Annotated in this window: 41 protein-coding genes and 2 pseudogenes (2 of these 43 running past the window's edge); 25 read left to right on the forward strand and 18 right to left on the reverse strand. The window is 71.9% G+C overall.

Annotated features, from left to right (window positions below; genetic code table 11):
- Both KBX00_RS05200 and KBX00_RS05205 read left to right on the forward strand, forming a co-directional pair.
- Positions 1–5,011 carry the 3' portion of a SpvB/TcaC N-terminal domain-containing protein gene (locus KBX00_RS05200; RefSeq protein ID WP_210823805.1) on the forward strand. 2,249 nt of this gene lie to the left of the window's left edge, so 5,011 of the gene's 7,260 nt are visible here — the last part of the coding sequence; its start codon lies off the left edge, out of view; it ends in the stop codon at positions 5,009–5,011.
- A gap of 28 nt (positions 5,012–5,039) precedes the next feature.
- The gene (locus KBX00_RS05205) at positions 5,040–14,276 is read left to right on the forward strand and encodes a neuraminidase-like domain-containing protein (protein ID WP_210823807.1); all 9,237 of its coding nucleotides are present in this window, start codon (positions 5,040–5,042) and stop codon (positions 14,274–14,276) included.
- Positions 14,277–14,467: 191 nt separating this feature from the next.
- Here the strand turns inward: KBX00_RS05205 and KBX00_RS05210 are convergent, their stop codons facing one another.
- The 6 genes from KBX00_RS05210 to KBX00_RS05235 all read right to left on the reverse strand — a co-directional run bounded on the left by KBX00_RS05210 (position 14,468) and on the right by KBX00_RS05235 (position 22,200).
- Entirely contained in the window at positions 14,468–15,760 is a 1,293-nt protein-coding gene (locus tag KBX00_RS05210; RefSeq protein WP_210823809.1) for a HAMP domain-containing sensor histidine kinase, read from the reverse strand.
- A gap of 14 nt (positions 15,761–15,774) precedes the next feature.
- On the reverse strand, positions 15,775–16,479 hold the full coding sequence (locus tag KBX00_RS05215; RefSeq protein ID WP_307868103.1) for a response regulator transcription factor: 705 nt from the start codon (positions 16,477–16,479) through the stop codon (positions 15,775–15,777).
- Positions 16,480–16,554: 75 nt separating this feature from the next.
- Positions 16,555–17,922, reverse strand: coding sequence for a cytochrome P450 (locus KBX00_RS05220; protein WP_210823812.1), 1,368 nt, complete (start codon positions 17,920–17,922; stop codon positions 16,555–16,557).
- Complete coding sequence (locus KBX00_RS05225; RefSeq protein WP_307868104.1) at positions 17,919–19,031, reverse strand: alpha-hydroxy acid oxidase; 1,113 nt, start codon at positions 19,029–19,031, stop codon at positions 17,919–17,921. The genes KBX00_RS05220 and KBX00_RS05225 overlap by 4 nt, the downstream gene beginning before the upstream one ends.
- 3 nt (positions 19,032–19,034) lie before the next feature.
- The gene (locus KBX00_RS05230; protein WP_307868106.1) at positions 19,035–20,615 is read right to left on the reverse strand and encodes an FAD-dependent oxidoreductase; all 1,581 of its coding nucleotides are present in this window, start codon (positions 20,613–20,615) and stop codon (positions 19,035–19,037) included.
- A gap of 34 nt (positions 20,616–20,649) precedes the next feature.
- The gene (locus tag KBX00_RS05235; protein WP_301547390.1) at positions 20,650–22,200 is read right to left on the reverse strand and encodes an aromatic amino acid ammonia-lyase; all 1,551 of its coding nucleotides are present in this window, start codon (positions 22,198–22,200) and stop codon (positions 20,650–20,652) included.
- Positions 22,201–22,273: 73 nt separating this feature from the next.
- On the opposite strand from KBX00_RS05235, the gene KBX00_RS05240 reads away from it, so the two are divergent.
- The 5 genes from KBX00_RS05240 (at position 22,274) to KBX00_RS05260 (ending at position 28,337) form a co-directional block, all read left to right on the forward strand.
- Entirely contained in the window at positions 22,274–23,845 is a 1,572-nt protein-coding gene (locus tag KBX00_RS05240; protein ID WP_210823814.1) for an NAD(P)-binding domain-containing protein, read from the forward strand.
- Positions 23,842–25,395: a class I adenylate-forming enzyme family protein gene (locus KBX00_RS05245; RefSeq protein ID WP_210823816.1), complete on the forward strand. Its 1,554-nt coding sequence runs from the start codon at positions 23,842–23,844 to the stop codon at positions 25,393–25,395. The genes KBX00_RS05240 and KBX00_RS05245 overlap by 4 nt, the downstream gene beginning before the upstream one ends.
- Before the next feature lie 108 nt (positions 25,396–25,503).
- Entirely contained in the window at positions 25,504–26,550 is a 1,047-nt protein-coding gene (locus KBX00_RS05250; protein ID WP_210823818.1) for a PHB depolymerase family esterase, read from the forward strand.
- 66 nt (positions 26,551–26,616) lie between these two features.
- Entirely contained in the window at positions 26,617–27,864 is a 1,248-nt protein-coding gene (locus KBX00_RS05255; RefSeq protein ID WP_210823820.1) for an NAD(P)/FAD-dependent oxidoreductase, read from the forward strand.
- A gap of 8 nt (positions 27,865–27,872) precedes the next feature.
- Positions 27,873–28,337, forward strand: coding sequence for a MarR family winged helix-turn-helix transcriptional regulator (locus KBX00_RS05260; protein WP_301547391.1), 465 nt, complete (start codon positions 27,873–27,875; stop codon positions 28,335–28,337).
- Between the two features lie 42 nt (positions 28,338–28,379).
- Here KBX00_RS05260 and KBX00_RS05265 read toward each other — a convergent pair whose 3' ends face one another.
- On the reverse strand, positions 28,380–28,904 hold the full coding sequence (locus tag KBX00_RS05265; RefSeq protein ID WP_301547392.1) for a MarR family winged helix-turn-helix transcriptional regulator: 525 nt from the start codon (positions 28,902–28,904) through the stop codon (positions 28,380–28,382).
- 124 nt (positions 28,905–29,028) lie between these two features.
- Between KBX00_RS05265 and KBX00_RS05270 the strand changes: the two genes are divergently transcribed.
- From KBX00_RS05270 to KBX00_RS05290, 5 genes and pseudogenes are all read left to right on the forward strand, one after another.
- The gene (locus tag KBX00_RS05270; protein ID WP_210823823.1) at positions 29,029–30,000 is read left to right on the forward strand and encodes an aldo/keto reductase; all 972 of its coding nucleotides are present in this window, start codon (positions 29,029–29,031) and stop codon (positions 29,998–30,000) included.
- Positions 30,001–30,014: 14 nt separating this feature from the next.
- Positions 30,015–30,239, forward strand: a pseudogene (locus tag KBX00_RS29085) (SDR family oxidoreductase); the annotation flags it as partial.
- 59 nt (positions 30,240–30,298) lie between these two features.
- Positions 30,299–30,790 (forward strand): hypothetical protein, encoded by a 492-nt coding sequence (locus KBX00_RS05280; RefSeq protein ID WP_210823825.1) that lies wholly within the window; start codon positions 30,299–30,301, stop codon positions 30,788–30,790.
- Positions 30,791–30,839: 49 nt separating this feature from the next.
- Entirely contained in the window at positions 30,840–31,679 is an 840-nt protein-coding gene (locus KBX00_RS05285) for an SDR family oxidoreductase (RefSeq protein ID WP_210823826.1), read from the forward strand.
- A gap of 183 nt (positions 31,680–31,862) precedes the next feature.
- Positions 31,863–33,953 carry a xanthine dehydrogenase family protein molybdopterin-binding subunit gene (locus tag KBX00_RS05290; protein WP_210823828.1) on the forward strand — a complete coding sequence of 697 codons (2,091 nt, stop codon included), beginning with the start codon at positions 31,863–31,865 and terminating at the stop codon, positions 33,951–33,953.
- 62 nt (positions 33,954–34,015) lie between these two features.
- Here the strand turns inward: KBX00_RS05290 and KBX00_RS05295 are convergent, their stop codons facing one another.
- From KBX00_RS05295 to KBX00_RS05305, 3 genes are read right to left on the reverse strand one after another with little or no spacing between them, the layout of a single operon-like run.
- Positions 34,016–36,118, reverse strand: a complete 2,103-nt coding sequence (locus tag KBX00_RS05295; protein ID WP_307868111.1) for a xanthine dehydrogenase family protein molybdopterin-binding subunit — start codon at positions 36,116–36,118, stop codon at positions 34,016–34,018.
- Positions 36,115–37,104, reverse strand: coding sequence for a xanthine dehydrogenase family protein subunit M (locus tag KBX00_RS05300; RefSeq protein WP_210823830.1), 990 nt, complete (start codon positions 37,102–37,104; stop codon positions 36,115–36,117). The genes KBX00_RS05295 and KBX00_RS05300 overlap by 4 nt, the downstream gene beginning before the upstream one ends.
- On the reverse strand, positions 37,101–37,640 hold the full coding sequence (locus tag KBX00_RS05305) for a (2Fe-2S)-binding protein (protein ID WP_210823832.1): 540 nt from the start codon (positions 37,638–37,640) through the stop codon (positions 37,101–37,103). The genes KBX00_RS05300 and KBX00_RS05305 overlap by 4 nt, the downstream gene beginning before the upstream one ends.
- A 125-nt stretch (positions 37,641–37,765) precedes the next feature.
- Between KBX00_RS05305 and KBX00_RS05310 the strand changes: the two genes are divergently transcribed.
- A complete protein-coding gene (locus KBX00_RS05310) occupies positions 37,766–38,758 on the forward strand; it encodes an XdhC family protein (protein ID WP_210823834.1) in 993 nt (330 codons plus the stop codon).
- Entirely contained in the window at positions 38,755–39,342 is a 588-nt protein-coding gene (locus tag KBX00_RS05315; RefSeq protein WP_210823836.1) for an NTP transferase domain-containing protein, read from the forward strand. Before KBX00_RS05310 ends, KBX00_RS05315 begins: the two co-directional genes overlap by 4 nt.
- A 115-nt stretch (positions 39,343–39,457) precedes the next feature.
- Here KBX00_RS05315 and KBX00_RS05320 read toward each other — a convergent pair whose 3' ends face one another.
- The 3 genes and pseudogenes from KBX00_RS05320 to KBX00_RS29100 form a co-directional block, all read right to left on the reverse strand.
- Positions 39,458–39,901, reverse strand: coding sequence for a hypothetical protein (locus KBX00_RS05320; RefSeq protein WP_210823838.1), 444 nt, complete (start codon positions 39,899–39,901; stop codon positions 39,458–39,460).
- Between the two features lie 19 nt (positions 39,902–39,920).
- The gene (locus KBX00_RS29620) at positions 39,921–40,412 is read right to left on the reverse strand and encodes a DUF1501 domain-containing protein (RefSeq protein ID WP_307868112.1); all 492 of its coding nucleotides are present in this window, start codon (positions 40,410–40,412) and stop codon (positions 39,921–39,923) included.
- Positions 40,413–40,494: 82 nt separating this feature from the next.
- Positions 40,495–40,818: pseudogene (locus KBX00_RS29100) on the reverse strand (DUF1800 family protein); the annotation flags it as partial.
- A 6-nt stretch (positions 40,819–40,824) separates the two neighbouring features.
- Between KBX00_RS29100 and KBX00_RS05335 the strand changes: the two are divergent.
- From KBX00_RS05335 to KBX00_RS05375, 9 genes are all read left to right on the forward strand, one after another.
- Entirely contained in the window at positions 40,825–41,415 is a 591-nt protein-coding gene (locus tag KBX00_RS05335) for a redoxin domain-containing protein (protein WP_210823847.1), read from the forward strand.
- 2 nt (positions 41,416–41,417) lie between these two features.
- Complete coding sequence (locus KBX00_RS05340; RefSeq protein ID WP_210823849.1) at positions 41,418–42,335, forward strand: cytochrome c biogenesis CcdA family protein; 918 nt, start codon at positions 41,418–41,420, stop codon at positions 42,333–42,335.
- A 383-nt stretch (positions 42,336–42,718) separates the two neighbouring features.
- Complete coding sequence (locus KBX00_RS05345) at positions 42,719–43,219, forward strand: hypothetical protein (RefSeq protein ID WP_210823850.1); 501 nt, start codon at positions 42,719–42,721, stop codon at positions 43,217–43,219.
- A gap of 132 nt (positions 43,220–43,351) precedes the next feature.
- Positions 43,352–45,784, forward strand: a complete 2,433-nt coding sequence (locus KBX00_RS05350; protein WP_210823851.1) for an NB-ARC domain-containing protein — start codon at positions 43,352–43,354, stop codon at positions 45,782–45,784.
- The gene (locus KBX00_RS29780) at positions 45,711–45,980 is read left to right on the forward strand and encodes a tetratricopeptide repeat protein (protein WP_374225253.1); all 270 of its coding nucleotides are present in this window, start codon (positions 45,711–45,713) and stop codon (positions 45,978–45,980) included. The genes KBX00_RS05350 and KBX00_RS29780 overlap by 74 nt, the downstream gene beginning before the upstream one ends.
- Positions 45,981–46,119: 139 nt before the next feature.
- Positions 46,120–46,446, forward strand: coding sequence for a hypothetical protein (locus KBX00_RS05360; RefSeq protein ID WP_210823852.1), 327 nt, complete (start codon positions 46,120–46,122; stop codon positions 46,444–46,446).
- A gap of 183 nt (positions 46,447–46,629) precedes the next feature.
- Positions 46,630–47,541: a hypothetical protein gene (locus KBX00_RS05365; protein ID WP_210823853.1), complete on the forward strand. Its 912-nt coding sequence runs from the start codon at positions 46,630–46,632 to the stop codon at positions 47,539–47,541.
- Positions 47,538–48,887: a methyltransferase gene (locus KBX00_RS05370; RefSeq protein WP_210823854.1), complete on the forward strand. Its 1,350-nt coding sequence runs from the start codon at positions 47,538–47,540 to the stop codon at positions 48,885–48,887. Before KBX00_RS05365 ends, KBX00_RS05370 begins: the two co-directional genes overlap by 4 nt.
- Positions 48,782–49,411 carry a TetR/AcrR family transcriptional regulator gene (locus tag KBX00_RS05375; RefSeq protein WP_210823855.1) on the forward strand — a complete coding sequence of 210 codons (630 nt, stop codon included), beginning with the start codon at positions 48,782–48,784 and terminating at the stop codon, positions 49,409–49,411. The genes KBX00_RS05370 and KBX00_RS05375 overlap by 106 nt, the downstream gene beginning before the upstream one ends.
- Positions 49,412–49,811: 400 nt before the next feature.
- On the opposite strand, the gene KBX00_RS05380 is transcribed toward KBX00_RS05375, so the two are convergent.
- From KBX00_RS05380 to KBX00_RS05390, 3 genes are all read right to left on the reverse strand, one after another.
- Positions 49,812–50,225 (reverse strand): hypothetical protein, encoded by a 414-nt coding sequence (locus KBX00_RS05380; protein WP_210823857.1) that lies wholly within the window; start codon positions 50,223–50,225, stop codon positions 49,812–49,814.
- Positions 50,226–50,438: 213 nt separating this feature from the next.
- On the reverse strand, positions 50,439–51,557 hold the full coding sequence (locus tag KBX00_RS05385; protein WP_210823859.1) for a Gfo/Idh/MocA family protein: 1,119 nt from the start codon (positions 51,555–51,557) through the stop codon (positions 50,439–50,441).
- On the reverse strand, positions 51,527–52,237 hold the full coding sequence (locus KBX00_RS05390; protein ID WP_210823861.1) for a ThuA domain-containing protein: 711 nt from the start codon (positions 52,235–52,237) through the stop codon (positions 51,527–51,529). The genes KBX00_RS05385 and KBX00_RS05390 overlap by 31 nt, the downstream gene beginning before the upstream one ends.
- A 203-nt stretch (positions 52,238–52,440) precedes the next feature.
- On the opposite strand from KBX00_RS05390, the gene KBX00_RS05395 reads away from it, so the two are divergent.
- Positions 52,441–53,448, forward strand: a complete 1,008-nt coding sequence (locus tag KBX00_RS05395) for a LysR family transcriptional regulator (protein ID WP_210823862.1) — start codon at positions 52,441–52,443, stop codon at positions 53,446–53,448.
- Here the strand turns inward: KBX00_RS05395 and KBX00_RS05400 are convergent, their stop codons facing one another.
- Positions 53,449–53,880 carry a hypothetical protein gene (locus KBX00_RS05400; protein ID WP_210823863.1) on the reverse strand — a complete coding sequence of 144 codons (432 nt, stop codon included), beginning with the start codon at positions 53,878–53,880 and terminating at the stop codon, positions 53,449–53,451.
- Positions 53,881–53,949: 69 nt separating this feature from the next.
- On the reverse strand, positions 53,950–55,044 hold the full coding sequence (locus KBX00_RS05405) for a saccharopine dehydrogenase family protein (protein ID WP_210823864.1): 1,095 nt from the start codon (positions 55,042–55,044) through the stop codon (positions 53,950–53,952).
- Positions 55,045–55,514: 470 nt separating this feature from the next.
- Between KBX00_RS05405 and KBX00_RS05415 the strand changes: the two genes are divergently transcribed.
- On the forward strand, positions 55,515–57,671 hold the 5' portion of the coding sequence (locus KBX00_RS05415) for a BTAD domain-containing putative transcriptional regulator (protein WP_210823866.1). 942 nt of this gene lie beyond the right edge of the window; the window shows 2,157 of its 3,099 coding nt (coding positions 1–2,157); the start codon lies at positions 55,515–55,517; the stop codon falls past the right edge of the window.

The following is a 57,671-nucleotide window of genomic DNA, read 5'->3' on the forward strand; positions in this document are numbered from 1 at the left end:
CTACCACGACGGTTGCTACGACCCCCGGGAGCGGGAGTTCCGTGGCTTCGGCCTGGTGGAGACGCAGGACACCGAGAGCTACGACAGCTTCGCCGGTGCGGCGAACGCATCCGACCCGAGCCTGCACCAGCCGCCGGTGCTGACCCGCAGCTGGTTCCACACCGGCTCGCTGGCCGGCGAGCGGCTGCTGCACAGCCGCCGGGAGCAGTACTTCGTCAACCCGGAGTGGGCCGAGCACGACCTGGCGGAGCCGGTGCTGCCGGCCGGGCTGACCGACGACGAGTACGCCGAGGCGGTGCGCGCCCTCAAGGGGCTGCCGCTGCGCACCGAGGTGTACGCCGTCGACGGGTCGTCCCGCGAGGATTTCCCGTACACGGCGACCGAATGGTCCTACCAGATCCGGCGGGTGCAGCCACGGGTGTTCCGGGTGGCGCCGGCCGAGGCGGTCCGGTACGGCTACGACCGGGTACCGGCCGATCCCCGCGTGGAGCACATGCTGGTGCTGGAGCTGGACGACCTGGGCATGGTGCGCCGGTCGGCGAGCGTGGTGTACCCGCGTCAGCGGGTCGACCCGGCGCTGCCGGAGCCGGTCCGGGTGGCACAGGCCCGCCGGCACGTCACGTACACCGAGCACGACCACACCGCCGACGTGTCCACCGCCGACGCGCACCGGTCGCGGGTGGTCCACGACAGCCGCGGCTACGAACTCGCCGGACTCGGCGCACCGACCGGCTTCCTGTCCCGCGCCGACCTGCTCGCCGCCGTGGCCGGTGCCCCACGGGTGCCGTACGAGCAGCTCGACGGCGACGGCGTACGGTTGCGGCTGCTCGCCCGATGGCGGGTCGACTTCCTCGCCGACGACCTCAGCGGCCCACTGCCGGCGGGCACCATGCAGTCGCTGGGCCTGGTCCACCGGGTGTACCGGCTCGCGCTCACCGACGGCCTCGTGGCGGCGGGCTACGACGGTGCCGTTTCCGCCGCCGACCTGACCGCCGCCGGCTACGTGCCGGGCGACGGCGGGTGGTGGCTCCCGTCGGACACCGACGTCCTCCCGGCCGACGCCCGCGACCACTTCTACCTGCCGGCCGGCCATCGCGACCCGTTCGGTCTGGTCACCACCGTGGAACGGGACCACGACCTGCTGCCCCGGCGGATCACCGACCCGCTCGGCCACCAGACCACGGCCCGCAACGACTTCCGGGTGCTGGCACCGGACCGGGTCACCGACGTCAACGGCAACCACCGCGCCGTGCGCTACGACCCGCTCGGGGTGGTCGTCGCCGCCGCTGCGGCCGGGCAGGACGGCGAGGGCGACACCCTCGCCGATCCGACCGCCACCGTCGAGTACGACCTGTTCCGGCAGCCGGCCCGGCTCGTGGTGCGACACCGGGAGCAGCACGGCGCCGCCAACCCGCGTTGGCAGGAGCGGCACGTCCACCTCGACGGCACCGGCGCCGCGCTGATGACCAAGACCCAGGCGCCGCCCGGTCCCGCCCTCACCGTCGACCCGGAGACCGGCGCGGCGGTCGAGGTCGACACCGGCACCGAGCTGCGCTGGATCGGTACCGGACGGACGATCGTCGACAATCGTGGCGCCCCGGTCAAGCAGTACCAGCCGTACTTCAGCACCACCGCAGACCACGAGTCGGAAGCCGCCCTCGTCGAGACCGGGGTCACCCCGGTGATCCGCTACGACCCGGTCGGCCGGGTGATCCGGGTGGACGCGGCCGACGGCACCTTCACCCGGTTCGAGCACGGCGCCTGGCTGACCCGCGAGCACGACGCCAACGACACGGTGCTGGACAGCCTCTGGTACGGCGAGCGTGGCTCACCGTCGACCGCCGAGCCGGAGCCGGCCGACCCGCACCGGCGGGCGGCGTGGCTGGCGGCGGCGCACGCCGGCACGGCGACCGAGCGTCACCTCGACGGGCTTGGCCGCGAGGTGCTGGCCAGCGCCGACAACGGTGCGGCCGGACCGGTCCGGTCCCGGTCGGAGGCCGACCTGGCCGGACACGTCGTGACCGCGTTCGACACCCGGGACCGTCCGGTCGCCACGGTGGTCACCGATCTGCTCGGCCGCCCGGTGCGGGCGCACGGCGCGGAGCGGGGCAGCCGCTGGATGCTCACCGACGTGGCCGGCACCCCCGTGCGGGTGTGGGACGACGCGGGGCGGGTCTTCGCGACCGGGTTCGACGCCTTCCGTCGGCCCACCACGACGACCTGCACCCACCCCGGCGGGCAGGCCGTGGTGGGCCGGGTGGTCTACGGCGACGCGCATCCGGAGGGGGCGCGGCGCAATCTGCTGGGGCTGGCGCACGTCGTGTACGACGCGGCCGGCTCGGTGACGTTGGAACGCGCCGACTTCCGGGGCCGACCGGTCGAGCTGACCCGCCGGTTCACCCGCGACATCCACTCGCCGGCGGACTGGAGCGGTGACCCCGACGCGCTGCTGGAGTCGGCCGGGCACACCGCGTCGGCGCGTTACGACGCCGTGGACCGGGTGACCGAGGCGACGCTCGCCGACGGCACCGTGCTGAGCCCCGGCTACGACGTGGCCAACCGGCTCGTCGCGCTCACCGCCACCGGGCACGGGTCCACGCACACCTTCCTGGTCGGCGAACGCTACGACGCCCAGGGACGACGGCTGAGCGTGGAACTCGGCAACGGCGCGGTCACCCGGTACGCGTACCACCCCCGCTCGCTGCGGCTGACCGGGGTCACGACCACGGCTCAGGGCGGCGGCCGGCTCCAGGATCTCGCGTTCTTCCACGATCCGGTCGGCAACGTCACCGAGATCGTCGACGGGGCGCAGCAGACCCACTTCTTCGCCAACGCGGTGGTCCGGCCGGACACCCGGTTCACCTACGACGCCCTCTACCGGCTCGTGCGGGCCAGCGGGCGGGAGCACGCGGGGCTGGATCAGGCCGACCACACCGACCCGGTGCCGGTGGCGCTGCCGCACCTCAACGACGCGACGGCGGTGCGCCGGTACCACCAGGTCTACCGCTACGACGACCTCGGCAACCTGACCGAGGTGCGGCACGTCGCGGACGGCGGCGGCTGGACGCGGCGCTACCGCTACGCGTACGACGCCGATCCGGCCGACCTCACCAACCGGCTGCTCGCCACCAGCCGGCCCGGTGACCCGCCGGGGACGTTCAGCGCGAGCTATGGACACGACGTGCACGGCAACATGGTCACGATGCCCCATCTGGCGTCGCTGAGCTGGGACGTCTTCGACCGGCTCGGCGGCGCGGACCTGGGCGGCGGCGGCACCGTCCAGATGGCGTACGGTGCGGGCGGCGACCGGGTCCGTAAGGTGGTGCAGCGGCAGGGCGGGCTGCGCACCGAGCGGCGGTACCTGGGCCCGGTCGAGTTGTACCGCGAGTGGATGAACGGCACGCTGCGGCGGCAACGGTGGACCCTGCACGTCTCCGACGGCCAGGGGCGGCTGGCGCAGGTCGACACGACCACGGTGGGCGACGGGCCGGTGGGCGCTCCGGTGGTGCGGTACCGCTACACCAACCACCTCGGCTCGTCGATGCTGGAGACCGACGCGGACGGGGTGCCGATCTCCTACGAGGAGTACCACCCCTTCGGCACCACCGCGTACCGCTCGTCGCGGCCGTCGGCGCACCACAGCCTGGCGCGCTACCGGTACACCGACGGGGAACGCGACGAGGAGACCGGGCTCTACCAGTTGGGGGCCCGGTACTACGCGGCCTGGCTGGGCCGGTGGACCAGCCCTGACCCGGCCGGCTTCGTCGACGGGCCGAACCTCTACGCCTACTGCCGCAACAACCCGGTCACGCTGGCCGACCCGACCGGCACCAACGGCGGGCGCCGCCGCCTGCCGTACGAGTATCCGGAGCTGAACAGCGCGATGGCGGCCGACCCGGGCAGCTTCCGGGACACCGGCGAGGTCGCCGCCACCCACACCAGCAGCGGCACCGAACTGCGTTGGCGAGTGCTCCAGCACGACACGTTCGGCCGGGTCTGGCAGTACGCCGGGGCGGTGACCGGCCCGTACCACACGGTTGTCTGGGGCGGTCCGCCACTCATCCGCGAGTCCGACGCGATGGCCCGCTGGCCCGGAGCCCGGGTCGGGCCGCCGGCACCGCAGCCGCAGGAGGACGGCGACCTCACCGGGCCACCGGGCCCCGCCGAGCCCCCGCACCCGGACACCGGCAGCGCGGGCGGTGGCACCGGTGACGAGCCGGCACCGGAGGCCGGGCCCGGCACCGAAGCGGGCACCGGGCAGGAGCCCGGCGAGGCGCCGGGCCGCACCGGCGGGCAGGGCGCGGTGACCATGTGGGACACCCACCAGCGCGGCCAGTACATGCAGGGCAACCGGGCGGCCTCCGACGCGGCGCAGCGGTCGATTGCGCAGAGCGTCGCCGAGGGCAACACCGACGACGCGATGCGTGCCGCGCAGGAGGTGTCGGAGGCCCGCAACGCGCGGCGGCTGGCCACCCAGGGCCGGCTGAGCCCGGGCGGTCGCGCGCTGTCCCAGGCGATCGAGGGTGAACGCAGCTTCGCCTCGATGCTCCGGACGTACGTGAACCGGCTCCCCGGTGTGGAGGGCGGCCGGCCGGTCCCCTCCTCTGGCCCGGGCGAGACCGCCCGGCGGATCGCCGTGGCGGCCGGCGAGAGCCGAGGCTCCCTGAAGACCCTCACCAGGATCGGGCGGGTGGCCGGCCCGGTGGGGATCGCGCTCGGCGCCGTCTTCGGCATCCATGCGGTCGCGACCGCCCCGGAGGGGCAACGTGGCCGGGTCGCCGCGCGGGAGGTCGGCAGCTTCGTCGGCGGCGCGATCGGCGCCTCGGTCGGGATGACCGCCGGAGTGGCGCTGGCCGGCGGCATCTCCGGATTCCTGATCGGTCTCGGCGTGATCAGTGGCCCGATCGGCTGGCTCGCGATCGGTCTCGGCCTGCTCGGCGCGGCGGCGGTCGGCTGGTGGTGGAGCAGGCGGGGTGGCCAGATCGGCGAAGCGATCTACGACTGGTGGTAGTGGTGACGACGGTGGAGATGAGGCCGACATGCCGGTGAACGACGGACGGGACGAGGAGACGGTCCGGCTCGCCCCGGTCGTGGCGCGGACGCAGCACGAGTTCACCACGGCCAGCAAGACCCGGGTGGCCCGGATCCACCGGCTGCTCGCGCAGGCCGGACAGCAGGTCGACCCCGCAGAGGTGGCCGCCCGCACGTTCGGCCCGACCACGACCACGGCCCTGCGGGCGGTGACCGGCGGCGCCGTCGTGACCGACGAGGTCACCGCGCGGCTCAAGGCACGCGCGCTCGCCGCGAAGCTGAGTTCCCGGACCCAGGTCGCCGGGGCGCACCGGGCGCTGCGACGGGCCCTGGAGATCGCCAAGGTGAGCGCGCCGATCGACGGCGGCGAACTGCGCTCGCGCGAGGTCGGGCCGACGACCCGGGCGGCGATCAGCGCCTTCCAACGCCGCTACGGGCTGCCGGCCACCGGCGAGTTCGACCCGGCCACGTGGGAGCGGATGGCCTCGGTGAACGCCTCCCGGCCCCAGCCGGTCCGGGCGTTGACCGTCAAGCCGGACGTGGTACTCGCACCGCTGCACAAGACGTTGCGACTCAACATGCGCGGTCCCGAGGTCGGGCGGGCCCAGCAGGCGCTGGCGAAGCTGGGGCTGACCATCGCCGTCGCCGAACACGGCCAACAGCGTTTCGGCGGCACGACGCGCGCGGCGGTGCTGGAGTACCAGCACCGCAAGCACCTGCGGGCCACCGGGCACCTGGACAAACCCACCCTGCGGGCGCTCAACCAGGAGATCACCGGCGGTGCGGTGACGCATCCGTACCGGCTGCGGGGCACGGTCCGCGACGAGCACTGGCGCGGGCTGGGCGGCGTGACCGTACAGGTGCGGGAGCGTCCGGTCCGCGGCGAAGGGACGCTGGTGGCGGAACGGCGAACCCTGGCCAACGGTTTCTTCGACATCCCGTACCCGGCGGCGGCGCGGCCGGCCCAGCTGGAGGTCACCTTCGTGCGGGCCGGGCAGTCGCTGGGCAGCCGGGTGGTGGCCAACCCGAAGATGATCTCCTGGGTCAACCTGACCCTGGGCGACCAGCCCTACCGGGGCACGAGCGACTTCGAGACGCGGATGCGCGCGGTGGCGGCGGTGCTCGACGGCATCGCGATCACGGACCTGGTGGAGACCGAGCAGGACCAGGAGGTCACCCGGGTCGCGGTGGCGGCGCGGCTGACCCAGGACGAGGTGATGCGGCTGCTGCTGGCGCACCGGGTCGCCGCCGAGCTGGGCGCGCCGTTGACGCCCGCGACCTGCTACGGCTTCCTCGCCCAGAACCTGCCGCCCACGCTGCCCGACGACCTGCTGGCCGCCACCGACGAGTGGAACGCCGTCGACCGGCTCGTCGACGACACCGCCACCGGGCTCGGTTTCCTCGACCCGGAGACGGCGACGGCGGCCTTCGACGCGGCGACCGCAGCGAACCTGTTCCCGATCGGCGTGACCCGGCAGCGCGACACGATCCTCGCCGCGCTCGCCGCCCGCCGCACCGCGTTCACCCTCGACAAGCCGATCCTCACCGGCTCCGGCACGCTACGCGGCCTGCTGGCGGTCTCCGCGGTCGACGAGTCGGCCTTCGGTACGGTCGCCGACGCCTTCGTGCGCCACCAGGGACCGGGCCCGGAGTTCTGGGCGGAGCTGACCGAGCGCGCCGCGCAGGTCGGTGGCGAGGCCGCCGTCGCGGATCTGCGTACCACGGTCGAGGTGGCGCAGGTGGCGGCGAACGACACCGCGCTGGTGCAGCACCTCAAGCAGGTCATCGCCGACCCCGACGACCCGACCCTGACCAGCGCCCGAGGGCTGGCCCGGCTCACCGTCACGCAGTGGCGGTCCGCGGTCGAGGCCGCCGGCGGCGGGGTGGCGACCGAGCTGGCCGAACGCGCCGAACAACTCTTCCCCGACGTCGCTCTCGTCGCGCACGTCGGCCGGGCCACCGGGCACGGTCTCACGCACGTGCCGCAGGTGGCCGAGTTCCTCGACGAGCGGCCCGACTTCGTGCTGCGCGAGGCGAACGTGGACAGTTACGTGGCCCGCAACGCCCCGGGCACCGACCCGGCAGTGGTCGCCGAGCTGCGGGTGGTGCAGCGGGTGCACCGCCTCGCCCCGGACGCCGACACCGGCAGCCGGCTGCTCGGCGCGGGGATCCACAGCTCGGCCCAGCTGCTCGCGCTCGGTGCGGACGGGCTGGCCCGGACCCTGCCCGAGGTCGGCGCCCCGGTTCTCAGTCACCTGCTCGCGACCGCGCAGCTGCAGTACGCGCAGGTACTCGACCGGATCGCCGAGTTCCGCCGGGACCTACACCCCGGTGACCCGTACGTGCTGGGCGAACAGAACCTGACCGCCGAGCAGGTGCAGGAGGTGCTCGGCGAGATCCCGAACCTGGAGCTGCTGTTCGGGCCACTCGACTACTGCGACTGCCCCGGCTGCCTGTCGGTGTACAGCCCCGCGGCGTACCTGGCCGACCTGCTGCGGTTCCTGGGCAACCGGCCGGCGGTCGCGCCCGACACGACCGTGCTGGACGTGCTGCTCGACCGCCGGCCCGACCTGGCGGACGTCAAGCTCAACTGCGCCAACACCGAGACCCCGATGCCCTACGTGGATCTGGTCTGCGAGGTCCTGGAGAGCCGGATCCCGGGCGCGCCGCCCGCGCCGCAGACGTGGCAGACCACCCGGGTCGCGGCCGAGGTCCGTGCCTTCCCGGAGCACCAGCGCGCGGCGGCGTACGACACGCTGCGGCAGGCCGACCACCTCACCGGCGACTTCGACCTGTGGCAGGAGGAGGCCCGGCTGCTCCTGGAACACCTGGGCGTACCCCGGCCGGAGCTGATGGCGGCGTTCGCCGGCACCAACCCGACCGAGGTGAGCGTCGCGGGCGAGTACTTCGGTCTCTCCTCGCACGCGACGACGCTTGTCACCACGGTGGCAGCGGACGCCGCCACGCAGACCGACGTCTGGGGGCTGGACGCGACCCGTACCCAGCTCACCGTGGCCGAGTTCCTCCAGCACAGCCGGCTCTCCTACGACGAGCTGCTGGAGCTGCTGCGGGTTCCGTGGTCCGGACCGGTCACGCTGGACCGTCCGGACGGGACGTGTGACCTCGACCGGCAACGGCTCACCGGGCTGACCCCGGCCGTCTTCGACCGGCTGCACCGGTTCCTGCGGCTGTGGCGGCACACCCCCTGGCGGCTGCACGAACTGGGGCAGCTGCTCGCCGCGCCGGGCGTGTGCGACGGCGAACTGGACGGCGAAGCATTGGTGGCGCTGCACCGGTTCGCCCAGGTGTGTCGCCGACTGGCACTGCCGGTCAGCTCGGCGCTGAGCCTGTACGACACGATCGGCACCACCGCCGAACCGGGCCAGGTGTCGCCGTACGACGCGCTGTTCCAGAACAAGCTGCTGACCAACCCGGTGGATCCGGCGTTCACCCGCCCGCTGCCCGGCACCGAGCCGCTCGCCGCGCACCGGGCGACGTTGGCCGCGGCGTACCAGGTCACCGAGGCGGAGCTGGTGCTGCTGCTGGCCCGCACCGGCCCGCTGCTGACGCTGGACACCCTCACCGTCGCCCTGCGCCACGTCACGCTGGCCCGAGGGCTGCGGATCCCGATCGCGGACCTGCTGCTGCTGGTGGACCTGTGCCACGGCACGCTGCCGGACCCGTTCGCTCACCCGCAGGCCACCCTGGACCTCATCGGCCGGTACGAGGAGATCGCCCGGTCCGGGTTCGCCGTGTCGGAGCTGGACCACCTGCTGCACCACCGCCCGGACTCCCCGTTCGAGCCGCGAGAGGACACCGTCACGCAGCAGGTCGAGGCGTTGCGGGAGAGCCTGCGCAGCACGCCGGCCGCGGACCTGCACGGCCAGACCGTGGCGCACGTGGCGGTCACCTTCGGCCTGGCCGACCAGCAGAGCGCGGTCCTGCTCGACGCGCTCGGGCTGCTCACCGACCTGTCCGACCCGGAGCTGACCGAGCAGGACTCCGACGGCGTCTTCGTCAACCCGGTCACCCCGGTCGCCTTCCCGGCCATCTACCGGGCCTGGCGCCTGCTGCACAAGACCGCGATCCTGGTGCGCCGGCTGCGCGTCGAACCGGCCGTGCTCGGCTGGCTGTTGGACCGCGCGGGCACCGCCGGCTGGCTGCACCCGGGCGACCTGCCGGTCACCGCCCCACCCGCCGGGCCGCTGTTCGACAGGTGGCGTCAGCTGGTGCGCTGGCTGCACCTGCGGGCCCGGTATCCGGAACCGGAGGAGGTCACCCTCGCCGGCATCTTCGACGCGGCGCTGGCGGCGGCCCCGATCGGCGAACTCCGCACCGCCCTGGGTACCCTCGCCCACGCCGACCCCGGTGATCTGAGTGCCCTGGACGGTGGGGATCCGGCCGCGTACGCGGACGTGGTGCGGCTGGAGCGGATCCTGCACGTGCTGGGGCTGGCCCGCCGGCTCGGCGTCGACGTGGTGACCGCGCGCAGCTGGGCCCGGCGGGACGGCTCGGCGACGGCACAGCGGGCCGTCACCCGCGAGATCGGGCAGATCGTGAAGGCCAAGTACGACCACGACGTGTGGCTGGCCCGGATCACCCCGATCCAGGACGCGCTGCGCGAACGCAAGCGTGCCGCCCTGGTGGCGTACCTGCTGGAGGAGTCCGCCCGCGACACGCCTCCGACAATCACCGTCGACGGTCGCGAGTACGCCAACCCCGGGTACTGGCGGGACACCAACGACATGCTGCGCTGGTTCCTGCTCGACGTGGAGATGTCGGCCTGCCAGCTCACCTCGCGGATCAAGCAGGCCATCGGCTCGGTGCAGATGTTCGTGCAGCGCTGCCAGCTCAACCTGGAACGCCCGCTGGTGGTGATCTCCGCCGACGAGGCCGCCGACACCACGTCGCTGGACAGCTGGCGGCAGTGGACGTGGATGAAGAACTACCGGGTCTGGGAGGCCAACCGCAAGGTCTTCCTGTACCCGGAAAACTGGATCGAACCCGAGCTGCGCGACGACAAGACCCCGTTCTTCACCGACCTGGAGGACGACATCCTCCAGGGCGAGATCACCGACGCCAGCTGCGAGACGGCGTTCCACCGTTATCTGCGCAAGGTGCACGAGGTGTCCCGGCTCACCGTGGTCGGCACGTACCACGAGATCGACGCCGGCACCAACGTGCTGCACGTGGTGGCGCGCACCCCGGCCGACCCGGCCCGGTACTTCTACCGCACCTTCGACCTGAGCTACGGGCGCTGGACGGCGTGGGAGAAGATCGAGCTGGACATCGTCGGCGACCACGTGGTGCCGGTCGTCTACAACCGGCGGCTGCACCTGTTCTGGCTGGTCTTCGCCGAGAAGACCCAGCAGGTCCGCAAGCAGCCGCCCGCGCGGGCCACCGAGACGCCGACCGACACCCCGGAACCGCCGAAGCTGCTGGAGATCCAGCTGGCCTGGAGCGTACGGACCCCCGACGGCTTCGCCGCCCGGCGGACCTCGCCGTTCCTGCTGGTGCACCCCTGGCAGCGGCCCACCTCGGCCTACCATCTCAAGCCGCGCTACAAGTCCCGGGAGAACCATCTCTGGCTGGACGTGTACCTCTCCACCACGCAGGAGTTCAACAACACCCGGTTCTACGACCCGTACGCCGACCAGTACGCGTACGTGACGAAGAACCGTTTCGACGAGCGGCTGCGGCCGTGGCACTCGTCGTCGTTCGTCTTCGACGGCGAGGTGGTCGCGCTGAAGCTCAAGCCGCTGCGCGGGCAGTACCGGGTGCTGCTGCCGGGCGGCACCATGTCGTCGAACCCGGTCACCACGAACTCCTACGTGTACGTGCACGACTCGCTGGACAGCCGCGCCCTGGCACCGCTGAGCGGTCCGTACGAGATCGCGCCCCGGCTGGTGCTGCCCGAGGGCATGCACTTCGAGTTCACCCGGCTGACCAACAACCGCCGGCACGCGGCCAACGGCAGCGCGGTGCGGGTGATCTCCGGCGGCACCAGCGTCACCCTGGCTCGGGGTGGGAAGGCACCGTTCGAGGTGGCCCAGTCCCCACACCAGATCCAGTACGACGTGCAGGCGAGTCTGTCCCCGCTGCTCTACCAGGACCGCAGTCGGTCGTTCTTCATCCTGCCCCGGTGGCGACCGATGCTGATCTCCTGGTGGGGCGCCAACGCCGGGATCCAGTGGTTCACGGTCCTCGGTTTCACCTGGTACCCCTTCCACCACCCGTACACTGCGCTGTTCCTGCGCGAACTGGGCCGCTCGGGGTTGGACGGCCTGCTGAACCGACGGATCCAGCGTTTCCCGCAGCACTACCCGCCGGGCAACGCGTTCACCTTCGCCGGCTACCAGCCGGCGGCCTGGAACGCGGCGGACAGCACCGCCGCCACGGACGTCGTCGACTTCACCGCGTACGGCGCGTACGCCCAGTACAACTGGGAGATCTTCTGCCACGCGCCGCTGCTGATCGCCGGCAAGCTGGTGGCGAACCAGCGGTTCGAGGAGGCGATGCGGTGGTACCACCGGATCTTCGACCCGACGAACACCGAGGCGCTCTCCGCGCCGCAGCGTTACTGGATCACCAAGCCGTTCTTCGACCAGAACAGCGAGGACTACCGCCGACAGCGCATCGAGACGCTGCTGAACAACCTCGCGGGCAACCTCGACCAGGTACGGGAGTGGAAGAACAACCCGTTCAACCCACATCTGATCGCCCGGCGACGGCCGGTGGCGTTCCAACGCGCCGTCGTGATGAAGTACCTCGACCTGCTCATCGCCTGGGGCGACCAACTGTTCCGCCGGGACACCCTGGAGTCCATCAACGAGGCGACCTTGCTCTACGTGCTCGCCGCCGAGCTGCTCGGTCCCCGCCCGGTGAAGGTTCCACCGGTCGAGCACGCCGAGCTCTCCTACCGTGAGCTGGTCGGCGAGGGCCCGCTCGACCCGTTGGGCAACACCACGGTCGACGTGGTCGTCGAGAACTTCGTACCGGCCCCGGGCCCGGGCCCGGTCGACGACCTCGCCGCGCCGGGCGTACCGGCGGCGCCGCTGCCCCACCTGGAGGTGCGGTACTTCGGCATTCCCGCGAACACCCGCCTGTTGTCGTACTGGGACACGGTCGCCGACCGGCTGTACAAGGTGCGCAACTGCATGAACATCGAGGGCGTCGTCCGGCAGCTGCCGCTGTTCGAGCCGCCGATCGACCCGGCGCTGCTGGTCAAGGCCGCCGCTGCCGGCATCGACCTGTCCAGCGTGCTCGGTGTCGGTGCGCTGCCCGCCGGCCAGTACCGTTTCCGCACGCTCGCGGAGCGGGCCGCGACGCTCTGCGCCGAGGTCCGCGCCCTGGGCGAGCGGTTGCTGTCCGCCCTGGAACGCCGCGACGCCGAAGGGCTGGCTCTGCTGCACGCCGGCAACGAGGTCTCGCTGCGGCAGGCTGTCCGGGCCGTCCGCGAGGAGCAGGTCGACGAGGCGCTCAAGACCCAGGCCGCGTTGGAGAAGGGGCTGCCCGTCCTGGACAAGCGCATCCAGTACCACGGCGACATCCCGCGGATGAACGCGTGGGAGATAGCCGGGACGGTCAGCCACGGCCTCGGCATCGTCTCGGAGATCGTCGCGACGGTGCTCAACGCGGTCGCCGGTGGCACCGCCTTCATCCCCTACATCACCGCCGGTGCGGCGGGCTTCGGCGGCTCACCCCTGTTCACCGTCTCGTACGGGGAGCAGCCGTCGAAGTCGTCGTTCAACTTCGCTGCCATGTTCGCCGGCCTGTCCGGGATCCTGCACCACGCCGGCGAGATGATGACCACGCAGGGCGGCTACACCCGGCAGGACGAGGCCAACCAGTTCAACAAGCGGCTGGCGGAGCTGGAACGCCAACAACTTGAGGTACAGATCGAGGTGGCCGGCATCCGGCACGGCATCGCCGAGTTGGAGCTGGCCAACCACGAGTTGTCGATCGCGCACGCCGACGCGGCGCACGCGTACCTGACGGAGAAGTACACCAGCGCCCAGCTCTACGACTGGCTGGTCGGGCGGCTGTCCACCACGTACTTCCAGGCGTACCAGCTCGCCTTCGACCTGGCCCGCCGGGCGGAGCAGGCGTTCCGGCTGGAGCTGGCCGAGCCGGGCGCGAGCTTCGTCCAGTTCGGCTACTGGGACAGCCTGAAGAAGGGACTGCTCGCGGCGGACCGGCTCGGCAACGACCTGCGCCGCATGGAGGTGGCCTACCTGGACCGGCACGCCCGCGAGTTCGAGATCACCAAGCACGTGTCGCTCGCCGAGGTGGCCCCACTGTCACTGCTCGCGCTCAAACTCACCGGCAGCGCGACGGTGGCGTTGCCCGAGTGGTTGTTCGACCTGGACTACCCGGGCCACTACCGTCGGCGGATCCGGTCGGTGGCGCTGAGCGTCCCGTGCGTCGTCGGGCCGTACACCAGCGTGAACTGCACGTTGTCGCTGACCAACAACGGCATCCGGCTCACCGACAGCGTCGCCGGCGGGTACGGCGACCCGCTGGCCGGGCCGGACGAGCGCTTCGTCCGTAACCCGGTGCCGGTGGCGGCGATCGCGACGTCACACGGCGCCAACGACCGTGGCATGTTCGAGCTCGGTTTCGCCGACGAGCGGTACCTGCCGTTCGAACTCGCCGGGGCGGTCAGCGAGTGGCGCATCGACCTGCCGAGGCAGAACAACCGCTTCGACTTCGACACCATCGGCGACGTGGTGCTGCACCTGGACTACACGGCGGTCGCCGGCAGCACCGCGCTGGCCGACGCGGCCCGGGCGAACGTGGACGCGACGTTGCCGACCGCCGGCACCCAGATGTTCGTGCTCGACGAACAGTTCGCCACCGCGTGGCACCGGATGCTGCACCCGGAGGAGGACGGCGAGCAGACGCTCACCGTCACGCTCACTCCCGACCACCTGCCGTTCTGGGCGAAGGCCCGGATCGCCGACGGCGGCACGGCCACGGTCACCGCAGTCGACGTGATCCTCGACGCGGCCGAGGCGTTCGACGGGCAGGTGGCGGTGCCCGGCGGCTCGTTCAGCGACGTGCCCGGCCCCCTCGACGGCGCCTTCGGCGGCGTTCCGCACCTCGCCCTGGTTCCCGCGCCGGGCACCGCCGCGCTCGGCGAGTGGCGGTTGCGGCTGCGCCGGGCGGGTAGCACCGGCTGGACCGAACTGGTCGTCACCGACGTCCACCGGGCCTATCTGGTCCTCCGCTTCACGGTGTCCTGACGGCTAGCCGACACCACGGTTGCCGGCCGCGCCCCGGGGTGCGACATTGGTTCCGCTGGGTGGTACTTAATGGTGTGGTATTGGTTGCTGAATTGTCTTTGGAAGAGAAATTTGGCGGCGTCAAAAAAGGCTATCTCAGCTGTTTTACGAGGGGGCGGTCGCGCATTGGCTCGGGCGCCCTTTCTTCTTGCTCAGGCGTCGCCGGAGACCGACGCGGGCGTCGGCGTCGACGCGGCCGGTCGCGGGCTCGTCCGGACCGGCAGCCGGACGGCGAACCGGGCACCCCGACCGGGATGGCTACGGGCGTCGATGGTGCCCCCGTGTCCGGTAACCACCTCCCGCAGCAGCGCCAACCCGAGCCCGGTGTGCCGTTTGTCCGGACCGGCACCGCTGTGGAAGCGGTCGAAGATGCGGTCGGCCGGATCGAAGCCGTTGCCGGTGTCGGCGACGATCAGCTCCGCCACGCCGTGGCCGGGCAGCCGTACGGTCACGTCGATCCGCCCGCCGGCCGGCGTGTGGGTCAGGGCGTTGGTCAGCAGCTCACTTATCACCCGGCGCAGCGCCGACTCCACACCGGAGACCGGGACCGGCACGTCCGGGCGGCTGAGGGTGAGCAGCACACCCTGCTCGCCGGCCCGGTCGTTCTCGGCGAGCACCGCGGCCTCGGCGACGGCCGCCAGGTCCACCGGGTCGGCGGCCGCCCCCTCGCCCGGCGCCACGGCCAGCCGGGCGGAGAGCAGCAGGTCGTTGACGACCTCGCCGAGCCGCCTGGTGGTGCCGGTCAGTCGGTTCAGCTCCGACTGGTACTCCGCGGGCACACCGGCCGCGCCGGCCCGCCGGGCCAGCAACTGCGCCCGGGTGTGCACCTGCGCGATGGGGGTACGCAGTTCGTGGCTGACGTCGGCGATGAACCGGCGCTGCCGGGCGAGGGAGTCGGCCAGCGGCGCGACGGCGAGCCGGCCCACCACCGACCCACTGGCGACGGCGACGACCAGCCCGAGCAGTTCCGCGACGGCGAGGGCGGCGAGCAGGTGCCGCCGGTCGGCGAGCTGGTACCGGGCGTCGAAGATCGCCTGCACCACGTCCTCGCCACGGGTCTCGGTCAGCACGAAGTAGACCGTGCCGTCGCGCTCGATCGTCGTCTCGGACGCGACTCCGGTGCGGGCCGTGGTGGTCATCGCCGCCGCCAGCGGGAACCCGGGCGGAGCCGGCACCGCGCCGCCGGCGATCCCGCCGTCGTGGAGCAGGAAGAGCCAGGTGCAACCGGGTGGACCGGACGGGTCGCCCCGGCTGGCCGTGTAGGCGAGTTCCCGTTTGATCTGGCGCTCCTGGCCACGGATCAGCATGCCGTAGGAGAGCACGCCGACCGCGGTGACCAGAACGGTCACCGCGAGCCCCACCAGCAGGCCGACCCGGCGACGGGCCCGGGCCACCACGATGCGCTCGGCCGCCAGCCAGGAGAGACCGGACGACCCCCGCCGCACCCTCCGGCGCGGCGTCACAACTCACCGAGCCGGTAGCCGAGGCCGTGCACGGTGCGGACCGCCGTCCGGCCGAGTTTGCGGCGCAGGTAGTACACGTAGGTGTCGACTATGGAGGTGGCCTCCGCCGCGTCGAAGACCCGGCGGCGCAGCTCGGCGCGGGTGTGCACCGCCCGCGGGCGCAGGGCGAGGACGCGGAGCAGTTCGAACTCCCGGGCGGAGAGCGCCACCCGGGTGCCGTCGCCGAGCACCACGTCGCGCAGGCCGAGGTCGAGTCGGCCGGCACCGATCGGCAGCGCCTCGGCACCGTCGGACGCGCGTCTGCACAGCGCCCGGATCCTGGCGCTCAGTTCGTCCAGGTCGAACGGCTTGATCAGGTAGTCGTCGGCGCCCGCGTTCAGGCCGGCGACCCGGTCGTCGACGGTGCCGAGCGCGGTGAGCAGCAGCGCGCGGGCACCGATCGCGCGGGAGCGCAGCCGGGTCAGCAGGTTGAGCCCGTCGAGCGCCGGCAGCAGCCGATCGATCACCATCACGTCGTAGGGTCGGGTGAGCCCGAGGTGCAGGCCCCGTTGTCCGTCCCGAGCCACGTCGACCTGGTATCCCTCGTCGGCCAGCACCTCGGTGAGCATGTCCGCGAGTTCCGCGTCGTCCTCGACCAGAAGCAGCCGGTGTACGCCTGGTGATACCTCGCTTACCTCTAGCACATGTCGAGAATCCCACACCCGTCCATGCTATCGATTGTGACCAATGTCTCTATGTTCTCGCGCCGACCGATCCTTCCGGTCGGCCCGCCGCGGTCATCGACGAACCTCCGCGAAGTAGCTCGCACACAGGCGCTGGCGCCGGGCATCGAGCACCATCCAGGTGCCGAGCACGAGTTGGACGAGGCTGCGCCCCACGTCGGACCAGCGGTCACCCCAGCGCATCAGCGACAGCCGGCCCCGTGCGGGCGGTCGGGCACCGGGCGGCACGAGGAAACAGGGTCCACGGTTCGGCAGCGACCGGGTGTGCCGTACGGTGGAGACCAGCGCGTACCGGCGCAGCACCTCCCGGGTCACCGCGCGCATCATCACCGGCGCCACGCCGCGGGCCGGGCAGGCCCGGTTGGCGGTGACGCCGAACGGGACGAAGTGCGCGGCACCGCGCTCCAGGGTCAGCCAACGGGCCGGCTCGAACGAGTCGTCGGCCGCCGGTCCGCTGCGCTGGTAGGCGAGGTAGTTGAACAGCAGCACCGAACCGGCGGGGATGGTCAGCTCCGGGTCGACCTCGATCGGGCCGGACGTGATCCGGTGCGCCACCCCGAACAGTGGATGCACCCGCAGCGTCTCGTCGATCACCCGGTCCAGGGCGGCGTCACCGTCGGGACCGTCGAGGGTGGCGACCAGGTCCCGCTGCACCGCCGGATGCTGCGCCACGGCGAGCAGGAGGTGCGCCATCGCCTCCGACATCTGCACGACGGCGGTGTTGAAGAAGGCGCCCTGCAGATACCACGTGGTCTCCTCGGCGGTGAAGGGCTCCGGCAGCGTCACCGGCGCCGTGCCGGCCTCGACCCGGGCGCGCAGATAGCGGGTGAGCCGGTCGCGGCGGTCGAGGTGTCGCAGCCCGCAGCACTTGAGCGCGGTGACCACGTCGTCGGCGTTGGCCACGATCAGCGCCCGTACGTCCGGCGGGCACGCCGCACCGAAGACGAGTTCGTAGTAGACCTCCGCCCAGATCGGCATCATCAGATCCCGCAGCCGGACGTGGCGGGTCCGGCCGGCCGGCAGCTCGTCGAGGATCCGTCGGGTCGCCGCACCGGCCAGCTCGGTCGAGCGCTGCTGCGACACCGCGACCACCCGTCTGGTCGTCCGGGCGACCGTGCGGTAACGCTCGCCCGGCTCCAGGTGTTCCTGGTGCATCTGCGGGCCGGGCGCCAGCCAGTACCAGAACAGGTCGGACAGGCCGGCCCCCCGGCTACGCCCGCTGGCCGCCGGGTGGGCGTAGATCCGCGCGAAGTGCTCGGGCCCGATCCGGGGACCGGGCACCGGGATCCCCTCGGCACCGTTCACCCGCCTGAAGATCCACTCTCGGAGTCGGACCACCGCCGGCGGCAACCGGCGCGGCAGCAGCCACCCCACCGCCAGCAGACCGGCCAGCCCGCACAGCACCACCAGCGGCCGGGTCATACCGGCATCCGGTCGAGGATCATGTCGCGGGCGAGGTCGGCGGGGCGGACCGCGCCGGCAAGCGTCATGGCCCGGGCCAGCTCGGCACGGAGCAGGTCGAGCAGCTGCCGCACTCCCGGCTCGCCCCGGGCCGCCAGCGCCCAGACCACCGGTCGGCCGATCCCGACCGCGACCGCCCCGAGCGCCAGCGCGGTGAGGATGTCGGTCCCCCGGCGGATCCCGCCGTCGAGCAGGACCGGGACGCGGCCCCCGACCGCCGCCACGACGGCTGGCAGGGCGTCGATGCTCGCCGGTACCCCGTCGAGCTGCCGCCCGCCGTGGTTGGAGACCAGCACGGCGTCCACGCCGTGCGCGACCGCGAGGCGGGCGTCGGCGGGGTGCAGGATCCCCTTCAGCACGATCGGCAACCGGGTCGTCTCGCGCAGCCACTCGATCCGGGCCCAGTCGAGGGTGGCGTCCATGACGATGTTCCGGACCCGGCCGCTCTCCGGATCCCGCATGTTCTCGCAGCAGCAGCCGGGCGGCAGGTCGAGGAAGCCGTTGCGCAGGTCGCGGTCGCGGCGACCGAAGACCGGCGAGTCGACCGTGACCACCAGGGCGCGGCAGCCGGCCGCCTCCGCCCGCCGGATCACCGAGGCGGTGAAGCCGAGATCCGGCTGCGGGTAGAGCTGGAACCACAGCCGCGCCGATCGGCCCGCCGCCTCGGCGACCGCCTCGATCGGCGTGGTGGCGGCCATGCTCACCACCATCACGGTGCCGGCCGCACCGACCGCCCGGGCCGTCGCCACCTCCCCCTCCGGGTGTGCCAGCCGGTGAAAGGCGGTCGGCGAGACCAACACCGGCATCGGCAGGGTCTCACCGAACAACTCGGTCCGCAGGTCGCGCTCGCCGCCGCCACGCAGCACCCGAGGCAGGATCCGGTACCCGTCGAAGGCCGTCTCGTTGGCCCGTAGCGTCCGCTCGTCCCCGGCACCTCCGGCGAAGAAGTCCCGGTGCACCGGATCGAGCCGCAGCCGCGCCTCCGCCGCCAGGTCCTCGACGCGGTGCAGCGGACCGGGATCGGCCGTGGCGGCACGTTCCGTCGTCGCCGGTGCGGGCAGAGACGACACGGGTCAGCCCACGGTGCTGGTCAGGCAGCGGTTCAGGAAGGCGACCAGCGGCGCCCGGTGCACCTGCGGCTTGTTCCACTGGTTCTCCAGGTTCTCCGCCAGATGGTGCTCCGCCACCACCTGGCCGCCACGCTGGTGGCGCACCACCGGATGCAGATACGCCGCGTCGTGGGCCTGGCCGGCGACGTCCTGGGCGATCCGGCGCACCGAGATGTCGAAGGGGTCGACCTGATCGTGGTCGGGACCGTACTCGAGGGTGACGACGAACGCGTGCTCGACCGGATGGTCTGCGGTGGCCAGCCCGGCCTGCCCGAGGTGGTCGACCGGCACCTCCTCGTGGTAGCGGGCGTCGGCCCCGGCCACGGTGACCACGTCGGCGAGCACCGCGAACTGCTGCCAGAGACCGGAGGACCTGTTGACCCGTTCGATGATCGCGTCGGCCGCCGCCTCGGCGGTCGCGTCGAGCTTCTCCGCCGGCCACGGATTGTCGTGGTAGCGGTTTTCGAGGATGCGGTGCAGTGCCCGGACGCCGTACCGGAAACCGTGGACGAAGCCGTTCGTCGACCTCTTGAAGTCGCGCTCCTGGGTCAGCGTGCCGGCGAAGAACAGATCCGGGACGTTCACCGACTCGAACGCCGGGGTCTGGGCCGGGAACCGATCCCTTATCACCAACGCCGGGCGGCAGTCGTCGGCGAAGATCGACGCATCGAAGCGGAAACCGGTGCAGGCCAGCACCCGGTCGTACCGCAACTCCTTGACGACCTCGTCGGCCCGGGAGAAGCCGAAGGTGACCCGGTAGCCCTCGTCGTCGCGCTCGATGCCGCGCACGTGCCCGTCCAGGATCGCGTTTGCCGACTTCAGCTGGTACGTGTCCAGGAAGTTGTTGTTCACCGCCCGCAGGTGCCCGACGTAGTGGGTCCGCCACGCCATCCGGACCGGGCTCGGCCCCGCCACATGGACCAGCGTGGTCGTCTCCATCAGCGCGTCGGCGGTCTCGAAGGCGGAGTTGCCCTTACCGATGATCAGCACCCGCTGGTCGAGGAAGTCGCGCGGGTCGACCGGCATCTCGTCGTACCGCTCCGCCAGCTCGATGCCGGGGATCGGCGCGACGTAGGGCTGCGAGACACCGGTCGCCACGACGACCCGACGTGCCCGGTACGTCGTACCCTCCTCGTCGGTGACCAGGAAGCCGGCGTCGTCGGGCCGGGCGACCCGGACCACCCGGCTGCGGTAGCGGACCCGGACCCCGGTGGCGGCCGCGAAGTCCGCCAGGTAGCGGACCATCACCTCGGCGTCGGGGAAGTAGCGCTCGGTGTAGCGGGTGAAGCGCAGCGCCGGGTCGTCGCTGAGCAGCGAGTTCCAGTCCAGCCGCAGGTTCAGCTCCGGATCGTCGGATCCGGTGTGCGGCTTGTTGATCGAGATGAGTTGGCGGTGCCGGGGAAACCGGGTGAAGAAGGCGCCGGGGACGTCGGCGGACTCCAGTACCAGGTAGTCCCGGCGGCCGTCCCGTTCGAGCAGCGCCCCGAGCTGAAGCCCGGCCGGTCCCGCCCCGATGATCAGATAGTCGAGCATCTCTCCGGTCACCAGGCGACGGTACGAAGACGAACTCAGAGAAAAATCAGCCGTCGAATCCGGTGGTCGCCGCCGACGCCGCCCAGTGCGGTGCCCCGGTCAGCAGGTCGAGCAGGTCGGCGGCGCGACGGACGTCGTCGTCGAGCGGCCGGTCCGGATCGATCGCCGGCACGGTCTCCGCGAGCCGCTCCAGCACCGCGAGGCAGGCCGGTGCCGTCGGGGTACGCGCACCGACGTGGACCGCCTGACGCAGCCCCACCGCGAGCGTCCCGCAGATCAGCCGCAGCAACCGCGCCTGGTCCACGGCGCGCAGCGCGGCCTGGGTACCGAACGGGACGACGTCCTGGTTGTGCAGATTCGTGGGCAGACTCTGCATCCCCGCCGGGGTGGCCTGCCGGCGGATCTCCGCGACCATCGCGGTCGCGGCGAGCTGGGCACCCTGCAACCCGTGCTGCCGTCCCGGTCCGGCCGCGAGCATCGGCGGCAGCCCGCCGTTGCGGGCCGGGTCGACCAGGAGGTCGAGCTGACGCTCGACGAGGTTGCCGAGCTGGGCGGCCACCGTCGCCAGCAGGTCGGCGGCGAAGGCCGCCGGCTGACCGAAGAAGTTGCCGCCGTGCAGCACCAGGTCGTCGTCGGGAAAGAACAGCGGGTTGTCGCTGACGCTGCGCAGGTCCGACTCCACCACGCCGTCGACGTAGCGCAGCGCGTCCTCGGCCGCGCCGAGCAGCTGCGGGGTGCAACGGATGCTGTACGCCTCCTGGAGCGGGCGCCCGCCAGACGGCACCGCACCGACGAGGCACTCCCGCATCCGGGCACCGACGTCGACCGCACCGGGGTGCCCGTACGCGGCCAGCAACCGGGGATGCAGGAACTGGCCGGGGTCACAGCCGAGCACGTCGACGAGCAGGCAGCTCAGCAGCTGGGCGGCCCGGTGCGCGCGGCGGATGTCGTCCAGCGCGAGCGCGGTGGCGGCGGTGGTCAGCGAGGTGCCGTTCACCAGCGCCAGCGCGTCGCGTCCGTCGAGCAGCAACGGTGTCAGCCCGGCCCCGGCCAGCGCCTCGGCGGCCGGCATCCGGTCACCGGCCAGGCAAGCCCAGCCCCGACCGCGCAGCGACTGGGTGGCGTAGGCGAGCGGAATGAGGTCACCACTGGCCCCGACCGACCCGAGGCGGGGCATCGCCGGGACGAACGTCGTACCGAACATCGCGGCCAGCCCTTCGACCACCCGCGGCGAGACGCCGGAGGTCCCCTGGCCCAGCGACCAGACCCGGACCAGCATCGCCGCCCGGACCACCTCCGGGTCGATGTCCGGGCCCTGACCGGCACCGAGGTGGGCGAGGGTGTTGTCGCACTGGTCGGCGTCGTCGTCGCGGCCGGCGAACCCGACGAGCGCGCCGAACCCGGTGGTGGCACCGTAGACCTGACGGTCGTCGCCGAGCACCGCCCGCAGGTGGTCGCGGGAGCGCCGCACCCGGTCGCGTACCTCGGCGGTGATCTCGACGGTGACCTCGGTCGCGGCCCGGCGCAGGTCCGCCACCCGCAGCGGGCGGGCCAGATCGATCGGGTCGGCCGCGACGGACACGGTGTGGGTCGTCATCGGGCCGACCGTAGCCGTGGATTCTCAGAGCGGTCTGAGTTATCTCTGATGACCGGTCGCTACCGTCCGGCAGATGACGCACGCCTACCTGATCATCGGCGCCGGGCCGGCGGGACTGCAACTCGGCGCGTTGCTCGAACGCGACGGTCATGACTACGTGGTCCTGGAGGCTGGCACCGCCCCCGGCACCTTCTTCCGCAGCTATCCGCGACACCGCAAGCTGATCTCCATCAACAAGGTCCACACCGGTTCCGACGATCCGGAGTTCAACCTGCGGATGGACTGGAACTCCCTGCTCAGCGACGACCCGGGGCTGCGGTTCGGCCGGTACAGCGGGCGGTACTTCCCGGCCGCCGACGACCTGCTGCGCTACCTCGCCGACTTCGCCGAGGCGACCGGAGTGCGGGTGCGCTACCAGACGCCGGTGGTCCGGATCGGCCGCGACGACGACGGGTTCCACGCCCTCGACGCCGACGGCCGCACCTGGCGGGGACGTCGGCTGGTCGTCGCGACCGGCGTCTCGCAGTTGTACGTGCCGGCCATCGACGGGATCGAGACCGCCGAGCGGTACGACACGGTGAGCGTCGACCCGACCGACTTCGTCAACCAACGCGTCATGATCATCGGCAAGGGGAACTCCGGCTTCGAGACCGCCGACGCGCTGATGGAGACCGCCGCCGTGGTGCACCTGGCCGGCCCGCGCTCGGTCCGGTTCGCCTGGCAGTCACACTACGTCGGGCACCTGCGGGCGGTGAACAACAACTTCCTCGACAGCTACCAGTTGAAGTCGCAGAACGCCGTGCTCGACGGCACGGTGGAGAGCATCCACCGCCGGCCCGAGGGCGGCTACCTGGTCCGCTTCCGGTACGCCCGCACCGTCGAGGCGATCCGGGAGATCCGCTACGACCGGGTGATCGTGTGCACCGGATTCCAATTCGACGCGAGCATCTTCGACGACAGCTGCCGGCCCCGGCTGGTCATCGACGACCGGTTCCCGGAGCAGACCTCGGCGTACGAGTCGACCACGGTCCCCGACCTCTACTTCGCCGGCACCCTCACCCAGCAGCGCGACTTCAAACGGTCGACGAGCGGCTTCATCCACGGCTTCCGGTACGGGGTGCGGGCCCTGCACCGCATCCTCGCCTCCCGCTACCACGACACCGGATGGCCGACCGTCCGACTGGCGGCGACCCCCGAGGCGATCACCGACGCGATCATCGCCCGGATCAACCGCTCCTCGGCGCTGTGGCAGCAGTTCGGGGTGCTCGGCGACGTGGTGACGGTACGCGACGACACCGCGCACTACCACGAGGAGGTGCCGATGGCGTACCTCGCCGACGGCGGGCTGGGCGGCGGCTGGGCCCTCGCCGTCACCCTCGAGTACGGGCCGGACCACGACTGCGTCGACCCGTTCGACGTCGCGGTGCCCCGGGTGGCGGAGAACGACGCGTACGCCGCGCACCGGGCCACCTACCTGCATCCGGTCGTGCGGCAGTACCGGGACGGCCAGGTGGTGGCGGTGCACCACCTGGCCGAGAACCTGGAGAACGAGTGGAACCTGCCCACCGTGCACCAGCAGCCGCTGACGGTCTTCGTCAAGGAGTCCCTGACCGGCGTCGCCGCTGCGGCGGGAGCGACCGGGTGAACCCGGACGGTGGACCGGGCTACCCGCAGGCGATCCTCGACCTGCTGGGCGAGGAACGGGACCGGCCGGTCTTCGAGCACGGCTCGCGCACCGTCTGCGCCGACGAGGTGACCGAGCTGGTCGCCCGGATCGCCGCCGGCCTGCGGGCGGCGGGAATCGGTCCCGGTACCGGGGTGGCGGTGCTGCTCGGCGTGTCCCCGGAGGCGTTCGCCGCCGTCGTCGCGGCCCAGGTGGTCGGCGCCCGGGTCGCCGGAGTCCGCCCCGGGCTTCCCCCCGATCACCTGCGGCACCTGCTCGGCCACCGGATCTCGGCGGTGCTCGTCGACCGCTCGACCGTGACCCCGCAGCTGCGGGCGGTCACCGCCGGTCTTCCGCTGCTCGGCATCGGCCCGGTCGACGGGGCACCCGACCTGACCGCCGCCCGGGCCGACGGCACACCCCCGGTCCCCGCCGGGCGTCCGGACGACATCGCCCGGGTCGTCTACACCAGCGGCAGCACCGGCAACCCGAAGGGCTGCCTCCAGACGTACGCGTCCCTCGACGCCGCCTGGGCGGCGCACCCGGACCGATGGCCGCCGGCGGTCCGCGACCTCGCCGGGCACCTCGACCGCTACCTGGTCTTCGGTTCGCTGGCCAGCCAGGTGATGCTGGAGTACGGCATTCTCACCCTGGCCGCCGGCGGCACCATGGTGATCGCCGAGCCGCCCCGCGCCGGTGTGCCGTTCTTTCCCGACGCGCTGGTCCGGCACCGGGCCAGCACCAGCGTGATCACCGTGGGCCGACTGGCGAAGCTGGTCGCCGCCCAGCGCGCCGCGCCGGCCGACCTCGGCGCGCTGCGCGCCCTGTTGGTCTCCGGCTCCCCGCTGCACCCGACCCGGCTCGCCGAGGCGCTCGATGTGCTCGGGCCGGTGGTGTACCACGGCTACGGCCAGACCGAGACCGGCATGATCGCCATGCTGACCCCGGCGGAGATGCTCGCCGCCCCGGCCCTGCTCGCCTCGGTGGGCCGCCCGCCGGCCGCGGTCGACGTGCAGGTCCGCGACGCCGACGGGCGGCCGGTCGCCCCCGGCGTCGAGGGCGAGATCTTCGTCCGTACCCCGTCGCAGGCCAGCGGCTACTGGGACGACCCGACGGAGACCGCCGAGGTCTTCACCGCCGGCTGGGTACGCACCCGCGACCGCGGTCGGCTGGACGACGCCGGCTACCTGCACCTGCTGGGGCGGTCCCGGGACGTCGTCATCGTCAACGCCGACCTCCGGTACGCCGGCCCGATCGAGCGCGCCCTGGCCAGCTGCGCCGACGTCGCGGAGGCGTACGTGGTGGCCGCACCCGACGAGGAGACCGGCGAGGCGGTGCACGCCTTCGTGGTCCCCGCCGCGGGCCGGCGACCGGATCCGGACGTGCTGCGCGAGCTGGTCCGGACGCAGCTCGGTGAGCCCAGCGCTCCCCGAAAGATCACCTTCATCGCCGAGGCACCGGTCACCGCCGCCGGCAAGCCCGACAAGCGACGCCTTGCCGGCTCACTCGACGACCGCGCCGGAGCCGGATGACGGGCTGCGATCTGCCGGCCCGGCGACGACGACCCGTGACACCACGTCACACGCGGTCATGACACTGCGGCACTGACGGGTCGGCCGCGTCCGCGCTGTCATGGGTACATGTCCGTCACTCCTGTGGTCGAGGCCCGCCGTTCCCGACGGTGGTGGCTGGGGATCGTCGCCGGCAGCGTCGCCACCGTCGTGGCCGTCGTCAGCCTCGGCGTGGCCGCGCTTCAGCTCGGCCTGCCCTGGCAACTGGGCGAGGGCGACCGCAACCATGTCTACGAGGGCCCCGCCGGTTCGCAGCGCTACCAGGTCCATCTGCCGCCCCAGTACGACGGGACGACCCGCCTGCCGGTCGTCATGGCGATCCACGGTTGCGGGATGACCGGCTACGGGTGGAACTCGATGAAGGCCACCACGCAGTTCAACAGCCTGGCCGACCGGGAGGGCTTCATCGTCGTCTACCCCACGCAGTTGATCACTCGTAACGTGATCGCCTGCTGGAACTCGGCCGATCCGCGGCATCAGCAGCGGCACACCGGAGAACCCGCGCTGCTGGCCGGTGTCGCCCGCGAGGTGGTCGAGGAGTACCACGCGGATCCGGCGCAGGTGCACGTGGCCGGCGCCTCGTCGGGGGCGGGAACCGCCGTCATCCTCGGCGCGACCTATCCCGACGTCTTCGCCACGGTGACCTCGGTCGCCGGTGGTGAGTACGGGCTCAACCAGGTCGATCCGGACGACCCGGACTCGACATCGCCGCTGGACACGGCACGTCAGGCCTGGGCGCAGATGGGCGAGCGGGCCCGACGGGTGCCGCTGCTGATCGTTCAGGGTGAGCGCGACGAGGTCGTGCCGCCCCTGGTCGGCACCCGACTCGCCGCGCACTGGACCGCGGTGGGCGATCTCGTCGACGACGGGCTGCCCAACGACAGCCTCGACCTGACCGAGGAGACCAGCTCCGTGCCAGCCTCAGCGGCACGACACGCCTACACGCATACGACGATCACCGCCTCGGACGGCTCGTCGATCGTCGAGTCCTACCACGTGCAGGGCATGGGACACGCCTGGCCTGGCCCGGACGGCGACGGCAGGTACACCGATCGCGCGGGCCCCGACGCCAGCGAGATCGTGTGGCGGTTCGCCGAGCGCCACCCGATGAGCTGAGGACTGCCGCCTTCCAATCCAGCCGGCAGCCTTGGCTCGAATTATCTTAGTCGTTAAGGTAACGGCATGAGCGTATCGACTGGCTTCTCGGTGGCGATCGCCGGCGGCGGACTCTCCGGCCTCTGCCTAGCCCAGTACCTGACCCGCGCCGGCATCGACGTGCACGTCTACGAGCGGGATCCGGGTCCCTTCGTCAGGCGGCAGGGCTACCGGATCATTCTCAACCGGTACGGACTGGAGGCGCTGCGGGAGAGCCTGCCCCGTCCGCTGTACCGCCTGGCCCTGACCACCGGTGACGAGCCCGGCGGTCACCTGCGCTTCACCGACAGCCGGCTGCGCGACGCATTCACCATCAACTTCAAGGAGGAGCCGCACGCCACCCGCCAGGTGGACCGGCTGACCCTACGGTCGATCCTGCAGTCCGAGTTGGACGGGCGCATCCACTACGGCAGGACCGCCGTCGCGGTGGACAACGGCGACCCGGCCCAGCTGCGACTGCGGTTCGACGACGGCGGGTCCGTCGCAGCGACCGTCGTCGTGGGCGCGGACGGCGTCGGCTCGGCGCTGCGCGCGCAGCTCATGCCGGACGCGGACCCGACCAACACCGGAATGGTGGGCATCTACGGTCGGTCACCCCTGTGGCGCCACGGCGAGAACGTCCTCCCGGACGCGCTACGGACCAGCGGGGTCCTGGCCATCGCCGACCGGCCGGGCCGCGCCTTCTTCTTCACCTCCATGCGCTTCGGCGAACGCCCGCAGGAGGCGTTCGCGCGCCTGGCCCCGGGCAGCTACGCGCCCACCGGCGACGACTACGTCATGTGGGCGCTGCTGCTTCCGCAGGAAGAGGTGCCCGTCGACGTACGCGGACACCTGCTGGCGCAGTGGAATCTGGCCGCCCGGCTGAGTGCTGACTTCCACCCACTCATCCGGCGGCTGGTCGACACCGCCGAGGTCGACGCCACGGTGCTCAACCATTTCGCCACCGGCCAGCGCCCGCGCCGATGGGCGGTACCCCGGGCGACGATGATGGGCGACGCCGTGCACGCCATGCCGCCGTTCGGCGCGCACGGCGGCAACACGGCGCTGCGCGACGCCGCCCTGCTCGGCCGCCGGCTGGTCGCGGCCCGGGCGAGCGGCACGCCGGTGGAGAAGGCGATCGCCGGCTATCAGAACGAGATGGCGCCCTACGCCTTCCGCGCCGTCGACACCGCCGCCCGGCTGATGCGCCGCCTCACCGGGGGCGCGGCCGCACCGCACTGGGTGCTGACCCGCCTGTTACCTCGGCTGCACCCGGTCACCGTGCCCGAGGCATGATGGCGGACATGTCTCCCAAGCCGGCCCGTGCCTGCGCGATCGCCGACCTGATGCGCGCCGGACGGGAGACCGCGCGGCTGTCCATGGTGTTCCGCTACGCCATCGCGGAGCGGCTCGGCCTCACCGTCAGCGACCTGGAGTGCCTGGACTACCTGGCCGACGTCGGTTCGGCCAGCGCGGGACAGGTCGCCGAGCGGACCAACCTCACCACCGGGGCCGTGACCAGCATGCTCCGCCGACTCCAGCAGGCCGGCTATGTCACGGCCGAACGCGATCCGGCCGACCGGCGGCGCGTGATCGTCACCCTGCGGCCCGAGCGGACCGCCGAGCTAGGACGACCGTACGAACGATTCGCCGCACAGGCGGAACGGCTCGTCGAGGGCTACACCGTCGAGGAGATCGAGCTGCTGGTCCGGCACTACGAGCGCATGCAGACGATGTACCGCGCCGAACTTGACCACCTGAGTGGTTGACCAGGCCCCCGGAGGCGTAGCCCGACCCCGGTGACCACCTCGCTACCGGACGGCCGTCTCGGACGACGTCGCCGCACGGTCGATGGCCGCCTCGACGGCGGTGCCGATGCGCCTCAGCGTCGCCAACTCGTGCGGTTCGAGCTGGTCGATCAGGTATTCCCGGACCGCCGCGACGTGTCCCGGCGCCGCGGCCACGACCACCTCGTAGCCGGCCTCGGTCAGCACGGCGTTGGTGCGCCGGCCGGCGCCGGGAACCCGGACCCGGGCGAGCAGGCCGCGTTTCTCCAGCCGCTCGACGACGTGCGACAAACGGGACAATGACGCCGCCGTACGGGCGGCGAGGCGGCTCATCCGCATCGTGCGCTCCGGCTCCTCGGACAGCACCGAGAGCACCATGTACTCGAAGAAGGTCAGCCGGGACTCTCGCTGCATCCGGGCGTCAAGCGCCGCCGGCAGGCTGATCATGATCGCGGAGTTGGCCAGCCACGCCGCCCGCTCGTCGTCGCTCAACCACCTGGTTTCGGCGCCGGCGCCCGTGGCCTCGTCCGCCGCCCTCCGCTTGGTCATGAGAGTAACGCTACAAGCGAGTTGTTGACATTTCAAGTTCGGGCGGGTAGAACTTGAAGCATCAAGTTCCAAAGTTTCGCCGCACGGCACCGCGAACCAGCCGTCGATCCGGAAGGACATCTCGATGCACACCACATCACTTGGAGGCCTCACGGTCTCGCGCATCGGTCTCGGAGCCATGGGCATGTCGGCCTTCTACACCGGCGCCGGCCACGACGACGCCGAGTCGATCCGCACCATCCGGCACGCCCTGGACCTCGGCGTCACCCACCTCGACACGGCCGAGGCGTACGGGCCCTACGTCAACGAGGAACTGGTGGGTCGCGCGATCAAGGACCGCCGGGACGAGGTCGTCGTGGCCACCAAGTTCGGCATCGTCTCGCACACCGGCAGATCCGGAACGGACAGCACCGCCGCCAACGTACGGGCGGCCGTGGACGGGTCACTGCGACGGCTCGGGACCGATCACATCGACCTGTACTACCAGCACCGGGTCGACCGCGACACCCCCATCGAGGAGACGGTGGGAGCCTTGCGCGACCTTGTCACCGCCGGCAAGGTGCGCCACATCGGGCTGTCGGAAGCATCCGCCGCGACGATCCGGCGGGCTCACGCGATCCACCCGGTGGCCGCCGTCCAGACGGAGTACTCGCTGTGGACCCGCGACCCCGAGGCAGACGTGCTGCCCACGCTGCGTGAACTCGGCATCGGTCTGGTGCCCTACTCGCCGCTCGGACACGGCTTCCTCACCGGCGACATCCGCTCGCTCGACGGTCTGGACGAGAACGACTGGCGGCGCACCAACCCCCGGTTCACCGGCGACAACCTCACCCGCAACCTGCGCATCGTCGACGAGGTCCGCGACGTCGCGAGCGAGGTGGGTGCCACGCCCGCGCAGGTCGCCCTGGCCTGGCTGCTCGCGCAGGGCGAGGGCATCGCGCCCATCCCGGGCACCAAGCGCGTCAACCGGCTCGAGGAGAACTGCGCCGCCGACAGCATCCGACTCACCGCCGGGCAGATCGCCCGGCTGAACAACCTGACCCCGGCGTCCGGCGATCGCCACGCCGAGCCCGACATGGCCGCCATCGACGGTTGAGCCAGGCAGACGTACTGCGCGGGCGGGACGGCACGGTCAACGCCGTCGCGCCCGGACCGACCGCCACGCCGCTGTTCCTGCAGGGAGAGGACGAGGAGACGGTACAGCGCATGGCACGTATGAACCCCAGTGAGCGGCTCGGCACACCGGAGGGCGCTGCCGAGGTCGTGTCCTTCCTGGCCGGTCCCGGGCGCCGGGTCAACGGCCAGGTCATATGCGCCAGCGGCGGGGCCGCCTGAACCTCTTCGGCCGGCAGAACCCGGCCGAGCCGGTACGACCACCAGAGACAGGAGACGTCATGACGAGTCCGCCCGTGCCCGAAACCGTTGATGACGCCGAGGAGGTCGCCACGCTGCAGCAGGAGTGGATTCTCGGCTGGGACAAGACCGAGAACGAGGAGTTTCGCCCGTTTCGTGAGGTCTTCGACCGCTATTATGACTTCGACGCGCCGGTGATCCTGTACGACGACTTCGACCCGCAACGCCGGGTGTTTCGCGCCGTGCAGGATTACGCCGCCGCGTTCTGGCCGGGCTTCTCCCAGCTGCGCTCGGCCGCACACGCGATCGAGGCGCCGCCCGAGGTGATCGTCGAGGGCAACCTCGCCGCCACCCGGATGGTGTTCATCGCCGTACTCACCCAGCCGGACGGCACCGTGGTGGCCAACCGTGCGACCAACTCCCAGGTGTGGCGACGCATCGAGGGCATGGGGTGGCGGATCGTCCGCGACCACACCAGCGTCGACGAGATCACGGTCGACGAGGCCGTGGCCACGTTTCCCGTCAAGGGGTGACGACCACGCCGCGTTACGGCAAACCGAATCACAGATGGAGAACAGAGTCATGAAGATCCTCGTGACCGGAGCCACCGGAACTGTCGGCGGCAGCGTCGCCCGCGCCCTTGCGGCATCCGCGCATCAGACCGTCGTCCTCGTACGGAATCCGGCGACGTACGACGCCCCCGCCGGGGTGGAGGTCGTCCAGGGTGACCTGACCGTCGCGGCCGACGTCCGCCGAGCGCTGTCCGGGGCCGACCGCGCGTTCCTGAACATGGCCGACGACAACGGTGCCACCTTCGCGAAGGTCGCGGGTGAGGTCGGTCTCGAGCACGTCGTCCTGCTGTCGTCCTTCGCCGCGGTCACCGAGCTGCCCCGCGGCGACGGCAACATCATCACCGCTCGCCACCGCGCGGGCGAGCAGGCACTGACCGACGCCGGCGTGCCCGCGACGTTCCTGCGCGCCAGCGGCTTCGACTACAACTTCCTGATGTGGGCGCGCGACAGCGCGAGCGGCGTCATCCGGGCTCCGTGGCTCGACGTGAAGCTGCCCGTGGTCGACCCGGACGACATCGCGGCATCGGCAGTCGCCGTCCTCACCGCCGCCACGCCGGTCGGCCGCAGCTACTCGATCACCGGCCCGCAAGCCCTGTCCGTCGAGGACCAGACCGCGATCGTCGCCGAGGTCCTGGGCCGCGATCTCCGGGCGGAGAAGCTCGACCTGGACGTGGCCAAGTCCGCCGCGTTCCCCGAGGGCACGCCCGACGTCGTGGTCGACTCCGTGTTCGGTGCGTTCGGACCCGAGGCCAGCGTCGTTCCGGTTTCGGCAGACGTGCAGGCGTTGACCGGCCGTCCTGCTCACACGTTCGCGCAGTGGGTCGTCCGCAACCAGGCGGCCATCGCGTGACGGTACCCGGGTCCGGTTGGGGCTGTCCGCCGGATCGCGAGGACTGGCCAGGGAGAGCCCGACACTGCCGGCGCGCCGGTCCGCCGCGGCCGCCTGGAATATCCATCATTGGCGGCTAAATAGGTCAAGGACGGCATATGTTGACGTTGTGCGTACCGGCGTTGGGGTGAGCGAGGCGCGGTGGTGAGTCGGGCCCCCGTGGTGGGGCGACGGTATCCCCGCCTCGAAGGCCACGAGAAGGTCACCGGAACGGCGCGATACGCGGTGGAGTACCCGGCGCAGGCGACGACGTACGGGTGGGTGGTGCAGGCCACCGCCGCACGCGGGACGATCACCGAGGTGCACACCAGCGCCGCGCTGGCCGTTGACGGTGTACTCGCCGTGTTGCACCACGGAAACGCGGCCCGGCTGAGCCCCGAGGTGGACGCGGAGCTGTTCCGGCTCCAGGAGCCGACGGTCCACTACCGGGGCCAGATCGTGGCGGTCGTGGTGGCCGAGAGCATCGAGGCGGCGCGGGAGGCGGCACGGTTGGTGCGGTTCGACTATGACGTCGTACCGCACCGGACCGAGTTGTCGGCGCAGGACCCGGACCTGTACCGGCCCGACCACGTCAATCCGGACTACCCGACGGACGTGATGGCCGGTGACTTCGACGGCGGCTACGCCTCGGCCGAGGTGCGGCTGGACGTGACCTACCGGACGCCGGCCTACCACAACAGCCCGTTGGAACCGCACGCGACGACGGCCCAGTGGCAGGACGGGCGGCTGCTGGTACACGACTCCGTCCAGGGTTCCTCACCCACCCGGGAGATCCTGGCCCGGGTGTTCGAACTCCCGGTCGAGGCGGTCCGGGTGGTGAACACACATGTCGGCGGTGGCTTCGGCGGCAAGATCTATTGCAAGATCCAGACAATGCTCGCGGCGCTCGCCGCCCGGCATGTCGGGCGACCGGTCCGGCTGGCGCTCGCCCGCCAGCAGATGTTCGGTCCGGTGGGTTACCGCACGCCGACCATCCAGCGGATCCGGCTCGGCGCGGCGGCGGACGGGCGGCTCGGGGCGGTGGCCCACGACGCGATCAGCCAGACCTCGATGGTGACCGAGTTCGCCGAGCAGAGCGCCGTCTACACCCGAAACATGTACGCGGCCCCGAACCGGCGTACCACCCACCGGCTGGCCCGCCTCGACGTGCCGACGCCGTTCTGGATGCGGGCGCCCGGTCACACCCCGGGCTCGTTCGCCCTGGAGTCCGCGCTGGACGAGCTGGCGTCGGCCTGCGCGCTCGACCCGGTCGAGCTGCGGCTGCGCAACGACACGATCATCGACCCGGAGAGCGGGCACCCGTTCACCAGCCGCAACCTGGCAGCCTGCCTACGCGACGGGGCTCGGCGGTTCGGCTGGGCAGATCGCGACCCCACCCCGCGCGCTCGCCGCCACGGCCGGTGGCTGATCGGCACGGGCATGGCCGGCTCCAGCTATCCCGCCCGGGTCCGTCCGGCCGCGGCGTCGGCCGCCGCCTACCCCGATGGCACCTTCGAGGTACGGATCAACGCGGCGGACATCGGCACCGGGGCACGTACCGCGTTGTGGCAGGTGGCCGCCGACGCGCTCGACGTGCCACCCGCGCGGGTACGCATCCTGGACGGGGACACGGCACTGCCGCCGGCGGGCGTGGCCGGTGGTTCGACCGGCCTGGCGTCGTGGAGTTGGGCGGTGGTGCGTGCCGCCGAGCGGCTGTGCGACCGGCTCGGCGAGCTGCGCGGCGTCGTGCCGGCCGAGGGGTTGACCGTCGAGGCGAACACCGACGACGAGGTCGCCGCGCGGGCCACGCTGCCGCGGTACGCGTACGGCGCGCAGTTCGCCGAGGTACGGGTGGATGTGGACACCGGCGAGGTACGGGTCCGCCGGCTGCTGGGCGTCTTCGCCGTCGGCCGGGTGGTCAACCCGGCCACCCTGCGCAGTCAGTTGATTGGCGGGATGACCATGGGCCTGTCGATGGCGCTGCACGAGGTGGGCCTGCTGGACCCGCGCTATGGCGACTGGGTCAACCACGACCTGGCCACCTACCACGTCAGCAGCAACGCCGACGTGGGCGCCGTCGAGGCGTACTGGATCGAGGAGGAAGACCCGTACGTGAATCCGATGGGCACCAAGGGTATCGGTGAGATCGGTATCGTCGGTGCCGCCGCCGCGATCGCCAACGCGGTCCACCACGCCACCGGCATCCGTATCCGCGAACTGCCCATCACACCGGACAAGCTGCTGCCCGAGGGGTGACGTGGCGGGCCCGTCGAGAGGGGCTCCGCCCGCGACGAACGATCGGGTGGCTGGTTGTGCCGTCAGACGGTAAGCAGTTTGTCGAGCGTGATGGGCAGCTCGCGGACGCGAACGCCGGTGGCGTGGTGGACCGCGTTGGCGATCGCGGCGGCAGCGCCGACGATACCGATTTCGCCAGCCCCCTTGATGCCGACCGGGTTGAGTTGGTCGTCCTGCTCGGCGATCCAGTGGGCCTGCACCGCCGGCACGTCGGCGTTGCTGCTGACGTGGTAGGTGGCCAGGTCGTGGTTGATCACGTGGCCGTAGCGTGGGTCCAGCAGGCTCGCCTCGTGCAGGGCCATCGACAGGCCCATGGTCATCCCGCCGATGAGTTGCGAGCGGGCGGTCTTCGGGTTGACCACCCGGCCGACCGCGAACACCCCGAGTTGGCGGGGCACCCGGATCTCGCCGGTCTCCCCGTGCACCCGTACCTCGGCGAACTGTGCGCCGAAGGCATGCATGGCGTACTGCTCCAGGTGGGGGTTCTCCGGCATGTCGACGGTGACCTCCAGGCCGTCCGCCGGAATCGTGCCGCCGTGCTCGGCGGCGATCCGGCGGCGCAGTTCGTCGGCGCCGACGCAGATCGTGGCGCCCCAACTGGTGATGCCGGCGGAGCCGCCCTCCTGCGCCGCCGGTGGGTACGCGGTGTCGCCCAGGCGCAGCTCGACCTGCGCGAGGTCGACTCGCAGCGCGTCGGCGGCGACCTGGGTCAGCGCGGTGCGGGTGCCGGTGCCGATGTCCACCGCCGCCATCAGCACGGTGTACCGGCCGTCGGGCGTGACCCGGATGGTGGCCTTCGAGCCGGGCAGCCGTAGCACCGGGTAGGTCGAGGCGGCGACCCCGGTGCCGACCAGCCAGCCGTCCTGGCGGCTGGGCGTGGTCGTGGCCTGGCGTGGTTGCCAACCGAACCGGCGTGCGCCCTCCCGCAGGCAGGCGGCCAGACCCCGGCTGGAGAACGGTCGACCGTCCAGCGGATGCGCCACCGGTTCGTTGCGTAGCCGCAGCTCGACCGGGTCCAGGCCGCACGCCACGGCGAGTTCGTCCATTGCCGATTCGAGGGCGAACATGCCGACCGACTCGCCCGGGGCCCGCATGATCGAGGGGGTGGGCAGATCCAACGCCGCCACCTGCTGGCGGATGCGCAGATGCGGTGTGGCGTACATGGTCGGGGTGGCCCGGGTGGCGTGCTCGGCGAACTCCCCGAGCCGGGAGGTCTGCTCGAAGGACTCGTGGTCGACCGCGGTCAACCGCCCTTCGGCGTCGGCGCCGAGACGTACCCGTTGGATGGTCGGTGACCGGTAGCCGGTCTGGGTGAACATCTGATGCCGGGTGAGCGCGAAACGCACCGATCGACCCGGGACGAGTTGGGCGGCCATCACCGCGAGAATCAAATCCGAATGCACGGGAACCTTCGAGCCGAAGGCGCCGCCGACGTGCGGCGCGTACACCCGGACCTGCTGTGGATCGAGCCGGAACGCGGCGGCGACGGTGCTGCGCACCCCCATCAGGTACTGGGTCGACACGTACAGGGTGAGCTGATCGTCGTTCCAGCAGGCGATGGTGGTGTGCGGTTCGATCGGGTTGTGGTTGTACCAGGGCGTGCGGTAGTTGTGCTCCACGCGGACGGACGCCGCGGCGAGCGCCGATTCCACGTCGCCCTTGTCGACCGTGACCGGGAACATCGGCATGATCTGCTGCGGAACCCGCAGGCGTCCCTGCTCGCGGCTGGACTCCAGGTCGACGTCGTGAGGGCGCGGCCGGTAGTCGACCCGGACCAGGCCGGCGGCGTGCCGGGCGATCTCCGAGGTTTCGGCGATCACCGCCCCGACGAACTGCCCACGGAACGCGACCTCCTCGGACTGGAGGATGCGCAACTCGCCGTCGTCGGTGCCGAGCCGGGGGGCGTTCAGGTGGGTGAGCACCCCCAGCACGCCCGGCTGGGCGCTGGCCTGACTGCAGTCGATGCCCATGATCTGTCCGGTCGCGATGGTGCTCCGCACGGCCGACAGATAGGCCGGGCGCGCCACCGGGTGCTCGTAGGCGTACGGTGCCAGACCGCGTACCTTGTCGGCACCGTCGAACCGGTCGAGGGGCCGGCCCATCGCGCGGGCGGGGATGATGCTCACCGTTCCGCCTCCACCAGGTCCAGCACGGTACGGACGATGGCGTTGCGGGCCAGCGGGATCTTGAAGGCGTTGTCCGACTGGGGTTGCGCCTCGGCAAGTTCGGCCTCGGCAGCTCGACGCAGCCGGTCCTCGGTGGCCGGCCCGCCGCGCAGCAGATCCTCGGCCCGCCGGGCCCGCCACGGTTTGTGCGCCACGCCGCCCAGCGCAATGCGTACGTCGCGCACCTGCCCGTCGGCCACATCGATCGCGGCGGCCACCGACACCAGGGCGAAGGCGTACGAGGCGCGGTCCCGGATCTTGCGGTAACGCGAGCGGGCAGCCATCGCCAGCGGCGGCAGGTCGACGGCCGTGATCAACTCGCCGTGCGCCAGGACGTTGTCGTGTTGCGGCTCGGACCCCGGCAGCCGGTGCAGCTCGGTAAGTGGGATGCCGCGGCTGCCGTCGGGGCCGACGGTCTGCACCGTCGCGTCCACCGCGGCCAGTGCGACCGCCAGGTCCGACGGCTGGGTGGCGATGCAGTCCGGGGAGGTGCCGAGGATCGCCAGATCCCGGTTGTGACCGTCGATGGCGGAGCAGCCACTGCCCGGCTGCCGCTTGTTGCACGCGGTGGTGATGTCCTGGAAGTACAGGCACCGGGTGCGTTGCAGCAGGTTGCCACCGACGGTGGCGACGTTTCGCAGCTGGGTGGAGGCGCCGTTGAGCACCGCCTGGGCCACCACCGGGTAGCGTTCGCGGATCAGCGGCTCGGCGGCCAGGTCGCTGTTGGACACCCCGGCGCCGATGCGTACTCCCCCGTCGGGCAGCTCCTCGATCACGCCGGAGACGGCCCCGCGAATGTCGATCAGCAGGTCGGGCCGAGCGACGTCGAGCTTCATCAGATCGACCAGATTGGTGCCGCCGCCGAGGAAGGCCGCCTGCGGCGAGCGGGAGAGCAGGGCGACCGCACCGTCCGGGTCGGTGGCCCGCTCGTACCGGAACGGCCTCATGACTGGGCAACCTCCTGGATCGCGGGGACGATGTTCGCGTACGCGGCGCAGCGGCACAGGTTGCCGCTCATCCGTTCCCGGATCTCGTCGGGACTGGTGGCCAGGTCTACCGGGCCTGTGCCGACTGCGCCGTCGGAGCCGTCGGGTGCTTCGAAGGTGACCGCACTGGGCCAGCCGTTCGCCGCCTCGTCGAGCATGGCGACGGCGGAGACGATCTGCCCGGGCGTGCAGTAGCCGCACTGGAAGGCGTCGTGGGCGATGAAGCTGCGCTGCATGGGGTGCAGGTCGCCGTCGGCAGCCAGCCCGGCGGCGGTGACGATCTCGGCGCCGTCATGAGCGACGGCCAGTGCCAGGCAACTGTTCGCGCGTCGGCCGTCGAGCAGCACCGTGCAGGCGCCGCACTGGCCGTGGTCGCAGCCCTTCTTGGGGCTGGTGTTGCCCAGCCGTTCGCGTAGCGCGTCGAGCAGGGTGGTCCGGGTGTCGACGGTGAGCCGACGCTCGGCGCCGTCCACGCGCAGGCTGATCTCGGTATCCATGATTCCCGCCAGATGAGGTTCGTGGGCTGGCTGCCAAATTTATCCGCTTTCAGCGTTGTATGTACTGATAATTGGTTGAGGAACGACGAGACGCGAAGCTGAGTGTGGAGTTGAGGTAACGGCAGGTGTTGACCGAGGTGTGGCCCTTCGTCGAACAGCGCCACGGGGCCGGGCAACGGGTCGTACTGATCCGGCTGGTCGGCCGGGTCGGGTCGGGCTCCCGACCGCTCGGTGCGACCATGGCGGTGGCCGCGGACGGCGGCTGGACCGGGTCGGTCTCCGGTGGCTGTGTCGAGGGTGCACTGCTCGGCGAGGCCCGATCGGTGCTCGACGGCGCCCCACCACGGTTGACCGCGATCAGTCCGGGCACGGATCTGATGCCGTGGGAACCCGCCCCGGCCTGCACCGGTGAACTCACCGTGCTGGTCTGTCCTGCCCCGACCGGAACGGTGTACACCGCCATCGGCGCAGCGCTGGCGACCCGCTGTCCACTCGCCGTCGGCGTCGCACTTGAACCACCGTTCCGGTGGTCCACGGCCGCCGGTCGAGACGGACTACCGGCCGGCGAGAAGCACTTCGTCGAGGAGCTGCACCCCGGCCCCACACTGCTGGTGGTCGGTGCGACTGACCTGGCCGTCACGCTTGCCGCGTTGGCCGCCCGGATCGGTTACCGGGTGGTGGTGGTCGATCCACGACCCGCATACGCCCAGTCGGAGCGGGTGCCGGCGGCGGAAGACGTGATCTGTGCCTGGCCGGACGACTTTCTGGCCACCCGTAGCCTGGACGTCCGCGACGCGGTGCTGGTGTTGACCCACGACCCTCGGATCGACGATCGCGCGATCCGGGCCGCGCTCAGCGGATCTGCCGGGTACGTCGGGGTGTTGGGCAGCCGGCAGACGCACGCCCAGCGGCTCGCCCGGTTGGCCGGCACCCCGGGTCTGCATCGCCTGACCGGTCCGGCGGGCCTCGACCTCGGGGCCGGCTCGTTGGCGCAGACCGCGCTCTCGATGCTTGCCGAGGTGGTGGCCGTCGGCAACCAGCGGGCGGGCGGACGGCTCTGTGCTGCCGAGGGACGCATTCGGGCGATCGAGGCTGCGCGGCTGAGCCCGGTGGCATGACCCATCATCCGCCGACCGCCGGGCTGCTCCTGGCAGCCGGAGCCGGGCGACGCTACGGCGAACCCAAGGCGCTGCGTTTTCTCGGCGCGGCGATCGACACACTGGCCGCCGGTGGCTGCGATCCGGTGATTGTGGTGCTCGGTGCGGCCGCCGCAGCGGCACGTCGGAGAACCGCGGGCCGGCCGGTGCCGAACGGTGCCCGGCTGGCGGTGGTGGTCAACCACGACTGGTCACGGGGGATGGCCTCGTCGCTGCGGGTCGGTCTGCGGGTCGCCGCCGAGCTGTCAGCGTCGGTGGTCTGCGTACACCTGGTCGACCTACCCGGGGTGACGCCGGCCGCCGTGCGGCGGATTCTGTCCACCGTGCCGAACGCCTGTCCCACCTCTGTCCTGGCTCGTGCCACCTACCAGGGCGAGTTGGGTCATCCGGTGCTGCTCGGCGCCGATCACTGGGCCGGGGTGGGCCGAAGCGCCCGTGCCGACCGAGGTGCGCACGAATACCTGCGCCGGCACGACGCCGTGCTCGGCCGGGTCGAGTGCGGCGACGTGGCCGACGGCGCGGACGTCGACTTCCACCCGTCATGAGTGATCGAACGCGGTGTCCCAACGACCTCAACGACGAGCAGTGGGCGTTGAGACGCCGCACCAGCCCAGGCACAGGGCAGGGCTTCCTGCCGGCCCCCAGGGCCGCCGAGAGGCGTCACGCGTCCCCGGCCCGGTCCTGGCGCTCGGCGGCGGGCATTCCGCGCCGAGGCGTGACCGACACGACGGCGGCCGCGCCGAGGACCAGGGCCGGAATCACGAAATAGACACCGTCACCGAGGCCGAGCAGCAGCCCCCAGACCACCATCACCATCGCCGCCAGCGTCGTCGTGACACCGACCGCGCGGCCCGCCAGATCCGCAGCGAGGGGCAACAGAGCCGCGACGGTCGGCACGCCCAGCAGATAGCCGGCTGCGGCGCCGCTGTCCGACAACATGTCGGGCAACACGGCGACGACGATCCCCAGCGTCACCCCGAGCGCGAGCAGTCGCAGCGACCGGCCCAGCGCGCTCGGCGTGGCACGCCGACGGCCCAGGTAGACGAACGCTACCGCCGCGACGAACAGCGCCAGCACCACGCCGACAACGGCAGCGACAGTCATGACGATTCCTCCGCTTCCATCAGTTCCGCGACCCTCGTCTCGGGCACGTCGACCCGCCACCGCTTTCGCAGCGAGTCGGCGAGCTGACGCAGACGCTCGTCCTGGCGATGCGCGGCCATCGCCGACCGCACCCGGTGGGCCACATGGTACGTCGATGCCTGCTCGCGCAGGCAGGCCGCGTACGCGGCCAGCCCGCCGCGTAGCCGTCCCGGAAGTCGATGGTGACCTTCAGGTCACCGCGGTCGAGGTCGGTCAGGCTGGGCGGTTCTCCGTACAGGCCGCCGCGCACCCCGGTGCCGAGGAGAAGCATGTTCGAGGCGGTGCCGTGGTCGGTGCCGTTGGCCCGGACCCTGCGGCCGAACTCGGAGTAGACAGCGGTGATCACCCTCCGGCCCGCGTCGGTACGCGCCATCCGGTCGCTGAATCGGGTCAGCGCCCGGTCGAGCTGCCCGAGCAGCACCTCCTGGAGCTGCCTTTCGTCGGCATGGGTGTCGAAGCCGCCGAGTGACACCGAGAACACGCGAGTCGTGACACCGGCCGCGCCCGAGCCGGCGCAGGGTTTCCAGCTGCCGCAGCATCAACCCGGCGGAGCGAACCTTCTGCACACTTGTCGCCCAATGCCCGTGCCAGAAGAACAGCAGCTTCTCGGTCAACTGGTGCTCGGCGGCGACCATCCGTCCCAGCCACCAGTCGAGCAGCCGGGTCACCTGCTCCCGGCGCTGCTGGTTGGCCCGCTGCCGCTGCTCCCGATGTACGACGACGGTAGGAACTCGGTCAGCGATGGACAAACATGCGGTCGGCAGCGGGCCACCGGGAGCGCCTCGCCGACCCAGTCGGCTCGACGACGAGCAGTTCCGCGGCATACGACGCCCGTAAGGAGCTCGTAAGGCCCCCCGCGCCGGTGGCCGGGTTAGCATCCGATCATGCCCGGCATCCGTACCGCCCCCGCCGTCGCCGCCCTCACCGCGGCCGTCCTCGCCCTGACCGCCTGCGGTGGCACGGAGCAGCCCGCCGACCCGAAGAGCACGACTGCCGGGCCGAGCGCGGTGGCTCAGCCGACACTGTCAGGTCCCGCCGCGCCGACGGCGAGCAGCGGGACGGAAACGACGGTCCCGCAGGCGCTCTCGTTCAGTGCCCGGACGATCGACGGTGAGACCTTCGCGGGTAGCAGCCTCGTCGGCAAGCCGGCGGTGTTGTGGTTCTGGGCGGCCTGGTGTACCCGGTGCCGCGCGGTGGCCGACGAGGTCGCCGCTGTGCAGCGGGACAACGCAGGCCGGGTCAACGTGATCGGCGTGGCCGGGCTGGGCAGCGGCGACGAGGCGATGAGAAGGTTCGCGGAGCAGACCGGAATCGATCGCTTTCCCAACCTGGCCGACGACGACGGTCAGGTGTGGCGCCGCTTCGAGGTGACCAGCCAGGAGCAGTATGTGCTGCTCGACTCCGCCGGCACTGTCGTGCACTCGGGACCACTGTCTCAGCAGGACCTTCGCGAGCGGGTCACCGGGTTGAGCTGACCATGACAGACACTCCGTACGGCCTCGCCGTCGGTGCCGGGCTGTTGGCCGCGGTCAACCCCTGCGGCTTCGCGCTGCTACCGGCATACCTGTCGATGCTGGTGCTGGGTGACGAGCCGTCGGCCGGTCGGGACGCGCTTGCGTCCGTCGGCCGGGCGGTCGCGTTGACCGGTGCCATGACGCTCGGGTTCGTCGCGGTGTTCGGCGCGTTCGGGCTGCTCGCCGCCCCTGCGGCGGACGCGGTCGCCCGTCACCTGCCCTGGGTGTCGATCCTCATCGGGCTCGCCCTGGTGGCTGCCGGTGGCTGGCTGCTGGCGGGGCGCCAGTTGCCCACCTTCACGCCGAAACTGGCCACCGGGCCGGAGGTCCGCCGGCGCTTCGGTTCGATGGTGCTGTTCGGTGCGGCGTACGCGATCGCTTCGCTCGGATGCACCATCGGCCCGTTCCTCGCCGTCGTGGTCGCCGCTTTCCGCGCCGGATCCGCCCTGTCCGGCGTCGCCCTGTTCGTGGCGTACGCCTTCGGCATGGGGCTTGCGGTGGGGGCAGCCGCGCTGGCCGTCGCGCTGGCCCGTGAGTCGCTGGTGCGCCGCGCCCGCCGTGCTTACTCACTGCTCGGGCGGCTAGCCGGGCTGCTGCTGGTGGTCACCGGCGGGTACGTGGCCTGGTACGGCTGGTACGAGGTGCGGATTTTCGCCGGTCGCGGTGATGTGGACGACCCGATCATCGAAGCGGCCGGCACGGTCCAGACAGCGGTCAGCACTTGGCTGGCAGAGCTGGGTCCGTGGACGGTCGCGGTGGCGGTGCTGGCGCTGCTCGTCCTGGCCGCAGGGATCACCCTGCGGCGCCGGCATCGGCTGCCTGCCCGCCGGTCCGTCGCTCGCCCGGCGGGGCCTGACCGTTCGTCGGACGACCGGGCATGAGTATGGGTCTGCTGCACCCCGCAGCTGACGAGGACCTTGTCGCGCGCGGGTTCCAACCTCGGTAGGTGGTACGAAGAGGCGCGGATCCTCCACGAGGATCCGTTCTTCGCCGTGCTGGCCACCGGTGGTGGCGGGGGCGGTCCATGACGAGCGCATCCGGGCGGCTGCCGAGCGTGCCACGACCTTACCCACCGCCGGAAGCGGCTGGGACGTTCGCGCTTGTTCGAGGCCGGCCCTTGCGCTGGGCCGGATGGCGGCGGGTTACGCCGTGTCGGCTGTGTCAAGAAGGCGACATCGGGGTGACCTGGGCGGGGGATGCCGCAAGTAAGTCACGGCCCGCAACCATGTAGCTCCACAGAGGAGGGAGAACTATGTCATGGAGCTTGTGGCTCAGGACCGCCGCCCACGGCAACGGCCGATATGCGGAGGTCGCGCCCACCGCGCGGGCCAGTGAGCGGACCATCGAAGTGATCTCGGCGGAGTTCAGCTCTCCAGGTCTCCTGCAGCGGCAGCTCGGTCGCGGCCAAATCGCGTTGCGTCTGCGTTTTCCCGGACCGAGCGGCCGGCCCCATCACGCCCACTACCACCCGGGGGATGTGCGACGGCTCGGCGAGGCTGGCTGGTATCTCGCGCTTTCCTTCGTCCAATTCGGTGCGATGCGGTATGCGTGGCGGGGTAGCGCGGCCCGCCGGGCCGGCGACCCGCAACCACCGCGCGATGTGGTCAATGCAGTCCAGAGCGGCAGCGACGGGTTGGAGTCCCTGATCGCCGTCTATCAGCGGCTGCGGGACGCCGACTCGTTCCCGCGAGAGGGATACTACGTCGACGAAGACGGCGGTGAACTGCTCATCCTCGGCAAGATCACACCGTCTGACCTCCATTGACGGTCGCGCTCGGCGACGCGCTGCTCGGATGGATCGTCGCCGCCACCGGCGGCGGCGTAGTCCGTTCACTGCGGGCAGCGCCGATCGCCTCCGGCATGCGGGCGGTGGTGGAGGAGTTCCGTCGATGTCACCGTGGCGGAGCTCGGCGGTCATCTCGACGCCGGCCGCGCCGCGCACCTGCGCAGCGCGCTGCTGCTGCGCGAGGCCGACCTGACCGACCGGCTCCAGGTTCCCCACCGGGCTGCGTTGGCGGCGGCCTTGCGGGTCTGGGTGGAGCCACTGGACCAACCCGAGTACGGCGAGCCCGGCTACCTGACCGGCCTGGGCCTGGACCCGGCCTGCCTCGCCGACACCCTGGCGACCCGAATCGCCGAGGGCATCCGCGCCAACGGTCGGGCGGGCGGCGCGCTGGGCCCGCTGGCCGAGTGGTGGTGGCGGGAAGAGTTCGGTCCGCGGTTCGACGCGATCGAGCAGAGCCTTGCCCATCTACGCGACCTCCACGAACCACGCCACCGGGTCGCTAGTCTGCCCGGGGTAACGCCCAGATTCACCGGCCGCGGCGCGGCGCTCGCCGAACTGGGGGCCCACATCTGCGCGCACGAGCCGGACGGCACCGTCGAGACCGTCCTCGCCGTGGTCGGCATGGCGGGCGTGGGCAAGACCCAGCTCGCATTGCGGGCCGCGCACGAGCACAAGCACCGGTACCCCGACGGGCAGTACTTTGTCGACCTGCACGGGTACACCGATGGAATCGCGCCGGTCACGCCGGTGGCCGCCCTGGAGGAGCTGCTGCGCCAGGCCGGCCTGACCGGGCAGCAGATCCCGTCCGACCTGGCCGGACGGCAGGCGCGCTGGCGGGCATTGCTGGCCGGTCAGCGGGCGCTGGTGCTGCTCGACAACGCCCTCGACGCACGGCAGGTGCGGCCGGTGCTGCCCAAGGCGGCCAGCTGCCTGGTGCTCGTCACCAGTCGTTCCCGGTTGACCGACCTGCCGGGGGCCGGCAGCATGCCGCTGGATGTGCTCTCGGTCGACGAGGCAATCGCCCTGTTCTGCCGGCTGAGCGGCACCGACCCGCGCACCGACTGGTCGGCGGTGAGAACGATCGTGACGTTGGTCGGCCGGCTGCCGGTGGCGATCGAAGCCGCCGCCGGTCAGATTCATGATGACCTGACGGTGGCCGAGTTCGCCGACGACCTGCGAGCGGCCCGCAGCGCGCGCCATTTCACCACCGACCTGGGGCCGCTGGGTCCGAGTGTGTCGGCCGCCCTCAGCACCTCGGTGGACCGCCTCGACCCACCGCTCCAGACGGCGTTCCGGTTGCTTGGTCTGCATCCCGGACCACGGGTGTGCGGGCCGCAGTTCGCTGCGCTGTCCGGAGCTTCCGCGGACGAGGCCCGAGCGATCCTGCATGGCCTGGCCACTCGGCACCTGATCAGGGTGAGTGGCGGCCCGGCCGCGCGCCGGGGCTACGAGCTGCACGACCTCGTCCGCGAGTTCGCCCGTCGGGAGGCGGGCACCGGGCTGAGCGCCGCGCAACGGGCAGCAGCGGTTGACCGGCTGGTCACCTGGTATGGCACGGCGATGAGCGACATCTGGCACCTCCGCCGCACCCCGCCCCGGCAATTCGGAGCCACCGGAGCGGGGCTGGGCTGGACCGATCCTCGACAGGCCCAACGGTGGCTGGCCGACGAACAGGAGAACCTGCTCGCCCTGGCCGAGGTCGTCACCGGCGGGACGGCGGCGACCGTGCTCCGCCGTGCCGCCGAGCAGATGCACGCGTACGGTTTCCATGCCACTGCCCGTACCCTGCACACACGCGCCGCCGCCGGAAGTGCGGCCGCTGGTGACCGCCCCGGGGAGGCCGCCGCCCGGCAGGGCCTGGGCGAGGTCGAGCGGGTGACCGGCGACTACCCGGCCGCGATCGGGCATTACCACGCTGCCCGCGCCCTCTGCGCCGCGCGCGATGATGTTGCCGGCGCGGCACACGCACACCGAGGGCTCGGGGAGGTCGCGCTGATGTCCGGCGACCTCCCGGGCGCCACCCGCGAGCTCCAGCTCGCGCTGTCCGGCTTTGACGCTGCTGGCGACCCGGAGGGGGCGTCGATGGTCCGCCGGATACTCGGAGAGGTGGCCCGCGCCGCCGGAGACAACACTGCCGCAGTCCGGCATTTCCAGGCCGCGCAGGCCGGCTTCGCCGCAGCCGGCAACCGCGACGGTGAAGCGTACGCGCGGTTGGGTCTGGCTGACGTCGCCCTCGGTGCCGGTGAGCACGCCAGCGCCCGCGCGCACTTTACCGCCGCCCGCCGCGGGTTCGCGGCGATCGGCAACCGGGATGGTGAGGCGTACGCCCGGATGGGCGTCGGTGAGGTGGCCCGTGCCACCGGGGACCATGACGCCGCCTACCGCCATTTGCGTGCCGCCTACCGCAGCTTCCGGCGGATCGGCGACCGAGAGGGAGCGGCACACTCGGGTCGCCTTCGGCGATCTGGCACTGGCGGCGGGCGATCACCGGGTCGCGACCGCGCACTTCGACGCGGCGCGCGCCGGCTTCCGGGAGATCGGTAACCGTGACGGCGAGGCCGAGTCGCTCTCGGCGCTGGGACGAGTGGCATGGGCGCAGGGTCGGCCCGATCTGGCCCGAGCCCGGTGGCAGGCGGCGCTGGTGCGCTACCAGGAGATCGGCAGCGGATCGGTCGCGATGGTGCGGGACCTGTTGCGGCAGCTGCCACCGGACCCGCCCGCAGCCACCGCCCCGGTCTAGTCTTGCTTTTGACCGTCTCGCGCTGTCGTGATCGGACAGCACGGCGGCCGTCGTCTCGCTGAAGCTGACCGTGATCATGATCCGATGGACGCCTGGCCGAACGCGAGGAACTCGTCGCCTGATGGACAACCCAGAACCAATGACCGACCAGGAGCTCGCCGAGATCGAGGAGCTTGCCCACGCCGCGACTCCCGGCCCCTGGTACGTGCGTCAACTCGACGATGACTTCGCCATGTGCCTGGTCGCCATCAGCACGACGCCCGACACCGGGCTCGGTGAACGCTGGCCGGACTTCGACCATCACGAGATCGTGGCCGCCACCCTCGTCCAGCAGCCTCGCTACGTCGATGTCGCCGACGAACGCTGGGACGAAAACGCCCAGTTCATCGCCAGCGCCCGCCAGAACATCCCCCGCCTGATCGCTGAGATCCGCAGGCTCCGCCCCCTACTCACAGGAGACGAGTAGAAGGCCACCACCGGACTCGCGCGACTCACCCGTCCACGAAACGGTAACCGTGCAGGTAGATAGGTCCGTCCGTATCGCCGCTCGTGATGACAGGCCCGGGGTTCGAGCGGGCCACCTCTTGAGCAGGTGCTCAAATTCGCCTACGCTCCGTTTGAGCGGTCGCTTAAACCCGGGGAGGAAAGCATGACCAGTGAGCCGGAGCCGGAACCGGAACCGGAAGCGAGACGGACCTGGGCCAACTGGACGCTCGCCGGTCTCATCACGGCCTTCGGGATCGTCGTCTACGCCGTCACCGTGGCCCAGGGGCGCGCCGACAGCGCCCTGCTCTTCGTCGGACTGCCGGTGCTGCTGGCCGCCGCCCTCGCCCTGACCCCGGGCCGCACCACCCACGGCCGGGTCTTCGCCGCCACCACGATCGCGCTGCTGCTGGCCTCGGTGGCGCTGCACGAAGGCGCCATCTGCGTCATCCTGTCCGCGCCGCTGGTGTACGCCGTGGCCCACGGCACCACCGCCCTGATCAGGCTGGCCCGCCGCGACACCACCCGGGCGTACTCGCTGTTCGCCGTGCCCCTGCTGCTCGTATCCGGGCTCGAGGGCACCGGGCTCGCCCCACGGATCACCCCGGAGCAGTCGGTCGAGGTGGTCCGGGTGGTGAACCTGCCGGCCCATGCGGTCGGTGAGCGGCTGGCGACCGGCCCTCGCCCGGTGCCGGTCCGGTCGGTGCCGCTGCGTCTGCTCGGCGTACCCGTGCCGACCCGGGTCACCGGCGACGGCCTCGCCACCGGGGACCGTTGGATGTTCGCCTACCACGACAGCTCGCACGGGCCGGGCGGGCATCTGCTCACCGAGGTCACCGGCACCGAGCCGGGCCGGGTCGGCTTCCGGTTCGTCGAGGACACCGCCATCACCGGCCGGTGGGTCACCTTCCGGCACGCGGAGGTGACCTGGCAGGCGGTGGACCGGGAACGTACCGAGGTGCGCGTCCGGGTGGCGTACGAGCGCGGTCTCGATCCCTCCTGGTACTTCGGACCGCTCCAGGGCGGCCTGCTCCACGAGGGCGTGGGGCACCTGCTCGACATGCTCGTCCTGCCGTGACCGCCGCCCGCTGGCTCGCCCTGGGGGTGCCCCTGCTGGCGGTGCTGGCCGCGGCCCGGCTGGAGCGCGACCGGCGGGCGCGGGCCGCCGCCCTGCTCGCCGCCGTGGCCGTCGCCCTGGGCGTCGCCGCGCTGAACGAGTCGGCGCGCCGGACGGGCTGGTACGCGTTCGCGCCGGTGCACGGGGCCTACCGGGGGATGCCGGTCGATCTGTGGCTGGGTTGGGCGGCGCTCTGGGGCGCGCTGCCGGTGCTGCTACGCCGGTTCCTGCCCCTGCCCCTCGCGCTGGGCCTGCTGCTCTGGCTCGACGTGGTGGCGATGCCGGCGCTGCACCCGCTCGTCCTGCTCGGGTCGCACTGGCTGGTGGGCGAGGTGGTGGGGATACTCGCCGTGGCCCTCCCCGCGCAGCTGCTCGGCCGGTGGAGCGCCGACGGCCGGCACCTGCGGGCCCGGGTGCTGCTCCAGGTCGTCGTCTTCGCCACGCTGCTGCTGTGGCTCGTGCCCGGTGTCGCCTTCGAGCTGGGTGGCGGCTCGTGGTCCCCGCTCACCGGGCTGTCCCGGGCCGCCCTTCTGGTCCTGGCCCAGGTCGCGCTGCTGGTGGCCACCCCGGCGCTCATCGCGGTACGCGAGTTCGCCGCACGAGGCGGCGGCACCCCGTACCCGTGGGATCCGCCGGCCCGGCTCGTCAGCACCGGGCCCTATGCGTACCTGGCGAACCCGATGCAGGTCGGCGGTGCTGCCCTGCTCCTGCTGACCGCGGCGGTCACCCGCAGCACGGCGCTGCTGGCCGCGACCGCCCTCACCGTGGCCTTCAGCGCGGCCGTGGCCCGGCCGCACGAGGAGCACGACCTGGCCCGCCGGCACGGGGACGCCTGGCGGGACTGGCGACGGGCGGTACGCGACTGGTGTCCGCGCTGGCGGCCGTACACCTCGGGCACGCCCGCGGTGTTGCGGCTCGACGCCGGGTGCGGGCCGTGCGTGGCGGTCTGGCGGTTCCTGGCGCGGCGGGACCCGGTGGACCTGACGATCGCGCCGGCCGAGGCGGGGCAGCTGCGGGCCGGGTACACGGGCGGCGACGGCCACCAGGAACGGGGGGTGGCCGCCGTCGCCCGTGCTCTCGAACACCTCAACCTCGGCTGGGCCTGGGTGGGCTGGACCCTGCGACTGCCCGGCATGACCTGGCTGGCGCAACTGGTGACGGATGCGATGATCGCACCGCCGCACCCGGCGGGAGGAGAGCGATGTCCGACACCAAGCGACGCCTGCTCGACGGCACCCTCGCCGCGATCCGCCAGCATGGCATCGCCGGCGTCTCGGCCCGCACCATCGCCGCCGCCGCCGGAGTGAACCAGGCCCTGGTCTTCTACCACTTCGGGACGCTCGACGAGCTGCTGGCAGCCGCGTGCCGGACCGGCACGGCCGAGCGGGTCGCCCACTGGTCGGCCCGGCTGCGCCAGGTCGGGTCGCTGCGCGAACTGCTCGACGTGGGGCGCATCCTGCACGCGGAGGAACGCGAGCTGGGCAACGTGTCCGTGCTGGCCCAGATGCTCGCCGGCGCACAGGCCGACGAGCGCCTCGCCGCCCCCACCGCCGAGTCGCTGCAGCTGTGGGTGGACGAGATCGAGCTGGTCCTGCGCCGGCTGCTGGCCGGGTCACCGTTCGCCGAGGTCGCCGACGTTCCCGGGCTCGCCCGCGCGGTGTCGGCCGCCTTCATCGGCCTGGAGCTGTACGACGGCGTCGACCGGCCCTCAGCCGAGCGCGCCATCGAGGCGCTGGACCAGCTCGCCGGGCTCATCGAGATCGTCGACGAACTCGGCCCGATCGCCCGGCGCGCCCTCCACAACAAAATCAGCAAAGCAACCCGACGCTAGACCGCAACGCCGGCCCTGGTCGGGCGCGCTCAGCGGCGGCAGCGTCGGCCTCCAGCAGCCAGCGCAGGCCCCTCCGTTTCATCGAGCAGCGCGGCATCTGCCGTTCAGCGATCATGAGCCGTACATCGTGGATCCAGGCGGCTACGTAGGTGAGTCGACCCGACGGGAGATCGCCTACGCGGAGTCGCTCGGCAAGCCGGTCCGGTATCTGAGTCGCGAACGCTCGGCTCGCACGGGAGGCGACGCCGAGGAGTGAGTGCGACCGGCCGGTCAGCTCATCGGCTACCGCGCCGGTCGCCGCCGTTCCTCAATCACGCGCTGAGAGACGCCCGGACGACGGCCAATCCACAGTCCAAGATCGTTTGTGTCGTCCGCACAGCCTGTCCGGGCCGCCTGGTGGTCAACGGTCCGGTGCCCGCAATTCCTCGATCAACGCCATGATTGCAGGATCCACCGGCGTGCGTACGTCCGTAGGTCGCGTGACCTCGTCGCCCTGAGGATCGTAGATGGTGAGGTCGTATCGGCGGGCGAGTTGGTCAATCAACTCCAACGCGGGCGTGCTGCGTTCGCTGAAGCTCAGCTGCATGCTGACGTGGTCGATGCCGACATCCAGCGGCATGTCCATCCACGGGGAGTCGTCATCGTACGGCGGAAAGTCCGGGTAGTGGGCGCGGAGGTTCTCGTAGAACCCGACGATGCGTTCGTCCAGCTCGCCCTCGGGGTGACGCCGGCTTCGGCACTGCTCCGCCATCGCCCGTACCGCGACATCGGTCGCGCCCGGGGCGACAGCAAGCACGACCAGACCGAAGCTCATGGGCCTATGGTGCCCCACGACCACCGGCCCGTCGATCAAGACCTTACCGGAGCAACCCGACCGAGATCGGGTGTGCCCTCATCGGCCAGATCCGCACACCGCCGGGTCGGCTGGCTCAGCAGCATCGCCCAACGCCCTCGACGCGGCTGCCGACGCAGGGACACTCGGAGCCCTCGGGCCGGCAAGCAGGCGCCGAGCAGGGTGCCGGCGCCGTCAGTGCTCGGGGGCGGGAGCGGAGAGCCAGTCCTCGGCCGGGGTGAGCGGGACGGGTGCGGGGCGTTCGACCGCGGTGGCCAGCTCGACCCGCCGGCCCTCGTCGGCCGACCGGAGCAGGGCGGTCATGATGTCGAGCACGTGCAGCGCCACCGCACCGCTGGCCCGCGGCGGACGCAGCTCGTCAGCGCGGACCAGGTCGATCAGGCCGACCCCCCGGGACGCGGCGACGTAGCCGGCCCGCGGTTCCAGGGTGCGCCATCCGGGGCCGTCGAGCGCGAGGTGGCGGACCTCGCCGTCGAAGTTGTTCGGATCGGGTACGGCGAGGGTGCCCTCCTCCCCCTGTACCTCGATCGGGGCGGCCGTCGTCGCGACGCCGTCGAAGGTGGTCGTGAGGGTGCTCAGGGCACCGTCGACATGTTCCAGCACCCCGCTCACGTGGGTCGACACCTCGACCGGGATCCGCTGCCCGAGCCGGGGGCCTGAGCCGATGATCCGGGCGTCGCGCAGCCGACTGGCCGCCCCGATCACCGCACGGACCGGCCCGAGCAGGTGAACGAGGGCGGAAATGTAGTACGGCCCCATGTCGAACAGCGGGCCGCCGCCCGGTGCGTAGTAGAAGTCGGGGTCGGGATGCCAGCGCTCGTGTCCCGGGGTGACCATGACCGCCGACGCGGAGAACGGTCGGCCGATCAGTCCACCGTCGATCGCCGCTCGGGCGGTCTGCGTACCGGTGCCCAGGACGGTGTCCGGCGCACAGCCGACCCGGACGCCGGCCGCCGCCGCCCGGTCGATCAGCGACCGGCCCTCCGGGAACGCGACGGTGAGCGGCTTCTCGACGTAGACGTTGCGGCCGGCGTCGATCGCCGCGCCGGAGATCTCGGCGTGCGCGGCCGGGATGGTCAGGTTGAGCACCGTCGACACGTCGGGGTGGTCGAGCAGTCGCTCGACGGTTACCGCCTCGGCGCCGGGAATCGTGGCGGCGGCAGCGGCGGCGCGGGCCGGGTCCAGGTCGGCCACCGCGACGACGCGCACGGTGGGATGGTTGGCCAGCGTGTTCAGGTACGCGCGGGAGATGAATCCGGAGCCTACGACGCCGATGCCGTGCGGGTCGCCCACAGCATCCCCCTCTCGATGACGGTCCGGACGGATCCGTGCTCCAGCACGTCCAGGCTGTGCCCCGGAGTCGTCACGACGATCCGCCCGGCACCCCAGTTTCGGGTCCAGATCGCCGGTGAGGTGACCGGCCGGTGCCACGGATACCACGGTTGTGTCGGGTGGGTGGTGGTGGCCAGCACGTCGATCAGATCGTCGTGCAGCACCCAGTACTGCTCGGTGACCAGGTCGAAGTCCTCGATCCCGGCGGTGATCGGATGCTCCCGGCCCAGTTCGGTGACCGTGACCGAGTGCGGCAGGAAGTTGTCCGCCTCGCCGCCGCTGCGGTCGCACGGCTGGACGCCGGGATGGGTGGCGAACTGCCCACCCACCAGGTGCAGGTAATCCGAGGAGGCACGGAACGAGTCGACGATGCCGCCGTGCCAGCCGGTGAACCCCGTACCGGCGACGATCGCCGCGGCCAGCCCCGCCACCTGCTCCGCGCTGATCTGCGACATCGTCATGCACTGCACGATGAGGTCGGTGTCGGCCAGTTCGGCGGCGTCGGCGTAGATCTCCGTCGATCCCTCCACCCGTACCGCGTATCCGTTGCCTTCGAGGAACGGGATGAACAACTCCGTCGCCTCGACCGGCCGGTGGCCCTCCCACCCGCCTCGGACCACAAGGGCTTTCCGCCGCGTCACACCCGCTCCTCCCCGGTCCGCCGTACCGGGCCACCGCTGCCGCCCGGTCCGACGCCCACGCATCCGACCGCCGCTAACCGTACCCGGGCCCACCTGCCATGCACAGGAGTAATGGTCCGGGCTGGGCTGCCGGTCGCCAGTTCCGGGCGCTTACAACGCACAGCGTGCGGTCTCAGCGGAAACCGCGAATATAAGCTGCATGCATGATTGACTCGTGGACCTTGCGGGTGCTCCTGGAGGTCGCCGGCCGGGGTTCGTTCTCCGCCGCGGCCGAGGCACTGTCCATGACGCAACCAGCCGTCTCACGGCAGATCAGCGGGTTGGAACGGCGCGTCGGCGTGCCGTTGTTCCGTCGGCTTCCGCGCGGCGTACGGCTCACCCAGGCCGGGCAGACCGCCGTCGAGCTCGCCCGCGACATCCTGGTGCGGACCGACGCCCTGGAAGCCCGGTTGCGTGCCTTCACCAGCCTGACCGGCGGGCAGCTCAACGTGTCGGCCTTCCCGAGCGCCAACGCCCGACTCACTCCGGAAGCCATTCGTCGCTTCGCCGAGTCCCACCCGGGCGTCGCGGTGAACCTTGTCCGGCCGGACGAGGCGGGGCCGCTGGCGGCCATCCGGGACGGCCGGATCGACGTGGCCCTGCTGACCTCGTGGCAGTTGTTCGCCGACCCGGCCAGCGCGAAGTACGACCCGTCGGCGTCGCGAGTCACCGACGAGGCGCTGGACGGTCTCGACCTGGTGCCGCTCTGCGACGAACGACTACACGTCGCCCTTCCGGCCGATCACCCGTTGGCGCAGCGCAATCGAGTGCCGCTGCGGAAACTGAAGGACGAGCGGTGGATCGAGGGTGCCTATCCGGACTGCCTCGGTCCGATCCCGCCGATCGCCGAGGCGTTGGGCGGTCCCCCGCAGATCGCCTTCTTCTGCGACGACTGGAACGGCAAGCAGGCCCTGGTCGCCGCGCGGGCCGGTGTCATGCTCGTACCGACGCTGACCCAGGCCGCGCTACGGCCGGACATCGTCCTGCGCCCCACCGTTCCGGTCCTGCCGACCCGCCGGTTGTATGCCGCAGCGGCCGCTCCGCCGTTCCGGTCGCCAGCGGCGACCGCGATGATCGAGATCCTCACGGCGATCTGCCGGCAGCCCGTCGAGGCTGACGACCGTCCGCCGGGGCGCCCGGAGGATCGGGAGGCGCCTCGGCGGAAGCCCTGATCAACGTACGCCGCTGTCCACCGTCGGTCGCCGGCCGTTCCCGCTCGTCGGCGGTTTCCTGGGCCAGGCAGGTGTCGTTGCCAGCAACACCGCGGTGACCAGGGTCAGTACCCCGGTGCCCTGGAACAACACGTCGTCCGAGATGCGCGCATCGCCGTCAACGGGATACAGGTTATTGATGAGGGCCTGAGCGTCCAGCAGCCGCAGCACGACGAACAGGGCGTGATTGAACCCACCTTCGAAAAGGCCGACCGCCGCCACCCAGAAGGCGTAGACCAGGGACCAGAAGATCGCGCGTGCCCACCGCATCGTCGTTCCGAGCCGGTATGCCAGATACGTGACGGCGAAGACGGCGCTGAAGACGACAGCCAGGATGGTCCGCTGCGGGCTGTCGAACTGGAGCCCCCCGTACAGATGGTGGATGAACGTCACCAGGAAGACCACTGTGGTCCAGGCGATGGCGGTTCCGCGCCGGTCCGCTGAAACTCGTTGCATCAATTGTCACATCCTTCGGACGTGGCCGGAATCCGGCCTGTCGGCAGCTCGATCGGCAACGGCGACGGGTGGCTCGTGCAATGTCAGGTCATACCGCTGAATCGTCTTCAGGAACTCACCCGCATCGACGATCTGGTCGATGTGGTGCACCCCGGGCGGATAGCGGCGACCCATCAGGCCGATGGCGATCTCCGCCGCCACCACGCCGGTCGCCTGCCCCTCCTGACGGCCCGTCACCGCCGACCACACCTGCCTTCCGCCTCCATCGGTGGCCGAAGCGTGCACCACGAACCGATCCCCGCCGAGCCGCAGTCGGCTCGCCGCGCCGGTCAGCAGGCGAGCCCCGCCCAGCCGATCCGCCAGCCGGAAGGCGCCGGCGGCACGCAGCCCGAACAACGTCGCCGTCACCGCACCGGAGTCGAAACAGAGACGAGTGGTCACCGGGACGCCGAGGGTGCGGGTCAAGGTGTACTGATCCGAGAAGGGAAACGGGTACGCGGTGCGCACGCCGAACCCGGGCAGGTCCACCCGGGCCCGTCCCGGCCGGCGAGTCCGGTCGGGCGGAGCCGTCAGTCCTGCCACCGTCCAGCGGACCGAGTCGGGCCCGTGGTCACCGGCCGCACCCAGCAGGATCGTCACGTCGACGGAGGTCGCGGGCGGCAGGCGTTCGGTGCAGCGTCGCGCCAGCACGTTGGTCAGCCCGGGTGCCAGCCCGACGCTGAGCACGGCGGCCGTTCCGGTCCGCTTCGCGGTGGCATCGAGCCGTTCGATGCCGGCCAGCACGTCGGCTGACGCACTGATGTCGACGACGGCAACGCCACGGTCCAGGCATGCGCGCGCCACCGCCTCGTTGCGATGCTCCACACACATGACCACCACGGCGGCGTCGGCCAACAGCCCGTCGAGACCCCGCGGGTCGTCGAGGTCCAACCGGCGCGGAGTCAGCCGGCCCGGGTCGGTCCGGGCCAGGGCGTCGGCGCGCGCCAGATCACGACCAGCGACGACGACCTCGTACGCCGAGTCTCGGGCCAGCGTGGTGGCCACCACCCGACCCACCGCGCCGTAACCGCCGATCACGACGGCCACCCCGTGGCCGGTCACGGCCGCCTCGCCGGGACGACCCAGTGCCTACCGCTGAGGCGGACACCGGCCGCCCGACCCTGGGCGCACCGTCGGGCTGCTCTCCGGGTGGTGCGCCCCGTGCCGCACCCGATGTCGAGCAACACGTCGGTGGGACCGATCTCGGCCGTCCGGAAGAGACGGTCGAGCATCTGATCACCTCTTCGGACGCTGTCCACGGACATAAGTCTGAGCGGGCACAGCTATGAGCACCACTGCGACTTGGTACGGGAAGACATAACATCTGCGCATGGCAACGGTTCGTTCGACGCCGCTTTCGCCGGCGGATCGGGCGGCGGTGCTCCGCCAGGATGAGGTGTGGTCGGGGCCGAGCCGCCGCAGCGTGCCGTCGGGGGGCAACCCTGCCCGCGCCTGGGCCCTTTGGACGGTGTTGCTGTCGGGATAGCGGGAATCGCCTTGCTGAGGCGTGCAAGGCGGGACACGCTGCCGCCATGCTCACACAGCAGCGCGGCAAGCTGTGGCTGGTGGTGGCCGCCGCCGGCTACGGCAAGACCACCGCGCTGCGCCGGCTGTTCTCCGGCCCCACCGTTCGGTGGCAGCGGGAGTGCGACGTCGACGCGCTGCTCGGCGGCGAGCTGGCCAGACTGGCCACCGGGACGACGCAGCTCGTGCTCGACGGGTTGCCCGCCATGTCGGAACGCACCGAACAGGCGTTGCTGCAGGCGATTGCCGGCCTGCCGGACGGCGTACGCCTGGCGCTGTCGTCGCGCTGGCCGGTGGGCTGTGCCGCGTCGTCGTGGTTGACCCGGATGGCGCCGGCGCAGCTCCGCCCGGCCGAGTTGAGTCTGACCACCGACCAGGTCCAGGAGGTGCTGCACACCGAGTACGGGCTGACCGTCCCCACCCTGGCGCAGCGCGTGCACGAGATCACGGCAGGGTGGCCCGCGCTGGTCCGACTGGTCGCCGAGACCCTGGTCGCCGAAGGCGTACCCGCCGGGCCGCTGCTGCCGGCGGTGACCGAGCCCGGCGGCCTGGTGACGGGTTACCTGGCCGAGGAGGTGCTCGGTCCGCTGCCGGAGGACGTTCGGCGGCTGCTGCACGAGGTGGCCGATCTCGCACCGGTGACGGCGGGCGTCTGCGCGGTCGCCGGTCACCCGGCGGCCGGGCCGCAGCTCGGCCGGCTGCTACGCACCGGGCTACTGACCAGAGTCGGCACCGATCCCGACACCGGCCCCCGGGTGGTACCTGTGGTCACCGCGGTCGCCGGTCATGACCGGCCGGCGGTGGCACGCGGGACGCTGCTGCGGGCGGCGACCTGGTACCGCGACCACGGCCCGGCCCGCGCCGCCGCGTACACCTTCCGGCTCGGCGGCGACGACGCGGCGCTGGCGGCGGTGCTCGAGGAGCACGGCGACCGGATGATCATCGGTGGACGGCCCACCGCGACCGCCGAGTTGGTCGCCGCGCTCCCGGCACCGCTGCGCACCCGCCGGCTGCGGCTGCTCGCCGGTGACGCGCTGCGCATCGCCGGCGACGTGGCCGGGGCGGCCCGCGCGTACCAGGAGGTGGCGGCGGCCGAGCCGGCGTGGGAGCCGGGCATCGCCTGGCGGATGGGCCTGACCCACTACCTGCGCGGCGACCAGCCCCGGGCCCTGGCCGACTTCGCCCGGGGTGACGAGGCCCCCGGTCGTCCCACCGACCAGGCGATGCTGCTGGCGTGGCGGGCGGCGGCCACCGCCCGCAGCGGTGACGCGGCGGGCGGAGTGGCGCACGCCTGGCGGGCCTACCACCTCGCGGCCGAGACGGGCGGCGACAGCGTCCTGGCCACCGCACACGTCAGCCTCGCGCTCTGCCTCGGACTCACCGGTGACCAGGTCGGTGGCGAGGAGCACTACCGACTCGCGCTGGGCATCGCCGAACGCACCGGCGACCTGGTGCTGCTGGCCCGGATTCTGGTCAACCAGAGCTACCACCTCGTCGAGCAGGCCCGCTATCCGGCGGCGTTGACAGCCGCGCAACGGGCGGCCAGCGCCGCCGAGACGGCCGGGCACGCCAACCTGTCCGCGATGGCCGCCGGCACCGAGGCCGACATGCTGGCGATGCTCGGCCGGTACGACGAGGCGGCGACGCGGTACGCCCAGGTGCTCGCCCGCCACCGGCGGATGGGCTCGCGCCGCTGCGCCGACACGTACCTGGGGCTGGCCGAGCTGTATCTGATGCGGGGCTGGCGGGAGCAGGCCCGGGCCGCGTTCGTCGAGGCGGTCCGGCTGGCCGATGACGGTGACAGCCGGAAGCTGGCGGTGCGGGCGCACGCCGGACTGGCTCGGGTGCTGCTGCCCGACGACACCGCGGCGGCGGCTCGGCACGCCGCCGAGGCGACCCGGCTGGCCAGTGACGACCTTCGGGTTCCGGCACTGCTCGCGCAGGGCTGGGTGGCACTGGCCGACGGTGATGCCACGCGGGCGGCGCGGCTCGCCGACGAGGCGCTCGACCTGGCCCGGTCCGGTGGGCTGCGGGCCGGCCTGGCCCGGGCGCTGGAGCTGCGCGCCGCCGTGGAGACCGACGCGGGTCGCGCCCGCACCGCTTTGCGGGAGGCCCACGCGATCTGGGCCGGCGCGTCGGCCGTGGGCGACGCGGCCCGTGCCGCG

It is taken from the genome of Micromonospora sp. C95, from assembly GCF_018070465.1.
In the GTDB taxonomy this organism is placed as follows: Bacteria; Actinomycetota; Actinomycetes; order Mycobacteriales; family Micromonosporaceae; genus Micromonospora.

Excerpts from the sequence above, each read along its gene's own strand:
- KBX00_RS05205 (WP_210823807.1), top strand. The coding sequence starts at position 5,040 with ATGCCGGTGAACGACGGACGGGACGAGGAGACGGTCCGGCTCGCCCCG.
- KBX00_RS05220 (WP_210823812.1), bottom strand. The coding sequence starts at position 17,922 with ATGACCCGGCCGCTGGTGGTGCTGTGCGGGCTGGCCGGTCTGCTGGCG.
- KBX00_RS05235 (WP_301547390.1), bottom strand. The coding sequence starts at position 22,200 with ATGACGACCCACACCGTGTCCGTCGCGGCCGACCCGATCGATCTGGCC.
- KBX00_RS05240 (WP_210823814.1), top strand. The coding sequence starts at position 22,274 with ATGACGCACGCCTACCTGATCATCGGCGCCGGGCCGGCGGGACTGCAA.
- KBX00_RS05250 (WP_210823818.1), top strand. The coding sequence starts at position 25,504 with ATGTCCGTCACTCCTGTGGTCGAGGCCCGCCGTTCCCGACGGTGGTGG.
- KBX00_RS05255 (WP_210823820.1), top strand. The coding sequence starts at position 26,617 with ATGAGCGTATCGACTGGCTTCTCGGTGGCGATCGCCGGCGGCGGACTC.
- KBX00_RS05260 (WP_301547391.1), top strand. The coding sequence starts at position 27,873 with ATGTCTCCCAAGCCGGCCCGTGCCTGCGCGATCGCCGACCTGATGCGC.
- KBX00_RS05265 (WP_301547392.1), bottom strand. The coding sequence starts at position 28,904 with ATGACCAAGCGGAGGGCGGCGGACGAGGCCACGGGCGCCGGCGCCGAA.
- KBX00_RS05270 (WP_210823823.1), top strand. The coding sequence starts at position 29,029 with ATGCACACCACATCACTTGGAGGCCTCACGGTCTCGCGCATCGGTCTC.
- KBX00_RS05280 (WP_210823825.1), top strand. The coding sequence starts at position 30,299 with ATGACGAGTCCGCCCGTGCCCGAAACCGTTGATGACGCCGAGGAGGTC.
- KBX00_RS05285 (WP_210823826.1), top strand. The coding sequence starts at position 30,840 with ATGAAGATCCTCGTGACCGGAGCCACCGGAACTGTCGGCGGCAGCGTC.
- KBX00_RS05300 (WP_210823830.1), bottom strand. The coding sequence starts at position 37,104 with ATGAGGCCGTTCCGGTACGAGCGGGCCACCGACCCGGACGGTGCGGTC.
- KBX00_RS05305 (WP_210823832.1), bottom strand. The coding sequence starts at position 37,640 with ATGGATACCGAGATCAGCCTGCGCGTGGACGGCGCCGAGCGTCGGCTC.
- KBX00_RS05315 (WP_210823836.1), top strand. The coding sequence starts at position 38,755 with ATGACCCATCATCCGCCGACCGCCGGGCTGCTCCTGGCAGCCGGAGCC.
- KBX00_RS05320 (WP_210823838.1), bottom strand. The coding sequence starts at position 39,901 with ATGACTGTCGCTGCCGTTGTCGGCGTGGTGCTGGCGCTGTTCGTCGCG.
- KBX00_RS05335 (WP_210823847.1), top strand. The coding sequence starts at position 40,825 with ATGCCCGGCATCCGTACCGCCCCCGCCGTCGCCGCCCTCACCGCGGCC.
- KBX00_RS05340 (WP_210823849.1), top strand. The coding sequence starts at position 41,418 with ATGACAGACACTCCGTACGGCCTCGCCGTCGGTGCCGGGCTGTTGGCC.
- KBX00_RS05360 (WP_210823852.1), top strand. The coding sequence starts at position 46,120 with ATGACCGACCAGGAGCTCGCCGAGATCGAGGAGCTTGCCCACGCCGCG.
- KBX00_RS05365 (WP_210823853.1), top strand. The coding sequence starts at position 46,630 with ATGACCAGTGAGCCGGAGCCGGAACCGGAACCGGAAGCGAGACGGACC.
- KBX00_RS05375 (WP_210823855.1), top strand. The coding sequence starts at position 48,782 with ATGTCCGACACCAAGCGACGCCTGCTCGACGGCACCCTCGCCGCGATC.
- KBX00_RS05380 (WP_210823857.1), bottom strand. The coding sequence starts at position 50,225 with ATGAGCTTCGGTCTGGTCGTGCTTGCTGTCGCCCCGGGCGCGACCGAT.
- KBX00_RS05395 (WP_210823862.1), top strand. The coding sequence starts at position 52,441 with ATGATTGACTCGTGGACCTTGCGGGTGCTCCTGGAGGTCGCCGGCCGG.